The organism is Frateuria hangzhouensis (assembly GCF_026410505.1).
Taxonomy (GTDB): Bacteria; Pseudomonadota; Gammaproteobacteria; order Xanthomonadales; family Rhodanobacteraceae; genus Frateuria_A; species Frateuria_A hangzhouensis.
Map to the genome: position 1 here is coordinate 1 of NZ_JAPMIU010000004.1, position 55,414 is coordinate 55,414.

Consider the following 55,414-nt stretch of genomic DNA (forward strand, 5'->3'; position numbering starts at 1 on the left):
GCTCTTCTCTCTCACCGCGCTCCACAGACCCTTTCTTTTGGTTACTTTTCTTTGGGTCCGCAAAGAAAAGTGACTCGAGCGCCGACAGGCGATCGAAAGCCCGCCGCAGGCGAGCCAGGTCGCGGAAAGACCCAGCAAGTGCGACAACCGGCACAGCGTTCTTGCCGACATCCGCGCAAGCCCCGGCCCCTCACCCCAGCTCTCTCCCCGGAGGGGAGAGGGAGCCATATGAGGCGCGCGACAATTCCGGGCGAGCCCTTCCCTTTCGCGGGAGAGACAGGCAACTCCTACGCCGCGCGGGCATCGGCCTGCGCACGTTCCAGCGCACGCCGCTCGCGGCGCAGGCGGAGCCAGTCGGAGAAGCGCTCCATGTACAGATAGATCACCGGCGTGGTGTACAGCGTCACCAGCTGCGAAAGCAGCAGGCCGCCGACGATCGACACGCCCAACGGCCGGCGCAACTCCGCACCGATGCCATTGCCCAGCGCCAGCGGCAGCGCACCGAGCATCGCCGCGGCCGTAGTCATCATGATCGGACGGAAACGCAGCAGGCACGCGCGGTGAATCGCATCGCGCGCGTTCATGCCGTCGCGCTGCGCCTCGATCGCGAAGTCGATCATCATGATCGCGTTCTTCTTGACGATACCGATCAGCAGCACGATGCCCACGATGCCGTCCACCGACAGGCTCATGCCGCACAGGATCAACGCCAGCAGCGCACCCACGCCGGCCGGCGGCAACGTGGAAATGATCGTCAACGGATGGATGTAGCTCTCGTAGAGCACGCCCAGCACGATGTAGATCACCACGATCGCCGCCAGCAGCAGCAAGACCTCGTCGCCCAGCGAGGCGCTGAACTCCGCCGCCTTGCCGATGAAGCCGCCACGCACCTGCGGCGGGAAGGCCAGCTGCGCCTCGACCTCGTGGATCGCCTCGACCGCCTGCGACAGCGAGTAGCCCGGCGCCAGGTTGAACGACAGCGTCACCGCCGGCAGCTGCTGCTGGTGGCTGACCACCAGCGGCGCGTTGGTGACCTCGGCGGTGGCCAGCGAGGCGATCGGGATGGTGCCGCCCGCGCCGATCTGGAAACCGACGTTGTTGTTGCCGATGCCCGCCGGCGTGGCGGAATTGGCGGACGTCAGCTGGCCGAAGCTGGTCGCGTTGGAGCCGGTCAGCGCGCCCGAGCCGTTGCCGCGCACGGTGAGCTTGTTGAGCAGGTCGCGGCTGGTGCGGAATTCCGGTGCCACTTCCAGCACCACGCGGTACTGGTTCAACTGGGTGAAGATGGTGGAGATCTGGCGCTGGCCGAACGCGTCGTACAGCGTGTCGTCGATGGTCTGCACCGGCACGCCCAGGCGGCTGGCCTTTTCGCGGTCGATGGTCAGCTTGAGCGCGTTGCCCTGGTTGGCCAGATTGTTGTCGACGTCGGCCAGTTCGGGCCGCTGGCGCAGCGCCTGCGTCATCTGCTCGGTACGCTTGGCCAGGTCGGCCGAGTTCACCTCCGACAGCGAGTACTGGTACTCGGTGGAGGACACGCGGCTGTCCAGCGTCACGTCCTGCACCGGCTTGAGGTATAGCGCCACGCCGGGGATGTTGGCCACCGCCTGCTGCAGGCGCGGCAGCACCTCGTCCAGGCCGGCGCGGTCGCCGCGATCCTTCAGCACGATCGAGAGCTGGCCCTGGTTGAGCGTCGGGTTGATCGCGCCGGCGCCGATGAACGCGGCCACGCCGGACACGGCCGGATCCCTGCCCAGCGCGTCGGCGACCGCCTTGGTGCGCTGCTCCATCTGCGGGAAGGCGACGTTCTGGTCGGCCTGCACCACGCCGGTGACCAGGCCGGTGTCCTGCTCGGGCAGCAGGCCTTTGGGGATCACGATGTACAGGAACACGGTCAGCACGACGGTCGCACCGGCCACCAGCATGGTCAGGCGGCGGTGGTCGAGCACCCAGTCCAGCGTGCGACCGTAGAAATCCACCGTGCGCAGCCACACGCCGCGCTTGCCGGCGGCGGCGTGGCGCTCGTGCGCGTCGTCGCCTTCCGGAAGCTGGTCCGGCTTGAGCAGGTAGGCGCACATCATCGGCGTCAACGTCAGCGACACCAGCATCGAGATTGCCACGGCGATGGTCAGCACCCAGGCGAACTCGTGGAACAGGCGGCCGGTGACGCCGGGCATCAGCAGCAGCGGCAGGAATACCGCGATCAGCGAGACGGTCAGCGACAGCACGGTGAAGCCGATTTCCTTCGCGCCGGTTTCCGCGGCCTCCTTGCCGCTCTTGCCCTGCTCGATGTAGCGCACGATGTTCTCGATCATCACGATCGCATCGTCGACCACGAAGCCGGTGGCTACGGTCAGTGCCATCAGCGAGAGGTTGTCCAGCGACATGCCGGTGAAGGCCATCACGCCGAAGGTGCCCATCAGCGACAGCGGCACCGCCACCGACGGAATGATGGTGGCCCACAGCCGGCGCAGGAACACGAAGATCACGCCCACCACCAGGAACACGGTGAGGATCAGCGTGAACTCCACATCGTGCACCGAGGCGCGAATGGTGACGGTGCGGTCGGCGAATACGTCCAGGTGCACGTCGGCCGGCAACACCGCGCGCAGCGAAGGCAGCACGGCGCGGATCTGCTCGACCGTCTGCACGATATTGGCGCCGGGCTGGCGGCGGATGTCCAGCAACACCGCGGGCTTGCCGTTGGCCCAGGCGGCGAGCTGATCGTTCTCCACGCCGTCGACGACGCGGGCGACGTCCTTCAGCCGCACCGGCGCGCCGTCCTTGTAGCTGATGATGGTCTGGCCGTAGGCGGCCGCGTCGCTGAGCTGGTCGTTGGTGCCGATCGAGTAGCTCTGCGTGGCGCCGTTCAAGGTGCCCTTGGGCGCGTTGACGTTGGCCGCCTGCAGCGCGGCGCGCACGTCCTCCAGCGTGAGTCCGAGATTGGACAGCTGCGAGGGGTTGACCTGCACGCGCACGGCCGGGCGCACGTTGCCGGCGATCGAGACCAGGCCCACGCCCTGCACCTGCGAGAGCTTCTGGGCGATGATCGAATCGGCCAGGTCATTGACCTCGCGCAGCTGGCGGCTGTCGGAGGTGAGCATCAGGGTGAGGATCGGCGCGTCGGCCGGGTTCACCCGGTTGTACACCGGCGGGTACGGCAGATTGTTCGGCAGCGTGCCGCGGGCGGAACTGAGCGCCGCCTGCACGTCCTGCGCGGCGATGTCGATGTCCCGGTCCATGTTGAACTGCAGGATGATCGTCGACAGGCCGGCGGACGAATCCGAGCTCATCATCGACAGGCCCGAGATCTGCCCGAGCTGGCGCTCCAGCGGCGTGGTCACCAGCGCCGCCATGGTGGTGGCGCTGGCGCCGGGGTACTGCGTGGTCACCACCAGGCTGGGTGCGTCGATTTCCGGCAGCGCCGAGACCGGCAGCTGGCGGTAGCCGAGCACGCCCAGCAGCAGCACCGCGACCATCAGCAGCGAGGTGGCGATCGGGCGGCGGATGAAGAGGGTGGAGAAGCCCATGGGGTATCCGGATCTGTGTGTTAGGTAAAGGCGTACGCCATCCGTGGATCGCGACCCAACCACCGTTCGCCCCGAGCACAAGCGCAGCGAAGTCGGAGGACTGCCCCTGGACTTCGGCCTGCGGCCTGCGCTCGGGGCGAACGGCTATTTTTCAGCAAGCCCCGGAGCTTTCGAAAAGCCCGGGACTGCCTTCTGTCATCAGTGCCCGCGGCGACCACCGCCCTTCTTGGCCTTCTCCAGCTCTTCCTTGGTCGGCGCCGGCGGCACCTCGCCGGGCTTGAGCGGATTGACCTTGCTGCCGGGCTTGAGCCGGAACTGGCCCTCGGTGACCACGCGCTGGCCTTCGGTCAGGCCGCTGGCGATCATCACCGCGCTGTCGCCCACTTCCTGGGCCACCTGCACCGGCTGCATCTTGACCGTGTTGTCCTTCTGCAGCAGGTAGACGTAGTCGCCGTCCGGACCGCGCTGCACCGCCTGCGCCGGGATCACCAGGCCGCCGCCGACCGTGCGCACCTTCAGCCGCACGTTGACGAACTGGCCCGGCCACAGCTCGTTGTTGGTGTTGGGGAACTCGGACTTCAGGCGGAACGTGCCGGTGCTGGCATCGATCTGGTTGTCGATCACCTTCAGCACGCCGCCACCGGCGACCACGTGCGAGTCGCCGCGATCGAGTGCCGCCACGGTCAGCTCGCCCTCGCCCATCGCCGCTTGGCGCACCATGTCGAGGTTCTGCTCGGGCAGGTTGAACATCACGTTGATCGGGTGCAGCTGGGTCAGCGTGACGATGGTGCTGGTGGTGGTCACCACGTTGCCCGGGTCGACGCCGCGGATGCCGGCCAGGCCGTCGATCGGCGAGACCACCTTGGTGTAGCCCAGCTGCACCTGCGCGTCGCGGATCTGCGCCTGGTCGGAGGCGAGGGTCGCCTCCAGCTGGCGCACCGTGTTGCGCAGCGCGTCCAGGTCCTGCTTGGCGATGTAGCCCTTCGGGCCCAGTTCCTGGCTGCGCGAATAGTTGGCCTTGGCGGTGGCCAGCTGCGCCTGGTCCTGGTGCAGCCGCGCCACGGCCTGATCATAGGCGGCCTGGAAGGTGCGCGGGTCGATCTGCGCCAGCACCTGGCCCTTCTTCACCGGCTGGCCTTCGGTGAACTCCAGGCTCATCAGGCGGCCGCTCACCTGCGGGCTGATCGCCACGGTGTTGAGCGCCTGCACCGTACCCAAGGCGGTCAGGTACACCGGCACGTCCTGACGCGCCACCGGCACCACGGTGACCGGCACCGGCGGCTGCTTGTCTTCCTTGCCCTGCGCCTGGGCCTGGCCTGCCTTGCCGTCCGGCTTGCGCACCAGGCTCAGCCCGACCACGAGCAGCACCACTACCGCCACCACGACCAGCGCGATCTTCCAAAAACGCGACATTGAAAAAGCTCCCGGGGAATGAAGTCGATCCGTGCCGGCCGCGCGCTGCGCGCAGCCTGGTTGAACCTGTGAAAAGCATAGGGTTACAGCAACGGCCTTGGACAATGCCAGTTGACAGGGGTGCCCCATGACCGATGACACGTTACCGGTGGCATGGACACCGCAGGTGCGCATCGTAGGGCCTGCGCGCCGCACTGCGGCGGCCCGCCGCGCATGCGGCCTGCAAACTTGGCGCGCGCTTTGATCTATAATCGGCGTCTTGTTTGTCCCGCGCCGGCCGCTCGACGGAGTTTACCGGCACGTCCACAGATCATTTGGAGTTACTTGCGTGAGCGGTTCCCTGACCAAATCGGACCAGAGCTTCATCCGCCAGTTCGGCTGGCTGATCGCCGGTCTTCACGTGCTGGCACTGGTGTTGCTGGTCATGGCGTACAGCATCTACACCAGCTCGGCGAAGGAAACCAATCCGCATGCCGCGCAGCGCATCGCCGAGCGCCTGGCCCCGGCCGGCGCCGTGTACGCCGGCGACACCGGCCGCTCCGCCATGCTGGCCGCGCAGGAAGCGGCCGCGAAGGCCGCCGCCTCGCAGGTCGCCTTCGGTGGCAGCACCGACGGCAAGACCGTCTACGAGGGCCTGTGCCACAGCTGCCACACCGCCGGCGTGGCCGGTGCGCCGAAGCTGGGCGACAAAGCGGCCTGGGCGCCACGCATCGCCCAGGGCATCGACACCCTGGTCAAGCACGCGATCGAGGGCTACCACGGCCCGGACGGCAACTTCATGCCGCCCAAGGGTGGCATGCCTTCGCTCACCGACGAGCAGGTGGCCAATACGGTCAAGTGGATCGTCGACCAGGCCAAGTAGACGCGCCGACGCTGAATCGGGAACGCCGCCTCCGGGCGGCGTTTTTTTTGCGCAACGCTTCCCGGATCTGCTTGTTGCAGGAGGCCTCGAAATACCGGGTCGATGTCTGGTGCAGGGAAGGGCCAGCTGATTTCGGGGTTATCTGGAGCAATCCGTAGGGTGGGCTTCGGCCCACCATGGAAGGTTCCCGCAACGGGGATGGTGGGCAGAAGCCGATCCTACGGTCTCCACGTGCTGGCGAAGCGCTGCAACTGCGGAAAGAACGCCTCGAACCGCTGCTGCAGCGGTTCGTCCAGCGCCTGCAGCGCCGGCAACATGCCGCCCAGCGGGTTGTCCCGCTTGAGCCGTTGGCCGATGCCGGCCAGCGCGCGTTCCAGCACGGCCGGGTCGGCGTAGGCGGCGGGCAGGTCGTTGGCCTGCATGTACCGGGCGAAGCGCCTGGCGGTGTCCGGCAGCAAGGCGTCCTGCTGGTGCAGCAGTTCCCGCAGGCCGGTCGAAAAGGCCGCCAGCGGCAGCGGCGACCAGCGGCCGAAATCGCGCGCCAGGCAATGGTCGAACCACATGTCCAGCGCGATGCCAGCGTAGCGCCGGTACGGCGGCTCGAACAGCGCACGCGCCGCGAGTACCTCCGGGTGGCGGTCGGTGTAGCCGTCGATCGCCCGGTGCAGCGCGATGCCCTGGCGCACGCTCGCCGGCAAGGCGGGGTCCGGCGCCCCGCGCACGAAGTCGCCGAGCACGCCGCCCAGGCGCCATCCTTCGTCCGCCCCGGCCAGCAGCGCGTGCGCCAGATGGTTCACGTGCGCGCCCGCGGCAGGCACGACGGCCGATGCACGGCCGCGACGGTTATCATTGTGCGCATGACGCCCACCACCGCTCCCGACAATCCCGCTTCGTTTCCGCGCGAAGAGGCGAGCTTCGCGCTCGACGGCCCCGCCGGCAAGCTGGAGGCCATCGCCAACGTCGCCGCGCCCGCGGAGGCGCGCCGCGGCGTGGCGGTGATCTGCCATCCGAACCCCGTGCAGGGCGGCACCATGCACAACAAGGTGGTGACGATGGTCGAGCGCAGCCTGCGCGAATCGGGGCTGGATACGCTGCGCTTCAATTTCCGCGGCACCGGCGCCTCCGAGGGCGAGTACGACGAGGGCAACGGCGAGGGTGACGACCTCGCCGCGGTGGTCGAGTGGGTGCGCCGCGTACGTCCCGACGACGCACTGTGGCTGGCCGGGTTCTCCTTCGGCAGCTACGTGACCATCCGCAACGCGGTGCGGCTGCAGGCCGCCGCGCTGGTCAGCATCGCGCCGCCCGCCGGGCGCTTCGCGCTCACCGAAACCGATCCGCCGCAATGCCCCTGGCTGATCGTGCAGGGCGAGGCCGACGAGGTGGTCGAGCCGCAGGCGGTGTTCGACTGGATCGAAAGCCTGCCGGTAACACCCGAAGTGGTGCGCATGCCCGAGACCAGCCACTTCTTCCACCGCCGGCTGATGGATCTGCGCGGGGCGGTCAAGCATGCCGTGCAATCGTGGCTGCCGCCGCGACGGAACGGGTGAGTCGCCGTTGCCCCTTCCCTGCCATGCCGGGCAGGGTTGGGGAGGGTGCTTTCCCTCACGCCCGCACAACCCCTCCCAACCTCCCCCTGCAAGCAAGGGGAGTAGCCGCCATGCCTGACCCGTCCCGATGACCGACCTCACCCCTTCCGCCCGTTACCACGAAGGCGTCGCCGCCCACCGCTGGGAATCGGACCCGGCGCAGCTGGCGGTGCTGCCGACGTTCGATCGCCTGCACGCGGCGCTGTGCGCGGCACCGGAAGACGGCGGCCTGTTCGGCCGGCTCAAATCGCTGTTCGGCGACGACGAGCGTGCGCCAGTACCGGGCCTGTACCTGTGGGGCAGCGTCGGCCGCGGCAAGACCTTCCTGATGGACCTGTTCGCCGCCAGCCTGCCGCACGGCGTGGCGCTGCGCCGGCATTTCCACCGCTTCATGGGCGAGGTGCACGCGCACCTGCGCGAACTGGGCGAGCGCGCCGATCCGCTGGAGGACGTGGCCGAAGGCCTGGCCGCGCGCTGCCGCGTGCTGTGCCTGGACGAGTTCCTGGTGCAGGACATCGGCGATGCGATGATCCTGGCCAACCTGCTCGAGGCGCTGTTCGCGCGCGGCGTGTCGCTGGTCACCACCTCCAACACGCCGCCGAAGCATCTCTACAAGGACGGCCTGCAGCGCGCCCGCTTCCTGCCCGCCATCGCGCTGATCGAGAAGCACTGCCAGGTGGTGGAGATGGTGTCGCCGCACGACTGGCGCCTGCGCGCACTGGCCCAGGCGTCGGTCTACCTGACCCCGCCGGGCGCCGAGGCCGAACGCGCGCTGGCGCGCATCTTCGCCAGCCAGGCCGATGACGAGGCGCGCGAAGACGGCACGCTGGAGATAAACGGCCGCCCCATTACGGTGCGCCGGCAGGCGCCGGGCGTGCTGTGGTTCGACTTCGAGGCACTGTGCGAGGGCCCGCGCGCGGTGGCCGACTACATCGCGCTGGCGCGCATGGTGCCGACCGTGATCGTCTCCAACGTGCCGCAGTTTTCCGTGTTCAGCGAGGACGCGGCCAAGCGCTTCGTGCTGTTGGTGGACGAGTTCTACGACCGCCACGTCAAGCTGGTGTTGTCGGCCGCCGCGCCGATCACCGAGCTGTACGACGGCGAGCGCCACCGCGCCGAATTCAGCCGCACCGAGTCGCGGCTGATCGAGATGCAGAGCGAGCAATACCTGGCGCTGCCGCACCGGCCCGACTAGCCGGCTTCCTGTAGGAGCGCCCTTGGGCGCGACCGAGCCCCTTCACGATCGCAACGGGCTGCCCGCGCCGGAGCCGCCGCACCAAGCGCCTGGCGCCATCGCCCGCCTTTTCGCACGAGTGCCGTCGGGGCCAGCGGGAGGTCTCGCGGTCGCGCCCAAGGGCGCTCCTACAGTGGGCCCCGTGCATGGCGCGGCTTTCGCTTTTTCGCATTGCGGCCGCCGACGCGGCCGAAGTACTCTGCCGAAGGGTTACTGCGGTTCCCACCAGGTCGGCCGGAGGGGAGAACGCCATGCACACGACCGTGGAGCACGAGCTGGAGGCGGCGTCCCTGGACGAGGACAGCGTTTCGGTCACCAGTGTGTGCCCGGCCTCTGCGGCGGACGAGTACGCCGTGCCGGGTTTCGATGCGGTCGCGCACCTGGCGGCCGCCTCGCTCGACGTGGCGATGGTTTCGCTGGTGCTCGACAGCGGCGGCGCCTATTGGTACAGCCGCGACCCCGACAGCCGCCGCCCGCACGCACTGCATCCGCTGTACCTGGAAGCGGCGCGCCGCGGTGCCGGCCAGGTGCTGCCGGACATCGCCGCCGACGCGCGCTACCGCGACACCCCGCCTCTGACCGGGCCGTTGCCGGCCGCGTTGCGCTTCTTCGCCTGCGAACCGGTGTTCACGCTCAACGGGCGCCATGTCGGTGCGCTGTGCGTGATGGACCATGCGCCGCGCGCGGGCCTGGACGAGGCCGGGCGCGAGGCCTTGCGCAATGCCGCGCGGCTGGCCGGCGCCGGCGTGGTGCTGGGCGGCTACCTGGGCCGCACCGATCCGGTCACCCAGCTGCCACATCGCAGCGCGTTCTTCGAGGACCTGCGCGCGCGCCACAAGAACGGTGCGCAGCAGGCCAGGCTGATCGCCATCGAGGTGGCGCCGGTGGAGCGCTTCAACGCGTTCGTGCGCGCGATGGGCTTTCCCTACGCCGACGAGCTGATGCGTGCGGTGGCCGCGCGCGTGCAGACATGGATGCCGCTGGACACCCATCTCTACCAGGTCGGCGCCACCCGTTTCGCCGCGGTGCTGCCGGAGGCCGACCGGCCGCTGGACGACTGCCAGCTGGACGACCTGGTGAGCCGCCTGCGCGCGCCGTTCGACTGCCTGGACATCCCGCTCACGCTGCAGCCGGGCGTGGGCCTGCTCGACCTGGACGTGCGTCGGCTCGACGGCACCGATCCGCTGCGGCAGGTGATGAGCGCCTCGCACGCGGCGCAGCGCCACCCGCGCGGCTGGGCGCTGTACGAGCGCAGCCAGGACGAGCGCCACCGGCAGGAGTTTTTCCTGGTCACCGAACTGGCCGCCGCGCTGACCGAGCGCACCGAGCTGTACCTGCAGTACCAGCCGCGCGTGCGGCTCAGCGACGGCCATTGCGTGGCGATGGAAGCGCTCGCGCGCTGGCGCCATCCGACCCTGGGCGAGGTGGCGCCGGGCCAATTCGTGCCGCTGGCCGAGCGCGCCGGCCTGATGCGCGCGCTCACCGGCTGGGTGCTCGACCGCGGCGTGGCGCAACTGGCCGCCTGGCGCCGCGAGGGCTACGACATCGGCCTGTCGATCAACATCTCCAACGCCGATTTCGACGCGGACCTGGTCACCCGCCTGCAGGCGGTGTCCAGCCGCCATGGGGTGGATCCGCGCGCGCTGGAGCTGGAATTCACCGAGAGCACGCTGCTGGCGCACAACGACGCCACCAGCCGCCACCTGGCGGCGGTGCGCGAGCTGGGCGCGGGCATCGCCATCGACGACTTCGGCACCGGCTACAGCAACCTGGCCTCGCTCAGGCAGATGCCGGCGACCTGCCTGAAGATCGACCAGTCGTTCGTGCGCGCGATGGATGCCAGCCCGCACGATGCGGCAATCGTGCGATCGACCGCGGCGCTGGCGCACGATCTGGGCTTCCGCGTGGTGGTCGAGGGCGTGGAGAACCGCCGCATCTACGACATCGTGCACCGGATGGCCTGCGACGAAGTGCAAGGCTTCCACGTCTCGCGTCCGCTGCCGGCCGCCGCGGTGCCGGCCTGGCTCGACCGCGCGGCGGACGGATACCACGGCGGGAGCGGTGGATGAGGTTGACCGATATCCTGCGCGACCAGCATGCGCAGCTGCACGTCCTGCTTGATGACCTGCAACGCCTGGGCGTGGCCGGCCCGGAGGGTCGCGATCGCCTGCAGAAGGCACGGCAGGCGATGCTTTCGCATTTGAGCCTGGAGGACCACCGGCTCTATCCGGCCCTGCATGCCAATCCGGCCACCGTCGGCCTGGCACGTCAGTACGCTGTCGAGATGGAGCAACTGACGCCCGCGCTGGTGGCCTTCTTCGACACCTACCACGACGGCAGCGTCGACCCGCAAGCGTTCTCGCGCAGCCTGGCGCAGTTGCAGGCGGTGCTGCGGCAGCGCATCGGTCGCGAGGAAGGGCGCTTGTATCCAGCCTACGAGGCGCATTGCGAAAGACTGGATTGAGGCTTTCCTGTGGGAGCGCACCCTGTGCGTGACCGGGATGCGTGGCGGTCGCGCACAGGGTGCGCTCCTACAGAAACCCTGCCCGCTCAGTCGGGCTTGGACGCTCTCAACACACTGATCTTGCCGTTGGCCTCCAGCCGCACCTCGGCCACGTCGCCCACCTCGCGCAGGCCCTTCTCGCGCAGCACGCGGCGAAACGCTTCCTCGGACATGTCGTGCTTGCGCAACGCGCCGTCGATCACCCGGCCGTCGCGCACCAACAGGCTTGCGTGGCCCTCGACCAGCCGGTCCAAACGCGGCCAGCGCGCGCAGGCCCAGGCGATGCCCTTGTCCAGCAGGAAGATCGCCAGCACGCCGATGATCGCCGCCAGCGGCGTCTTGTCGTCGCCGATGATCGCCGTGCGCAGGGTGCCGCCGACCAGCATCAGCACGACGATGTCGAACGTGGTCATCTCGCCGAACGAACGCTTGCCGAGCAGCCGCAGCAGCACCAGCAGCCCCAGGTAGACGCCGGCAACGCGCAGCGCGTACACCCACCACGGACTGGAGATGTCCACGCGCTCAGCCGGTCGAGCCGCCCATGACCGGCAGGATCGCGCCGTTGATGTAGCTCGAGCAGCTCGGCGCGGCCAGGAATACGTAGGCGGGCGACAGCTCTTCGGGCTGGGCCGGCCGGCCCAGCGGGTTGGACTTGCCGAAGTTGGCCACGCCCTTGGCCTGCTTGTCGGCCGGGTTGAGCGGCGTCCACACCGGCCCGGGCGCCACCGCGTTGACCCGGATGCCGCGCGACACCAGGTTGCTCGCCAGCGACATGGTGAAGGCGTGGATCGCGCCCTTGGTGGCCGAGTAGTCGAGCAGGTGCGCGTTGCCGAACAGGCCGGTTTCCGAGCCGGTGTTGATGATCGCGCTGCCCTTGTGCAGATACGGCAGCGCGGCCCTGGCCATATGGAAGTAGCCGTATATGTTGGTGCGCATGGTCAGGTCGAAGTGTTCCTCGGTGATGTCCTCCAGCGCGTCGGCGTGTTCCTGGTAGGCGGCGTTGTTGACCAGCACGTCGAGCCGGCCGAACGCGCCCACCGTCTGGCGCACCGCCTTTTCGCAGAACTCCGGGTCGCGCACGTCGCCGCGGATCAGCAGGCAGCGCTGCCCTTCCTTCTCCACGTGGCGCTTGGTCTCGCGCGCGTCCTGGTCCTCGGACAGGTAGACCACCGCCACGTCCGCGCCTTCGCGCGCGAACAGCACCGCCACGGCGCGGCCGATGCCCGAATCGGCGCCGGTGATGATCGTGGCCATGCCTTCGAGCTTGCCGCTGCCGCGGTAGTCGGGCGCCTCGAACTGCGGGCGCGGATCGAGCCGGGATTCCTGGCCCGGCTTGCGCAGGTGCTGCTCGGGCAGCGGCGGGCGCGGTTTTGGGCGCGGGCTGGTGGGTGCGGGCTGCTTCTTCGCGGTGTCCTTCTTGCCCGCCGACTTCGATGCCTTGGTCTTCTGCTGGTCCTTCGCGTCGGTCTGCTGCTGGACGCGCCGCCCCTTGGCGACGGCTCCCTTGCTGCCGGTGGCGCGCGCAGGGGTCTTTTTCGAAGTGGCCATCGTGCCGCTCCCGTTGTGGCTGGGTATGGCCCGCGACGATAGGCAGCCCGTCGTGGCGGACAGGTGAGCGGAGCGTCGGGGTCGACGAGCCCAGCCGCGTTCCCCCGCGAAAACTGCAGAAGCCCACTGGCGGGCGATGCTCTTGGGTGCATCGGAATAAGAGCATCGCCCACCAGTGGCCTCCTGCAGGGAGCGCGGACCCTTGGTTGCCATCAAACACGAGATATTGGGTTGACCGTTGCCATCCGTGCCGATATGTTGTGCCCCGTCGGTGCCCGTCCAGACGCGACTGTCGGTCGGGCTTAAAAGGGAATCCGGTGCGAATCCGGAACTGCCCCGCAGCGGTAAGCGGAAACGAACGTCCTCACATGCACTGGGCCGCAGCGCCTGGGAAGCGGGGGCAAGTAGGCAGGGATCGAAGATTCGATCCCACGTCCGCGAAGTCCGAAGACCTGCCGGCACGCCGGGCCCCACGGGCCGACGGTCGCGTCCCCTGAGACGCGCCCGTCCGACCCTGACGCGGCCCGGCGCGGGTGACCGCTTCCGCGGGGAGGCGCGTTGCATGCGGGTGTCCTGTGCCTGCGTGATGCGCGTCATTCCGTGGCAAGCGGACCCTCAGGCCCTGCGCGCGGGAGCAGGCGTTTGAAGTTTTCGGAACCGTCGCGTCGGTGCGCCACTCCTCCGCATCCGGCGCGACGGCTTCCCTTCCGGAGATCCGCATGGACACCCTCGACACCCCTTCCCGCGAAGGCACCGCCACCGCGCCCGACGACGACAGTTTCATCCTGACCCCGCCGCACAACCCCGCGCAGATGCGCGTGACCAAGCGCAACGGCGCCACCGAAAGCGTGGACGTCAACAAGATCGTGCGCGCGGTGACGCGTACGGCCGACGGCCTGCACGCGGTGGACCCGCTGCGCGTGGCGCTGAAGACCATCGGCGGCCTCTACGACGGCGCCACCACCGCCGAGCTGGACCAGCTCTCGATCCGCACCGCCGCCGCGCTCACCGCGGAAGAGCCCGAATACGGCCAGCTCGCGGCGCGGCTGCTCGGCGGCTTCATCGACAAGGAGGTGCGCGGGCAGGAGATCCAGAGCTTTTCGCAGTCGATCGCGCGCGGTGCCGGACTGGGCCTGCTCAACGCGCGGCTGCGTGATTTCGTCGCCGCGCACGCACGCAAGTTGAACGACGCGATCGATCCGCTGGCCACCCGCCGCTTCGAATACTTCGGCCTGCGCACGGTGTACGACCGTTACCTGCTGCGCCATCCGCAGCAGCGCACGGTGGTGGAGACGCCGCAGTATTTCTTCATGCGCATCGCCTGTGCGCTGGGCGGCAGCGACGTCGGCGAGACGCTGGAGCTGTACCGCCTGCTCTCGGCGCTGGAGTACATCGCCAGCTCGCCGACGCTGTTCAACGCCGGCACCGCGCACGAGCAGTTGTCCTCGTGCTTCCTGCTCGATTCCCCGGCCGACTCGCTGGAGGCGATCTACGACAAGTACGCCGACGTGGCCAAACTGTCCAAGTTCGCCGGCGGCATCGGCCTGTCATTCACCCGCGTGCGCTCGCGCGGCTCGCTGATCCGCGGCACCAACGGCCATTCCAACGGCTTGGTGCCGTGGCTGAAGACGCTCGACGCCTCGGTCGCGGCGGTGAACCAGGGCGGCAAGCGCAAGGGCGCGGCGTGCGTCTACGTCGAGCCCTGGCATGCCGACGTGGAGGAGTTCCTGGAGCTGCGCGACAACACCGGCGACGAGGCGCGACGCACGCACAACCTCAACCTCGCCAACTGGATCCCCGACGAGTTCATGCGCCGGGTCGAGGGCGACGGCGAGTGGTCGTTGTTCGATCCCAAAGCCGTGCCACATCTAGTCGATCTGTGGGGCGCGGCCTTCGAGCGCGCTTACCGCGACGCCGAAGCGGCGGGCCTGGCGGCGAAGACGGTGAAGGCGCGCGAGCTCTACGCGCGCATGCTGCGCACGCTGGCGCAGACCGGCAACGGCTGGATGACCTTCAAGGACCGCTGCAACGCCACCGGCAACCAGACCGCCGAGCCGGGCAACGTCATCCACCTGTCCAACCTGTGCACCGAGATCCTGGAGGTCACCTCCGACGCCGAGACGGCCGTGTGCAATCTGGGCTCGATCAACCTGGCGCGGCACGTGGCCGACGGCGGCTTCGACTTCGAGAAGCTGGCCGCCACCGTACGCATCGCAGTGCGCCAGCTCGACCGCGTGATCGACCTCAACTTCTATCCGATCGCCACCGCGCGCGAGGCCAACCGGAAATGGCGGCCGGTGGGACTGGGCGTGATGGGGCTGCAGGACGTGCTGTTCCAGCTGCGGCTGCCGTTCGATGCGCCCGAGGCGCTGGCGCTGTCCACGCGGATTGCCGAGGAGATCTATTTCCATGCGCTGGAGCAGTCCTGCGCGCTGGCCGAACAGTACGGCGCGCATCCGGGTTTCGCGCAGACCCGTGCCGCGCGCGGCGAGCTGCAGTTCGACTATTGGCCACAGGCCGCGCCGCACGACGGGGAGCGTTGGAACGCGCTGCGCGAGCGCATCAAGTCCGGCGGCCTGCGCAACTCGCTGCTGATCGCGATCGCGCCCACCGCCACCATCGCCTCGATCGCCGGCTGCTACGAATGCATCGAGCCGCAGGTATCGAACCTGTTCAAGCGCGAAACGCTCTCGGGCGATTTCCTGGTGGTCAACCGCTACCTGGTGGATGAGCTCAAGACGCTCGGCCTGTGGACGGCCGAAGTACGCGACGCGATCAAGCTGGCCGAGGGATCGATCCAGGGCATCAAGGCCATTCCCGAGCGCCTGCGGCAGGTCTACCGCACCGTGTGGGAGCTGCCGCAGAAGGCGTTGATCGACCTGGCCGCCGCGCGCGGCGCCTACATCGACCAGAGCCAGTCACTCAACCTGTTCATGGAGAACCCGAACATCGGGCAGCTCAGCTCGATGTACATGTACGCGTGGAAGGCCGGGCTCAAGACCACCTACTACCTGCGCTCGCGGCCGGCGACGAAGATCGCCAAGACCACCGTGGCGGCCTTGCCGGATCAGCAGCAAGCGAGCGCAGCGGTGTTCTGTTCACTGGAGAATCCGGAGTATTGCGAGGCCTGCCAGTGAAGCGAGGCGCACATGCAACGCTATGGGAATCTCGAAGGCGACTCGGGCATAGCCGAGTACGAGTTCGCACCCGGTCGGATACTCATTCGATTCGTGGGCAAGCCAACCATCTACGAGTACGACGGCATGCATCCTGGTGCCCGGCAAGTACGCGAGATGAAGGCGCGAGCGAAGGAAGGCCGAGGACTCGCCACCTATATCAGCCAGCGCGTGGGAACCAACTACGCCCACAAGTGGGAGTAACCGCAAAGCTGGCGCGGGCCGCTCCCCTCTCCCGCCGGGAGAGGGGCTGGGGGTGAGGGTGCGACCCTTGCCACAAACCCGTTCTCCCTGAGCGTAGGCGCGCAGCGCCGAAGTCGAAGGGCCCGCACGCACCCCAATGTCCCCGCAAGTACCGCACCCTCATCCGCCCCTTCGGGGCACCTTCTCCCGGTGGGAGAAGGAGCTCGCATATCCAAGGCCACCCCCATGACCAGCCAACTGCTCGACCCCGGCTACGCCCTCACCCTGCGGCCGATGCGCTACCCCGCGTTCTACGAGATGTACCGCGCCGCCATCCGCAACACCTGGACCGTGGACGAGGTCGATTTCGCCCCCGACCTCAACGACCTCAACGGCAAGATGAGCCCCGCCGAGCGCCACCTGATCCAGCGCCTGGTCGCCTTCTTCGCCACCGGCGACACCATCGTGGCCAACAACCTGGTACTCAACCTCTACCAGCACGTCAACGCCCCCGAAGCGCGCATGTACCTGTCGCGCCAGCTCTACGAGGAAGCGCTGCACGTGCAGTTCTACCTGACCCTGCTGGATACCTACATTCCCGATCCGGGCGAGCGGCACAAGGCGTTCGACGCGATCGAGACCATCCCTTCGATCCGCGCCAAGGGTGCGTTCTGTTTCAAGTGGATCGACTCTGTCCAGCAACTGCGCCGGCTCGACACCCGCGAGCAGCGCCGGCAGTTCCTGCTCAACCTGATCTGCTTTGCCGCCTGCATCGAGGGCCTGTTCTTCTACGCCGCGTTCGCTTACGTCTACTACCTGCGCTCGCGCGGCCTGCTGCATGGGCTGGCCTCGGGCACCAACTGGGTGTTCCGCGACGAGAGCGGGCACATGGCGTTCGCCTTCGAGGTCGTGCGCACGGTGCGCGCGGAGGAGCCGGAGCTGTTCGACGACGCGCTGCGCGCGCAGGTCGAGGCGATGCTGGAAGAGGCGATCGATTGCGAGACGCAGTTTGCCCGGGACGTGCTCGCCGGCGGCGTGGCCGGCCTGTCGGTCGAGGACATGCGCCAGTACCTGGAGTATTGCGCCGACCAGCGGCTCGCCCAGCTCGACCTGCCGAAGAAATACGGCGCGACCAATCCGTTCGATTTCATGGACCTGCAGGACGTGCAGGAAGTGACCAACTTCTTCGAGCGACGCGTCTCGGCGTACCAGGTCGGCGTGCACGGCGAGGTGGCGTTCGACATGGCGTTCTGAGACGCTCGTCGGATCGCCCGCCGCGAGGAACCGATGAGCCTGGCCGACGCCACCGTGCTGTTCGACAGCCCGCTGCTGCGGATCACCGGCATCGACTGCCGCCACCCGCGCGGCGGCTGCGGCTGCGAGCGCGGCGACGAGCGCACCCACCTGGCGCTGCTGCGCCGCGGCGGCTTCGGCTACCACCTGCGCGGAGCGGTGCACGTGGGCGACCCCGCTACCGCGCTGCTCTACCGCGCCGGCGACAGCTACCGCGTCTCGCATCCGTTCGGCGGCGGCGATGCATGCACCTGCTTCGAGGTGGCCCCGGAACATGAGGAGGAATGCTTCGGCCGCCGGCTGCGCCACGGCGATGCGGCGCGGGCGCTGCGGACGCAGGAACAGTACCGGCATCGCATGCTGCACACCGCGCTCGTGCGCGGGCAGACGGAGCCACTGGCGGCCGAGGAATTCGCCGCGGTGCTGTGCCACGACATCCTGCATCGCGAGGGACTGCCCCAGGCCACACTGTCGCCCGCCGCCCGCAGGCTGGCGCGGCGGGCGCAGGAGGCGCTGCTTACCGACCCCGCCGGCAATGCCGGCCTGGCAACGCTGGCCACGCGCGTGGACTGCTCGCCCTTCCACCTGGCGCGCGTGTTCCGCCGCACCTTCGGCCTGTGCCTGAGCGACTACCGCATGCGGCTGCGACTGGCGCGCGCGCTGGACCGGCTCGCCGAGGGTGCGGACGACCTCGCCGCCCTGGCCTGCGACCTGGGCTTTGCCCACCACAGCCATTTCGGCGCGGCGTTCCGCCGGCACATCGGCATGACTCCTGCGATGGCACGGGCGCGGCTGCGCCTGGACGGGCCGCAAGTGAGCAGGCATTTGATAGCGGTGCCGTGTCGCGATCGTTAGCTTTTTCCCGGTCATCATCCCGCTGGAGAACGCCATGAAGATTGCCACCGCCGTGTTCGCCCTCGCCGTCGCCTTCCACGCCCACGACGTGCACGCCACCTCGCCCCACGCGATGTTGCCGCCGGCACTGGCCACGGCGGTCGCTGCCTTCGATCGCGCGCAGGTCGATGGCGATGGCGCTGCGCTGCAGCGGCTGCTCGCCGACGACTACGTGTTGTTCAACAGCCGCGCCCGGGTCGAGGACAAGGCCGATTTCATTCGCGACTACACGGCGGCGGGTTATTCGCTGAAGCCGTTCACGGTGGAGGAGGAGGTGGTGCGCCACTGGCCGGGTGGCGCGGTGCTCGGCGGCGTGGCAACGCTGGAGGGCACCAGCGAGGGCAAGCCGTTCAAGGTACGGCTTCGCTTTGCGGACATCTGGCGCGAGCAGGATGGCCGCTGGCAGGTGATTTTCACCGAGGCCACTCGCGTCCCATCGCCGTAGCCGCTCGGCCTTTCAGCTCCCCGGAAAGAGAGTTGGGGTGAAGGCTTGCCAGAAGTCGTCGAGCGCCTCACTTTGCTCCCTCTCCCCTCCGCGGAGAGGGCTGGGGTGAGGGGCCGGGGCTCGCGGGAATGTCGGCAAGAACGCTGTGCCGTTTATCGCACTTGCCGGACTTTTCGCGACCTGGCTCGCCTGCGGCGGGCTTTCGATCGCCTGTCGGCGCTCGAGTCACTTTTCTTTGCGGACCCAAAGAAAAGTAACCAAAAGAAAGGGTCTGTGGAGCGCGGTGAGAGAGAAGAGCTAGGTGCCTTCTTGCCTTGCCTGGTGGGCGCCTGCTCATAGAGGAGCTACCGCCGCTTTGCCGCGGTCGCTCGGGAGCCGCGTGCTTGCTCCCTCTCCCCTCCGGGGAGAGGGCTGGGGTGAGGGGCCGGGGCTCGCGGGGATGCGGGCAAAAACGTTGTCGTTCTTGTGCGGTCCTTCCGCGACGTGGCTCGCCTGCGGCGGGCCTTCCGTGCCGGTCGGCCTATTGACTACACGTGTAGTCAGCGCTAGCTTGACTACATCTGTAGTCAGGAGTGCGCCATGTCCCGTCCCACCATCGGCGATCAGGAACTCGCCCTGCTGCACTATCTGGCCGAGCACGCGCCTGCCTCGGTGGGCGAGGTCGCGGCCGGTTATGGCGAGGTGCGGGGGCTGGCGCGTTCGACCGTGCTGACCATGATGGAGCGCCTGCGTGGCAAGGGTTATCTCAAGCGCCGGCAGGCGGGCGGCGTGTATCGCTACAGCCCCGCCACGGCGCCGGGCGAAGCCATGCGCCACGCGGTCGGCAGCTTCGTGGAGAAGACCCTGAGCGGCTCGGTGTCGCCATTCGTGGCGTACCTGTCCGAGCGCGCCGAGGTCAGCGATGCCGAGCTGGCCGAGCTGGAGGCGCTGGTGGCCCAGTTGCAGTCACGCCGCAGGGAGCCCTGACCATGGCTACGTTCACCTTGCTGCTGGATGCGCTGTCGGCCCGCCTGCTGTGGACTTCGGCCCAGGCCTGCCTGCTGATCGGCGCGGTGGCGCTGGCCTGCCGCCTGCTGCCGCGCCTGCCGGCGGCGATCCGTTGCGCGCTGTGGTGGCTGGTCGGCGCGCAGTTGGTGCTGGGCCTGGCCTGGCATACGCCTCTGCAGCTGCGCTGGCTGCCGGCGCCTGCCCAGGCCACGGTGTCGACGACCCGGGCGGCGCCGGTGGTGGTGTTGCCGATGTCCACGCAGGCTGTGCCGGTGCCCTCGCCACGGGCCATCCAGGCGCCGGCCAACCCCTCGCCGCTGCCGTGGCCGCGCCTGCTGCTGGCGCTGTGGCTGGCTGGCGTGGCGCTGCAGCTGGCGTTGCTGGCGCGCCAGGCGTGGCACGCGGCGCGGGCACGCGGCGCCGCGCGGCCGGCGCCGGCGGACTGGCAGGCCGTCTGCCGTGTGCAGGCGCAACGGCTGGGCCTGCGGCGTGCGCCGCGGCTCGCCTTTTCCCCGGCCATCCGCTCGCCGCAGGTGCTGGGTGCCTGGCGTCCGCTGGTGTTGTTCCCGACCGATGCGCGCCTGTCCGACGAGGAAACCGCGATGGCCATCGCGCACGAACTGGCACACCTGCGCCGCGGCGATCTGTGGCTGGGCTGGATCCCGGCGCTGGCGCAGCGGCTGTTTTTCTTCCATCCGCTGGTGGCCTGGGCGATGCGCGAGTACGCGCTCAGCCGCGAGGCCGCCTGCGATGCCCAGGCGCTGGTCTCGACCGGCGGCGCACCGCAGGCCTATGGCCGCCTGCTGCTGCGGATGGGCGTGGCCGCACCGCTCCCCTCCGGCCTGGCCGGAGCTTCCCCCACGTTCCACAACCTCAAGAGGCGACTGACCATGTTGCAGCACATCGAGGCTACTTCCCGCCGCAGCCGCGGCTGGCTGCTGCTCGTCGCGATCGCGATCGCCGGCGTGGTGCCTTACCGCGTGACCGCCACCAGCGCGGACACGCCCGTGGCCAGCACGCAGGCCGGCCACGTCCAGCCGGCGCCGGCGCCTCCCGCGCCACCGGCACCCCCGGCTGCGCCGCCGGCCCCGCCCGCGTTCGCACCTCCGGCGCCGCCCGCGCCGCCGCCGCACGCACCACCGCCGCCGCCACCGCCCCCGCTGGAATTCGACGGCCTTTCCGCCAGCCAGGTCTACATCGACAGCAGCGCCCCCGGCGAGAGCGTCTTTGCGCTGCTCGACGACGAATCGATCGTGGTAACCGCGCCGCGTAACGAGCTCGCCGGCATCGAGCGCCTGCGCAAGGAAACCGGGGGGCCGCTGCTGTGGTTCCGCCACGATGGCAAGGCCTACATAAGCCGCGACCTGGCCACCATCGCCGAGGCGCAGAAGGCCTACGCGCCCGTGTCCGGGATGGCGAGGCAACAGGGCAGGCTTGCCGGCGAACAGGGCAAGCTGGCCGGCAAACAGGCGGGGCTGGCTCAGCGCGACGCCGCGATCGCCCGCGCACAGGCCGTGGTGGCGCGCCAACAGGCTGCCCTGGCGCGAGAGGCGGCGTTTGCGACGCCGGCCGCCGAAACCGAAGTCGCGGCACAGGCGCGCGAGGCCAGGCAGCGTGCGCTGGAACAGCAACAGGACCGACTTGAACAGAAGCACGCGGCGCTGGAGAAAGCGACTGCCGCACAACGGCAGGAGCTCGAGAAACAGCAGGCTGCGTTCGAGGCGAAGCAACAGGCACTCGCGCAACGCCAGCAGCAGGCCAGGGAGCAAGCCGAAAAGCAGATGCAGCAGGTGCTGGAGGAAGCGGTCCGCAACGGCAAGGCGAGGGCCGTCTCGGCGACGGCGAACTGAATCGACGGATCGCGCGTCACCCGGGAGCCCGCCCCTCGCGGCGCTCCCCTGTAGGAGCCCGGTTTTTTCAGGCCATGCCGCCGTTGATGCCGATGACCTGGCCGTTGATGTAGCCGGCGGCGTCCGAGCAAAGGAAGGCGACCAGCGCGGCGACTTCCTCCGGCTTGCCGGCGCGCTGGGCCGGGACCATCTCGCGGATGCGCTCGGGCGGGAACGTCTCGCCGATCATGCGTCCGGCGATCACGCCGGGCGCCACGACATTCGCGGTAATGCCGCGCGAGGCCATCTCGCGCGCCAGCGACTTGACCGCGCCGTGCAGGCCGGCCTTGGCCGCGGCGTAGTTGGCCTGGCCCCGGTTGCCGATCTGGCCGGCCACCGAGCCCACCGCCACCACGCGGCCGAAGCGCGCGCGCGCCATCGGCAGCAGCAGCGGCTGCACCACGTGGAAGAAGCCGTTGAGCGAGGTGTCGATCACGCGCTGCCACTGGCCGGCGTTCATGCCGGCCATCGGCGCATCGTCGTGCACGCCGGCGTTGCTGACCACGGCGTGGATCGGGCCGTCGGCCAGCAGGCCTTCCAGCGCGGCCTGCGTAGCGGCGCCGTCGGTCACGTCGAAGGCGACCGCCTGCGCCTGCCCGCCGTCGTCGCGAATGGCCCCGGCAAGCGCCTCGGCACGCTCCAGCGTGCGGTTGGCGTGCACGATCAGCTGGTAACCGGCGGCGGCCAGTGCACGGCAGATCGCGCCGCCGAGGTCGCCGCTGCCGCCGGTGACCAGGGCGCGGCGCGGGGTCGTGTGGGTACTCATGGCGTAGGCTCCCGGGGATGGATGACCGCGGCGCGGCCGCTGGCCAGCTCGCGTCCGGCCTGTTCGATGCGAAAGGTGTACTGCGCGCCGGCGTCATCCGCATAGAGGCATTGTGCATGGACGTCCAGACGTCCATCTTCGGGAACGTACTCGACCGCCAGGCGCACCTCGCGCAGGCTGACCAGCATGCCCGGCCGGGCCGCCTCCACGCCCCGCACACGCGCCAGCAGCGCGCCGTGCACGGCCATCGCCTGCGCGCCGTATTCGGCCAGGTGCACCGCATGCAGGCCGCGCGGTCCGCGCAGCGGGTTGTCGCCGTGGGCGTGGTCTTCGCTCATCGCGTGGAGACTATCGGCGTCCCAGTCCAGCACCGCGTCGAGCAGGCACATGCCGCCGGCGTGCGGGATCAGGTGGGACCAGTCACTCTTCGGCAGCATGGTCGGCTTGCGCGTGCGGCGCCATCAGGATGGAAAGGCAGAAATGGAAGGCTACGCCGAGGCTCACGGTCAGGCCGATCGCGCGCAGCACCGGGATGGTCGCCCAGGCCAGCATGCCGAACACCAGCAGCGCCGAGAGCACGCAGACCAGCGTGGCGTGCAGTGTGCGCCGCTGCTCGGCCGCATCGCCCGTGTCGCGCTCGAAGAACAACGCGTAGTGCAACCCCAACCCGCCGGCCAGGATCAGCGCGACCAGGTGGAACAGCGAGATCTCCACGCCGGCCACGCGTTCGACCGCCAGCACCAGGAAGGTCGCCAGGGTCATCGGCGCCAGCACGTGCCAGGCGCGGCGCAGGCTGCGCAGGGCCAGGCTGATGGTCAGCACCAGCAGGATCGTGGCGGCCAGCAGCGCCTGCAGGATGCGCGTGCGGTAGGCGACCACCAGCGATTCGGCGGCGCCCTTCAGATCCAGCAGGCGCACGGCGCCGCCACTGCCCCGGGCCAGCGCCGCGAGCGCCGCGGCGTCATGCACGCCACTGACCGTGCCCAGGCCGAGCCAGTGGCCGTCGCGCTCGACCAGCATGCCGGCCAGGCGCTGGCCCAGCGGGCTGGCCGCGAAGGCCTGCGGCGTGAGTGGCGGCAGGCTGCGCGCGGTGGCCACGTCGGCCACGAACGGTGCGAACAGGTCGCCGCGGAATGGCAGGCCGTCGGTGGCTTCGGCGAGCGCGTGCTCCAGCCTCGGACGGGCGGGCAGCTTCTGCTGGCGCGCGCGCTGGGTCGCCGCGCTGGGCAGGTAGCGCGAGGGCAGTTCGATGGCATCGACCGCGTGGTCGGCGACCAGCCCGCCCACCGCCGGCTCCAGCGTTTCCGACAATGCCAGCACCGCCTCGGGCGTGGCCGCCTGCAGGATCAGCAGGTAGCGCACATCCGGGGCGCCCAACGCGGCGCGCAGCCGCGCGTCGCGCTGCAGCAGCTCGGTCGGCAGCGGGGTGAGCGCGGCCAGGTCGTTCTGCCAGAACGGTCCGCGCGCCAGCGCCAGCATCGCCACGATGACGACCGCCACGGCCCAGGGAATCCAGCGCGGCCGCGGCAGCGTGTCGACCGCGCGACGCAGGCGCGTGAGCCACGGCAGCGCGGCGACATCGCGCACGCGCGCCGGCAGCAGGTACGGCAGCAGGTAGCGCGTGCTGAAGCCGGCGGCGAGCAGGCCCACGATGGTGAATACCGCCAACTGCTTGAGGCCGTTCACGCCCGAGGCGTAGAAAGCCAGGTAAGCGATGCACGCCGAGGCGATCGCGGTGAGCAGCAGCGGCCACAGGTCGCGCACGCTGGCCACCGCGTCCTCGCCGGCGCGGCGATGGCTGAGCACGCGGATCGGGTATTCCTGCGCCACGCCGAGCAAAGTGAAACCGAACGCCAGGGTGATGCCGTGCACCTGCGGGTAGATCAGCGTCAGCGCGGCGATGCCGGCCAGCGCGCCGCTGGCCACCGGCAGCGCGGCCAGCAGCAGCGAAACCACGCTGCGGTAGGCGAGCAGCAACAGCACGATAAAGCCGATGGTCGAGACGCGTCCGATCCAGTCGGCCTGGGTGCGCGTCTGCGTGCTGGCGACCACGCTGAAGTAGCCCGGGCCGGAAACGACCAGCGTCGCGTCGCGCCCCTCCGGCAGCGCGTGCAGCGCCTGCTCGATGCCGGCGATGGCCGCCTGCTGCGCGTCCGGATCGAAGCCGGGTGCGCGCGTCTGCACCAGCAGCAGCGCCTCGCCCCTGGGCGAGAACCACACGCCGTCGCGGATCTCCGGCGAGCGCGCCGGCGCCCAGCGCTGCGCGAGCTTCAGCACCTCCAGCGTGGGATCGCGCGGCAGCAGGCCCTTGAACAGGCTGGCCGCCGGCGATGAGAGCTCGTCCAGGCGCTGCTCCAGCTGGTCGCGCAGGAACGGCGCGTCGAGCATGTGCGTATCCAGCGTGGGCGAGAGCAGGTAGCGATAGGGCAGCAGCTTCGGGTCGAGCGTGGTGAGGTCGAAGCTGCCGTTGAGCACCTGCGCGTAGCGCGGATCGGCCGCGAGCCTGGTGGCCAGCGCCTGGCTCAGGCGCGCGAGGGTGGGCTCGTCCTTGCCGGTGATCGCCAGCAGCAGCAGGCGCGAACCGGGGCCCTCGCCGACCTGCTCCATCAGCAGGCGCTGGTCGGGCGTGGTCGGCGCCGGCATGAAGCTGCGCAGGTCGGAGCTGACCTCCAGGTGCCTGACCACCCACCACCCCAGCAGCGCGAGCGCCAGCAGCCATCCGGCCAGCAGCGCTGCGCGCGCGCGCAGCGGCATGCTCAGGCGACCGTGCACCCTCATCCGCCCTGGCAGAGCGCCGCGAGCGCCTCGCGGGTCGGCTCGGCCGGCATTTTTGCGGCCAGGCTGCCGAGCAGGTCGATGGCGACGTCGCCGTCGGCTTCCTGCATCCACATGCAGCGCGCTTCGTTGCCCTGGCCGTCGATGCGGATGCTGGCCACGGTGCGGGCCACGTCCAGGTCGCGCGGGGTCAGGGTAAGCGTCCAGGTGCCGCGGGCATCGCCGCGGCGGGCGATCGCGAAGGCCTTGCGCAGCCGGCCGGGATCGCCGCCGAGCAGCGCTACGAAGCTGTCCACCAGCACCTTCAGCTGCGGCGCGCGTTCCAGCGAGAAGCTGCGTTCGCCCTTGCCCTCGCGCTGCTGGGTGACCTTGCCGTCGGCGATGCGCGCGGTTTCCTCGTGCGGCTTGAGCACGTGGCGCTCGAGCGTGTCGCCACCCAGCCAGGACAACTCGCCGGAGACCACCAACGGACGCTCCAGCACCTGCATGAAGCGCGCTTCGGCAAACGCGGTGCGCGCCGGCGCGGGGCGGCCGAGCCCGGCGATCAGCGCGTCGGTGGCGTCAGGTGCCGAGGCGCTCGCCGAGCAGCTCAGGGCCAGGGTGCACAGCAGTGCGCCGATCTTGCTGCCAGAAGTCATAGAAGTTGAACCAGTTGTAGGGGGCCACGTGCACGTAATGCTCCAGCCGCTGGGCATAACGGGCGATGAGCGCGTCCAGCGCCGGGCCGCGGTCGTGGCGCGGGATGTCCACCCGGTCGGCCATCGGTTCGAACACCAGCCGGTAGCGGCGGCCGCCCAGGTACAGCCCGAAACAGAGCACGACCGGCACCTTGAGCGAATGCGCCAGCAGCCAGGGGCCGACCGGGAAGGGTGCGTTCTGGCCCAGGAACGGCGCGTGCCGCAAGGCTTCGTGGCTGCGCCCGCGGTCGGCCAGCAGCGCCACCAGCGCGCCGCGCTCGCAGGCCTCGGCGATGGCCAGCGTGATCGAGGTGCCGTCCTGCGCGGCGTCGATCACGCAGGCGCCCACTTCCGGCGCCAGCGCTTCGAGCAGCTCGGTCATCGCCGGCGTCTTCTGCTTGTCCAGCAGCACGCGCAGCGGCATGTCCGGGCGCCGCGCGCCGATCGCACGCAGCGCCTCGAAGCTGCCCTGGTGCGAGCCGAACAGCAGCACGCCGCGGCCCTGCGCCAGGCGTTCGTCGAGCATCTCCAGGCCGACCGTCTCGATCTCGAACGGCTTCTCGCCGTGGGCGAGCAGGAAGATCCGGTCCATGATCGTGGCGGCGAAGCAGTGGATGTGCCGCATCACCTGCCAGGTCGAGGCGCGGCGGCCGAATGCACGGGTCAGGTAGACGCGCGAAGCGGCGCGCTCGGGTCCGCGGCGCAGGAAGAAGTACAGCGTGATCGGATACAGGAACAGCCGCCCGAACCGCCGCCCGCCGTAGAGCGCAATGTTGCGGATCAGCCACAGCGCGAAGCGGCCGCCGCCCTCGGGCCGGCTTTGCCAGTGTTCGGTCATGCGTGCGCCGCTCCCTCGACCAGGCCGCGCGCCAGCAGGGCGCCAGCGCGGCGTATCTCGAAGCGTACCTGCGCGCCGGCCGGCGTCAATTGCAGTTCGGCCGGCTCGTCCGGCAGCAGCGGGGCGACGAACTTGGCTTCGCGCACGCAGGCCAGGCGCTCGCCGCGCCACGCCCGCAGCGCGTGGGCGACCTGTTCGAGCAGCAGCACGCCGGCGACCAGCGGCCGTCCCGGAAAATGCCCCGGCAGGCTCGGATGGTCGGCCGCGAAGGAAAAGGTGGCGTGGTAGCCGTCGGTGGTCATGGTGCGCGGTTCCTGCCGCGGATCAGCTGCGGCCAGCGTAGCGCCAGCCGGTGCAAGAGTGCATGCAGGCCCAGGTGCGGCAGGTGTCGCAGGTGCCAGCGACGGTACAGGTACTCCAGCACGAACACCGCGGCCAGCAGCAGGTAGACGCCCACGTGCACGTAGGCCTGCACCCAGGCCTGCGGCACCGGCCACGGCGGCGCCACGCCCAGCCGCGCCAGCACGCCGCCGGGCACCTGGCAGAACAGCATCACGCCCAGCACCAGCGCCTGCGCGGCCAGCAGCACCGCCCAGAACGCGGTGAGCTGGCGCGCGTAGCGGACGATGCCGGGCATCGCCAGCCGCGGCGTGCCCTCGATCGCCTCGATGAACTGCTCCACCAGCGGTTGCCAGCCGGCACGCAGGGTGCGCCCGAAGATCCAGGCCAGCAGCAGGTTCAGCGCCAGCGGCACGGCATCGAGCGCCAGCGCGGCCAGGTCGCGCGCGGCCAGCACCGCCATCGCCCCCAGCAGGCCCAGCCAGAGCAGCCACGCGCCCGGGCGTCCGCGACGCAGCGCCGGCCACAGCAGCAGGCCCAGCAGCAACGCCAGGGCCGCCAGCGACAAGCCCTGGCGATGGGTAAGCGCGCCGGCGACCGCCAGCAGCGGATAGGCGAGCAACAGCGGCAGCGGGCGCCCACCGGGGCGCCGGGACTCGGACATGACGTGCGCGTGCATCAGGGTGGGAAGGGGCAATGATCCGCGCGAAGAATGGCCGGACACGCCATGGCGGCGCGCGCGCCCGGGTTCAGGCGGCGCGGTTCTGCTCGATATGTGCCGAAAGCGTGGCCAGGCTGGTGAAGATCTGGCGGTTGTCGGGGTTGTCCGAACGCAGCTGGAAACCGTAGCGCTTGGACACGGCCAGCGCGATTTCTAGGGCGTCGATCGAATCGAGCCCCAGTTCGCCGCCGAACAGCGGCGCGTCCGGCTCGATCTGCGCGGGCGCGACCGATTCCAGGTTCAGGCTCTGGACGATCAAGGTGGCCAGCTCGTGCTGCGCCGCGGTCTGTTCTGCCATGCGAAGTTCCGTACCCCATGTGTGCCTCCCCCCGGCGGCAACAGGCGCGGAGTGTAACATAGCGGCCTTGTTGCTCCTGGTTCGCAAGGCATGATGCAAGGTTGTGAAAACGCGCTGGTCGAAACGTTGCCGCGGCGCGCGCCGCGGGTCGCCTACCGCAGCGGGAAGGTAGCCGCCGCGCTGGCCGAACCGGGCACGCTGGCGGTGTTCGGTTTCGGCAGCGGGACGGCGGCGGAAGAGGATCCGCGCTGGTTCCGCGTGGCACTGGAAAGCTTCGATGCGCCCGCGCCGCTGGAGCTGTGGCAGGTCGACGCCGAGGTCAGCCACGGCCGCGACGGCGCGGTGCGCTGGGCGGCCGGCGGCGGCTGGCTGTTTGCCGCGGTGGAGCTGGACGAGGCCGACCACGGCGGTCCCGGCGGCGCGGCCACCTGCGCTTACCAGGAGCTGCGCCGGCTGGTCGAGTGCCGCGCCGAGCGGCACGTGCTGCGGGTATGGAACTATCTCGAAGCGATCAACCAGGGCGAGGGCGACGCCGAACGCTACAAGCAGTTCTGCGAGGGCCGCGCGGCGGGCATGGGGTCGTTCTTCGCCGAAGGTTTTCCGGCGGCGACCGCAATCGGTCATCACGGCCCGGCCGGCCGCCTGCAGGTGTACGTGCTGGCCTGCGACCAGCCGGGCGAGCGCGTCGAGAACCCGCGCCAGGTCAGCGCCTGGTGCTACCCGCGCCAGTACGGCCGCACGCCGCCGAGCTTCGCCCGCGCCATGCTGCTGCCGGCGCAGGACGCGCTGGCCATTTCCGGCACCGCCGCGGTGGTCGGCCACGCCTCGGCGCACGGGGACGACCTGCAGGCGCAGCTGGAGGAGACCTTTGCCAACCTGGAAGCACTGCTGGCCCAGGGACGGCTGGCGCCCGGCTTCGACACGCAATCGCCGCTGAAGACCTACGTGCGCCATCCCGCCGATGCGGCGCAGGTACGCGAGTTCATCGCCCGCCGCCTGCCCGGCGTGCCGGTATTGCTGCTGCACGGCGACATCTGCCGCAGCGAGCTGCTGGTGGAAATCGACGGCTGGCGTTACGCCTAGAGCTCTGCTCCTCCCTCTGCTCGCAGGGGAGGCTCGGAGGGGGTCGCTCTTGTGCCAGACCCAGAGCACCCCTCCCCAACCCTCCCCTGCAAGCAGGGGAGGGAGTGGTCCGACGCGAACCGGAGCGTTCCTACTTCGGCTTCTTTACCGGGCGCCGGTAGCCCTGAATGGTCTGCTGCCGCCCGCGCGCCACGGTCAGCTCGCCCTCGGGCGCATGATGGGTGATCACCGAGCCGGCACCGATGGTGGCGTTGGCACCGATGTTCACCGGCGCCACCAGCGCGCTGTTCGAGCCGATGAAGGCGCCGTCGCCGATCTGCGTCAGGTGCTTGTTGGCGCCGTCGTAGTTGCAGGTGATCGTGCCGGCGCCGACGTTGACGCCCGCGCCAATGCGCGCGTCGCCCAGATAGGTGAGGTGGTTGGCCTTGCTGCCCTCGCCCAGGCGCGCCTGTTTGGTCTCGACGAAATTGCCCACGTGCACGCCTGCTGCCAGTTCGGTGCCCGGCCGCAAACGCGCGAACGGACCGATGGTGCAGGCGCCGTGGGTGACCACGCCCTCCAGGTCGCAATGGGCCAGAACCACGGTACCGGCGGCCAGCTGTACGTCCTTCAGGCGCACGAACGGGCCGATGCGCACGTCGTCGCCCAGTACCACGCGGCCTTCGAGCACGACGTCGATGTCCAGCTCCACGTCCATGCCCGCCTGCACTGGGCCGCGGACCTCCAGCCGCGCCGGGTCGGCCAGCCGCACGCCCGCCAGCAGCAGTTCGCGGGCCGCGCGGCGGCGATGCTGGTCCTCCAGTTCGGCCAGTTGCAGCGGGTTGTTGGCACCGGCCGCCTCGACCGGGTCGGTGCATTCGATGCAGGCGGCAGGCTTGCCTTCAGCGGCGGCCATGGCGAAAACGTCGGTGAGGTAGTACTCGCCCTGGGCGTTGTTGCGGTCGAGTCGGCCGATCCAGCCGCGCAACGCGTCGGCGCCTGCGGCCAGGATGCCGGTGTTGACCAGGCGGATGGCCCGCTGGCCGGCGTCGGCGTCCTTTTCCTCGACCACTCCGGTGATGCGGCCGTCGGCATCGCGCAGCACGCGTCCGTAGCCTTGCGGCTCTTCCAGCACGGTGGCGAGCAGCGCCAGGCCGTCGGCCGCAGCCAGTGGCGCCACGGTGTCGGCACGCAGCAAAGGCACGTCGCCGTAGAGCACCAGCACGCGCGCCTGGCCGGGAACCTGCGCCAGCGCCTGCGCCACGGCGTGTCCGGTACCCAGCCGCTCGGCCTGTTCGACCCAGTCCAGGTCGGCGTCGGCGGTGAAGGCGGCCCGCACCTGCTCGCCGGCATGCCCGTGCACGACGTGGATGGCCGCGGGCGAAAGCGCCCGCGCGGTGTCCAGCACGTGCGCCAGCAGGGGCCGGCCGGCCAGCGGCATCAGCACCTTGGGCTTGCGGGATTTCATGCGCTTGCCCTCGCCGGCGGCGAGGATCACGACGTGCAGGGGCGAGGCGGGCATGCGGGCACCGGAGCAGGTGGAAGTCGCCGGTCAGGATAACAGCGCGTCCGTGAAGCGGACTGGTCAGCCTTCCTTCTCGGGCGCCGGCTTCAGGTCTTCCAGCTTGGGCGAGTAGGCCTGCACGAAGGCGTTGTGCAGCACGTTGAGGACCGCCCGCCAGGTGCCCAGGTCCTTGCTGTCGATGCGTCCGCTGATCGGCACCTTGGTGGCGAACTGGTCCTTCTCATGGTTCTTGAACAACCAGGTCACGCCGCTGGCGACCGCCTCCCACGCGACCCGCAGCGGGTTCTCGCCATCCTGCTCGACGTCCTGCTTCCAGCTGAACACCTTGACGTCGTGCAGCAGCGGCTTGGCATAACCGTTGAGCTCGCCATTCTTGGCTTCCAGCTGCATGACGAACGTGCCGGCGCCAGCGGCGAAATCCAGTTTGGCATAGGCGCGCGCCAGGTCGTTCAGGCGTTTGAGTTCGATGTCGCGGATGCGCAGGGCGAAGGTGAAATCCAGCAGCTTCGGATCCAGCGGATCGAAGCTGGCCTTGGCCATCATCGGGGCATTGCCGAGCACCCTGGCGGTGGCGTTGAAGTCGGCCACGCGGCGGCCGCCGCTGCGATCGGCGTTGCTCAGGTTGACCGCGGTGGCCTCCACGTCGGTCATCTTCATGTCCACCTTCGGATGCGAGACGAAGTTGTGGAAGGTGACCTGGCTGTTGTGCACGGTCAGTTCGTCCAGGCGGATCGGCAGCAGTCCCTCGAGTTGCGCACGCCAGTCCACGCCCTTGCCGGCCTGGCTCGCCGCCTGCTCGCCGCCGTCGACGAAATTCAGGCTGGCATGGTCGAACACCACCCGACCGCGGACGGTGCCATGGGTGAGCGCGCGCCAGCTGATCGCGATGTCGGTGGTGGCCACGGAGAAGAATGGCACCGGCACCTTGCCGTCGACCTTGTCGATGCGCAGGTCGCCGAGGCTGTAGGCGCCGCGCCAAAGATGGATGTCCACGTCGGCGACATGGCCGTGGTAGTCGCCCATGTGGTCCATCTTGCGGTTGAGGTAATCCTTGACCACGTAGGGCAAGGCGATCCGCGCCACCACGAGCAGCGCAACCACGATCACGACGCCGATCAGCGTGCGGCGGACAGCGTGTTTCATATGCGCTCCTGACAGCCCAGCCCGGATGAGTCTAGGCGCGCGATTGTGGGCGGCGCGTCCAGAGCGCCGCGCTCAGCGGCGTGCGGGATCCGGGCCGGAGGACACCGAAGCGTGGCCATGCTCGCAGCGAAAACTGAACACGTAGTCGAGGCTGAAGGGCTTGGTCTCGCGGTCCACCGGATGGCTGGTACCGTTTGCGTCGGACGCCCAGCGGGTGATGGTGAGCGGCGCGTAGCGCCATTCCCGCACCGCCTGGCGCACGGCGGCGACGAATGACCGGCGCGTCGGGGCCGGGTCTATGCGCACGTCGCTGACGTGACCATCGGCGGCCACGATCACCCGCGCCGGCAGCTCGACCAAGGCTGCACAGGCGGCCAGCATGGACTTGGGGTAGGCGGGCGGTTCATGTGCCTCGAGCGTGGCGCCCATGGCGATCTGGCCCAGCGCCAGCCGGTAATGCGCCAGACTGCTGTCGGTGGCGCTGCGGTAGCTTGCCGAGCCGACGCCAGGCTCGGCCGGCGGCTTCGGCTTCGGCACGGTGCTGGCGCAGCCGGCCAGCAAGGCGACGGCGAGGACCATTGTCACGCGGGTCATGGCGATTCCTTCCCTCGGGGCCCAAGGCAGCCTAGCCGGGCGGATTCGAGGCGACAATCGGCGCGCTCCTTCGTTTTCCGGAGCGAGGGTTCGGATCGGTACTTTTCGCAACACCCCCGTCCTATCCCCGAAGGAGGGAGGAGCCAAACGAAAACGCCGGCGCAAGGCCGGCGTTTTCGGTCAGGGCTGGCGGCCCGTCAGTGCTTGAGGTTCTTGCGCAGGCGCTCGAGCGCCTGCAGCTGGGTCAGTGCGGCGACCAGCTTGGCCTGCGCCTCGGCCACGTCAATGGCGTCGGAGCGGTTGGCCAGGGCTTCCTCGGCTTCCTTCTTGGCGGCCAGCGCGGCGGCTTCGTCGATCTCCTCGGAACGCACCGCGGTGTCGGCCAGCACGGTGACCGCGTGCGGCTGTACTTCCAGGATGCCGCCGCCGGTGATCGAGATGTCGACCTTTTCGCCGCCGGCCTCGGTCACGATGACCTTGCCCGGCTTCAGGCGGGTGATCAACGGGGCGTGGCGGGGCGTGATGCCCAGCTCGCCTTGGTCGCCGGTGGCGACGACCATCGTGGCCTCGCCCGAGTAGATCGCGGCTTCGGCGCTGACGACTTCGACGCGGATGGTGGTGGTCATGCTTGGTCTCGCTCTGCTCGACGGGATTCGGGAGTCGGGAGTCGGGATTCGCCAGGCGGAGCGGGCTTCGCTTTAACGAATCCCGACTCCCAATCCCGAATCCCGGAAGGCGCTTACGCGGCCTTCTTCGCCGACATCTCCTCGCCCTTCTTGATCGCCTCGTCGATGCCGCCGACCATGTAGAACGCCTGCTCCGGCAGGTGGTCGACGTCGCCGTCCACGATCATCTTGAAGCCGCGGATGGTTTCCTTCAGCGACACGTACTTGCCCGGCGCGCCGGTGAACACTTCGGCCACATGGAACGGCTGGCTGAAGAAGCGCTCGCACTTGCGGGCGCGCGAGACGACCTGCTTGTCTTCTTCGCTCAGCTCGTCCATGCCCAGGATCGCGATGATGTCCTTGAGCTCCTTGTAGCGCTGCAGCATGCCCTGCACGCGGCGGGCGACGTCGTAGTGCTCCGGGCCGATCACGTTCGGGTCGAGCTGGCGGCTGGTCGAGTCGAGCGGGTCCACCGCCGGGTAGATGCCCAGCGCGGCGATGTTACGGCTCAGCACCACGGTCGCGTCCAGATGCGCGAAGGTGGTCGCCGGCGACGGATCGGTCAGGTCGTCCGCGGGCACGTACACGGCCTGGATCGAGGTGATCGAGCCGGTCTTGGTGGAGGTGATGCGCTCCTGCAACACGCCCATTTCCTCGGCCAGGGTCGGCTGGTAGCCCACCGCCGACGGCATGCGGCCGAGCAGCGCGGACACCTCGGTACCGGCCAGCGTGTAGCGGTAGATGTTGTCGACGAACAGCAGCACGTCCTTGCCCTTGCCGCTCTCGTCCTTCTGGTCGCGGAAGTACTCGGCCATGGTCAGGCCGGTCAGCGCCACGCGCAGGCGGTTGCCCGGCGGCTCGTTCATCTGGCCGTAGACCATCGCCACCTTCGACTCGGGCAGCGCGTCCAGCTTGACCACGCCGGCATCCTGCATCTCGTGATAGAAGTCGTTGCCCTCGCGGGTGCGCTCACCCACGCCGGCGAACACCGACAGGCCCGCATGCTGGGTCGCGATGTTGTTGATCAGCTCGAGCATGTTCACCGTCTTGCCCACGCCAGCGCCGCCGAACAGGCCGACCTTGCCGCCCTTGGCGAACGGGCACACCAGGTCGATCACCTTGATGCCGGTTTCCAGCAGCTCGTTGGCCGCGGCCTGCTCGTCGTAGGACGGCGCCTCGCGGTGGATGACCCAATGGTCCTCGGCATTGATCGGACCGACTTCGTCGATCGGGTTGCCGAGCACGTCCATGATGCGGCCGAGCGTGGCGGCACCGACCGGCACCTTGATGCCCTCGCCGGTGTTGTGCGCGACCAGACCGCGGCGCAGGCCCTCGGTGGAACCCAGCGCGATGGTGCGGACGATGCCGTCACCCAGCACCTGCTGGACCTCCAGCGTGATGTCCATGCCGTCGATCTTCAGTGCGTCGTACACCTGCGGCACCTGATCGCGCGCGAACTCGACGTCGATGACCGCGCCGATGATCTGAACAACTTTGCCCTGGCTCATGGATGTGCTCCGGATGGATTTCTTAGGTTTCTTTGAAAAGCGCCACCGAAGCGTCGCTCTTGTGAAGAGTGCGGCCATGGATGGCCGCTTTTTGATCTGTTCTTGCGAGCATGGATGCTCGCACTAGTAAACACCGCAGCACTCACACCGCCGCAGCACCGCCGACAATCTCGGAAATTTCCTGCGTGATCGCTGCCTGACGCGCCTTGTTGTAGCTCAGGGTCAATTCGGCGATCACCTTGTTGGCGTTGTCCGAAGCGCTCTTCATGGCCACCATGCGCGCGGCATGCTCGCTGGCGAGATTCTCCAGCACGCCCTGGTACACCACCGACTCGACGTAACGGCCGAGCACGTGCTCGAGCACCGCCGCGGCATCGGGTTCGTAGATGTAGTCCCAGTCGTGGCTCTGCTCCAGCGTGATGCCGGCATAGGCCGACTCGCCGGCCTGCTGGTGTGCTGCCAGTTCGGCCGCCACCAGCGGCAGCGGCAGCAGCGCGTCGACCGACGGCTTCTGCGTCATGGTGTTGACGAAGTCGTTGTAGGCCAGGAACACGCGACCAAGGTCGTTGGCCGTATAGGCGTCCAGCACCACCTTGATCACGCCGACCAGCTGCTCCAGCTTTGGACGCTCACCCAGCTGGCTGACGCTGCCGACCAGGTTGACGCCCTTGATGCGGCGGAAAAACTGGTTGGCCTTCTGGCCGATGGCCACCACGTCGACCTGTACGTTCTGGTCCTGCCACTGGCGGATGGCCGGCAGCAGGCGGCGGAACAGGTTGGAGTTGAGGCCACCGCACAGGCCGCGGTCGGTGGAGATGACGATGAACGCCACCCGCGCCACGTTGTCGCGCTCGACCAGGAACGGATGCTTGAAGTCGGTATTGGCCTGCGCAACATGCGCGATCACCCGGCGCATCATCCGCGCATACGGACGCGAGGCCTTCATCAGGTCCTGCGCCTTGCGGATCTTCGAGGCCGAGACCATTTCGAGCGCGCGCGTCACCTTGCGCATGTTCTGCGTGCTCTTGATCTTGGTTTTGATTTCGCGACCGCTTGCCATGCTCTGTGCTCTCGGGTTCGAACTTCGTAGGGCGGGCTTCAGCCCGCCGTCGTCGTGCCTGGTGGGCCGAAGCCCACCCTACGGGTTCACCAGGAACCGGTCTTCTTGTACTCGTCCAGGCCGCTCTTGAAGGCGCCCTCGATCTCGCCATTCCAGTCGCCGGTGGCCACGATCTTCTTCATCAGGTCCTCGTGGTTCTGATGGAAGAAGGCGTGCAGGCCCTTTTCGAACGGCAGCACCTGGGCGACCGCGAGGTCGTCGAGGTAGCCCTTCTCGGCGGCGTACACCGACAGCGCCAGCTCGGCGATCGACAGCGGCGCGTACTGCCGCTGCTTCATCAGCTCGGTCACGCGCTGGCCGCGGTCGAGCTGGGCGCGCGTGGCCGGGTCCAGGTCCGAGGCGAACTGCGCGAACGCGGCCAGCTCACGGAACTGCGCCAGCGACAGCTTCACGCCGCCGGAGAGCTTCTTGACGATCTTGGTCTGCGCCGCACCACCCACGCGCGACACCGAGATACCGGCGTTCACGGGCGGACGGATGCCGGCGTTGAACAGGTCGGTTTCCAGGAAGATCTGGCCGTCGGTGATCGAGATCACGTTGGTCGGCACGAACGCCGAGACGTCGCCGGCCTGGGTCTCGATGATCGGCAGCGCCGTGAGCGAACCGGTCTTGCCCTTGACCTCGCCGTTGGTCTCCTTCTCGACGTAGGCCTCGGACACGCGCGCGGCGCGCTCGAGCAGGCGCGAGTGCAGATAGAACACGTCGCCCGGGTAGGCTTCGCGGCCCGGCGGGCGCTTGAGCAGCAGCGAGATCTGACGGTACGCCACGGCCTGCTTGGACAGGTCGTCATAGACGATCAGCGCGTCTTCGCCGCGGTCGCGGAAGTACTCGCCCATGGCGCAGCCCGAATACGGCGCGATGTACTGCAGCGCGGCCGACTCGGAGGCCGAGGCGACGACGACGATGGTATTGGCCAGCGCGCCGTTTTCCTCGAGCTTGCGCACCACGTTGGCGATCGACGAGCGCTTCTGCCCGATCGCGACGTAGATGCTGTAGATGCCCGAATCCTTCTGGTTGATGATCGCGTCGATCGCCACCGCGGTCTTGCCGGTCTGGCGGTCGCCGATGATCAGCTCGCGCTGGCCACGACCGATCGGGATCATCGAGTCGATCGCCTTGTAGCCGGTCTGCACCGGCTGGTCGACCGACTTGCGCCAGATCACGCCCGGCGCGACCTTCTCGATCGGCGAGGTCTTCTTGGCGTTGATCGGGCCCTTGCCGTCGATCGGATTGCCCAGCGCGTCGACGACGCGGCCGAGCATCTCCGGGCCGACCGGCACTTCGAGGATGCGGCCGGTGGTCTTGGCGGTGTCGCCTTCCTTCAGGTGCTGGAACTCGCCCAGCACCACGGCGCCGACCGAGTCACGCTCGAGGTTCAGCGCGAGCGCGAAGGCGTTGCCCGGCAGTTCGATCATTTCGCCCTGCATCACGTCGGCCAGGCCGTGGATGCGCACGATGCCGTCGGACACGCTGATGATCGTGCCCTCGTTGCGGGCCTCCGCGCCGAGCTTGAACTGCTCGATGCGGCTCTTGATCAGTTCGCTGATCTCGGACGGGTTCAAGGTGGTGCTGGACATGGTCGCTTTCCTGAATTTGGGAATGCTTTTCAAGAGTCCGACCCCATGGTCGGCGTGCTCTTTGATTTTTTTCAGAGTCGGCCATGGATGGCCGGTTCCGCTTTCGCGGCACGCATGCCGCGTTCAATCAATGCGTCAATGCGGTCGAGAGCCGCTGCAGGCGACCGCGGGCGGAGCCGTCGATCACCTCGCTGCCGGTGTCGATCACCACGCCGCCGAGCAGCGCCTCGTCGACATGGGTCTCCAGCTCGATCTCGCGCTTGAAGCGGCGCTTGAGCGAGTCCTTCAGCTGGTCGGCCTGGGCGGCGTCCAGCGCCATCGCGCTGGTCACCTTGACCTTCAGCTGTGAACCGGCCTCGCGCTTGTGCTCCTCGTACAGCTCGGCCACTTCGGGCACCAACGCCAAGCGGCGCTGTTCGGCCAGCGAGGCCAGGAACTGCGCGAACGGCGTATCCGTGCCCATGCCCTGCGGCAGATGCAGCGCCACCAGTTGCGAGGGCAGCACGCGCGGGTCGCCGACCAACGCGGCCACGCGCGCATCCTTCGCCACCACGGCGGCGAAGGCGAACGCCTGCGACCAGTCGCCGAGCGCACCGGCCTCGTGCGCCAGCTCGAAAGCGGCGCGCGCGTACGGACGGGCGAGGGTGATTGCCTGGGCCATGGCCTTTAAACCTCGGCCGCGAGCTGGTCGAGCAGGGCCTTGTGCGTGGCCGGGTCGATCTCGCGCTGCACGATCTTGGCGGCGCCCTGCACGGCCAGCGCGCCGACCTTCTCGCGCAGCTCTTCGCGGGCACGCTGCGCCATCGAGGCGATGTCGTCCTGCGCGGCGGCCTTCAGGCGGTTGATCTCGCCGATCGCATCGGCACGGGCCTTGTCCAGGATCTGGTTGGCCTGCTGCTGGGCGCGATCGATGATTTCCGAAGCCTGCTGGCGCGCCACCTTGATCTCGGCGGCCACCTTGGTGTCGGCGTCGCGCAGCTCGGCGCGGGCGCGCTCGGCGGCATCGAGGCCTTCGGCAATCTTGAGCTGGCGCTCTTCGATAGCCTTGTTGAGGTGCGGCCAGATGAACTGGACGCAGAACCAGATCAGGATGGCGAAAGCGATCATTTCGCCGATCAAGGTCGCGTTGGGAAGCATCGCTGCATACCTATAAATGCGGTGGTACGGCTACGGGCGCCGCGGCGACGCCCGTAGGGGAACGGCGCCGAAGCACCGTCGAGGCGACTTAACCGGCGGCGGTCAGGCTGGCCAGCAGCGGATTGGCCACCGCGAAGTACATCGCCAGCGCCACGCCGATCAGGAACGCCGCGTCGATCAGGCCGGCCAGCAGGAACATGCGGCCCTGCAGCAGCGGCACCAGCTCCGGCTGGCGGGCGGCGGCTTCCAGGAACTTCGAACCCATCACACCGATGCCGATACAGGCACCGAGGGCGCCCAGGCCGATGATGAGGCCCAGCGCGATGGCGGTGAAACCCTGGACTTGCGCGATTTGAACGATAGCTTCCACGACGATCTCCTCAGAAAGAAAAGCTTTGTTGTTCGGTTGAAAATTGTTCGACTAGAAAATTGTTCGACTAGAAACGGACAGCAAATCAGTGGTGCTCGTGGGCCATCGAGATGTACACGATGGTCAGCACCATGAAGATGAAGGCCTGGATCGAAATGATCAGGATGTGGAAGATGCCCCACACGGTGTAACCGACGATGCCCATGCCGTAAAGCAGCCAGCTGCCGGCGCTGAACAGGCCGGCAATCAGCATGAACACGAGCTCGCCGGCGTACATGTTGCCGAACAGTCGCATCGCCAGGCTCACCGGCTTGGAGAGCAGCTCGACCAGGTTCAGCGCGAAATTGGGGATCCACAGCAGCGGGTGCTTGCCGAACGGCGCGGTGAACATCTCGTTCATGTAGCCGCTGAAGCCCTTGGCCTTGAAGCTGTAGAAGATGATCAGGATCAGCACCGTCAGCGACATCGCGAAGGTCATGCTGGTGTCGGCCGTGGGCACGGCGCGGAAATGGCCGATGCCGAACTTCTCGGTGATCCACGGCAGCAGGTCGACCGGCAGCAGGTCCATCGCGTTCATCAGGAACACCCAGACGAACACCGTCAGTGCCAGCGGGCCCAGCACGCGGCGATCGCCATGGAAGACGTCCTTGACCTGGCCGTCGACGAACTCCAGCACGATTTCGGCAAACGCCTGCCCCCTGCCCGGCACGCCGGCGGTTGCCTTGCGCGCCTTCATCCAGAACCACAGGCAGAACAGCACACCGAGCACCAGCGACACGGTGATCGAATCGATGTGCACCGCCCAGAAGCCCTCCGGATTGGCGTGCGGAGTCAGGTGCTTCAGGTGGTGGGAGATGTATTCGGTAAGACCGCCGTGCGGCTCGCTTGCCATGTGTCAACCCTTGAATCGAAACGCCAGCAGATGGACCGCGTAAGCAGCCGCCAGCCCCGTAATGGCGGCCAGCGGCGGCAACTTCAGTTGAATCAGGATCATGCCCATCCCTCCGATGACCACGATCCACTTGAGGATCATGCCCATCAGCAGCCGGCCAAACGCCATGCCTGCCCCATGCATCCCGGCGAAGGCCCGCGCGCCAAGCAGCGCGTTGCCCAGCGCCACCACGAGGGCGGCTGCAGCGGCCGCCAAGGCTTCACGGCGCCCCTGCATCAGGAAAACGAGGCCGACCAGTACCGCCACGGCCAACTGCCACATCACGATGCGCAGCGCCAGACGACGACCGGAGGCAAGACTGTTGAGCACGTGTGTCCCCGCGAGGCTTCGCACCAGGCGTCACCCTTACCGCCACGGGCCACGATCCAATCCGCAAAAGTATATCAGTCGGCCATTTGGCCGGACAAGCCGCAACGACTGCGACATGTTGTCGTGCGGGCGCCGGCGTTCACTTTTCGCACGACGCAAGTTCTTGCACGCGGCCAAAAAAAGGGCCGGACAATCCTGTCCGGCCCTGGGAGCGCGCCCGTCGAGGGGAAGGGAGGGGCGCCGCAGAAGGTTTTACTTCGCCGCGGCCTTGCGACCACCCGGCGCCACGGCCGCATCGTTGGCGGCCTGCCGCGGCTGCGCGAGCGCGCCGAGCGATTCGGCGGTCTGCCTGCCCACGGCGACCAGGCCCTGGCTCAGCACCACCGCCTGCTCGGCCTGCTCGCGGCCCAGCGCCACGCCCTTGTCCCACAGGCCACGAAGCGCCTCGGCGTCACGCGCCTGGCCGGCAGCTGCAAAAAAACCCGCGGTGGAACGGGACTGCTGTTCCAGCGCGCCCAATTGCAGGCCGGCAGCCTGCTCGATGCCCTTGAGCATCAGCGCCTGCGCCCTGAAGGCGTTGTCGGCGAACTGGCGGGCGTAGTCGAACACCTGGGAATCGAACGGATGGGTCATGGCTTGTCCCTCGCGGGAGTCTTGGGAGTGAGACAAGCCTAGCAGACATTTTTGTGCGGTGCAACATGCATCGTGTATAGATACCGCCTGCCGCTATGGGGAAAAATTTTGCGGCGCGTCAGAAACTGGCCCGGCTGCAACTGGCGCCCGACGTACAGGTTTCATGCACCACCACCCGGTCCAGCCCCGACAGGCGCGGCTCCAGCCGACGGAAGATCCAGCGCGCCAGCGTCTCGCTGGTGGGGTTTTCCAGTCCGTCGATGTCGTTGAGGTAGTGGTGGTCCAGCTGTTCGAACAAGGGGGCGAAGGCCGCCTTGACGTCGGCGAAGTCCATCACCCAACCCAGCGCCGGATCGGGCTCGCCCTCGACGTGGATCTCGATGCGGAACGAATGCCCGTGCAGGCGCGCGCACTTGTGGCCGGCCGGCACGTGGGGCAGCCGATGGGCCGCCTCGATCTGGAACACTTTATGGATATGCATGGCGAGCCATTGTATGACGGCCCATGGCGGGACCGCGGGCAGCGGAAGCAGCGATGCGAGGAAAACACGGCGCCGCAGGCGCGTGGTGGCTATGGGTGGACTCGAACCACCGACCCCAGCATTATGAGTGCTGTGCTCTAACCGGCTGAGCTACATAGCCTTGGGGCGTCGCCGGCGCGGTGCGCCAACGGAGCCCGGCAGTGTAATCGGCGCACCCGGCCGGTTCAAGCCTCTTCGCTTTCCGGCTCGGCGCGCGCTATGGTTGAATCCGGGCCCCGGCCGCTGCACGCGCGGCATGCACGGCTCGAGGAGGCGACATGATCGACGCGGATGGCTATCGCCCGAACGTAGGCATCGTGCTGCTCAACGGCGATGGTCAGCTGTTCTGGGCGCGCCGCGTCAGCCACGACGGCTGGCAGTTTCCGCAGGGCGGCATGCGCAGCGACGAGACGCCGCTGGAAGCCATGTACCGCGAACTGGCCGAGGAAACCGGGCTGGCGCCCGATCAGGTCGAGGTCATCGCCAGCACCCGCGGCTGGCTGCGTTACCGCCTGCCCAACCGCTACGTGCGCCACCACCAGCGCCCCACCTGCATCGGCCAGAAGCAGGTGTGGTTCCTGCTGCGCCTGGCTGCCGGCGAGGACGCATTCAAGCTCGACGCCTGCGACAAGCCGGAGTTCGACATCTGGCGCTGGGTCGACTTCTGGTACCCGGCGGTGCATGTGGTGAACTTCAAGCGCCAGGTGTACGAGCGGGCGCTGCGCCATTTCGCGCCGCTGGTGGAGGATTTGCTGAGCGTCCAGCTCGGCACCCTGCCGCGCACGGCCGACGACGGTGCCCGCCCCGGCAACCGTGCGGTGGCGTGAACCACCAGCGAAGTATGTTTGACAATCATTCGCATTCGCGCTTGAATGCGCGCCCATGTACATCTGTCTCTGCAACGCCGTCACCGACAACGACATCCGCCGCGCCGTGGCCGATGGCGTGCGCAGCTTTGCCGAACTGCAGGCACGCACGGGTTGCTCCGATTGCTGCGGCTGCTGCGAGCCCGAAGCACGCGCCACGCTGGATGCCGCACTGGCGCAGGTGACCTTCCCGCTGCCGCTGATCACCGCCTGACGCACGCTCGGGCGCGAAGCAAAAACCGCAACCATTCGCGTTTCCACGCGGCAGCGGGCCAGCCCGTATAGTCACCGGTCGGACGGCACCGGAGACTCCCCATGAAAGGCGACGCGAAAGTCATCGAGCACCTCAACAAGGTGCTCTACAACGAATTGACCGCGATCAACCAGTACTTCCTGCATTACCGCATGTTCAAGGATTGGGGCTACGGCGAACTGGCCGAGCACGAGTACAAGGAATCGATCGAGGAAATGAAGCACGCCGATCGGCTGATCGAACGCATCCTGTTCCTCGACGGCCTGCCCAACCTGCAGCACCTGGGCAAGCTGCGCATCGGCGAGAACGTGCTCGAATGCATCCAGGGCGACCTGGACCTGGAGCTGGCTGCCGCGATCGACCTGCGTGCGGCGATCGCGCACAGCGAAGGCATCGCCGACTACGTCAGCCGCGACCTGTTCAAGGCCATCCTGCACGACGAGGAAGAGCACATCGACTGGCTCGAGACGCAGCAGAACCTGGTCAAGGACATCGGCGCCGAGCGGTACCTGCAGAGCAAGATGGGCAGCTGAGCCTCCGCGGCCTTCCTTGCGGGGGCCCACTTGCGGGCGATGGTCTTCTGCCACCGTGGCAAAAGCATCGCCCACAAGTGGGCTCCTACAGGAATGCTGGCCAAAGCGTGCGGCCGTTCCTTGACGCTTTCGTCACGCTCCGGCTATATCGATCACCCCAGCAGTGCCGGATTTCCACATGGCTTCACGCCCGCCCCCGCGCTTCGTCGTGCGACCGCACGATGAAGCCAGCCTGCGCCGCCGCCGGCTGTGGCTGGGCGTTGCGTGGCTGGCCAGCCTGCTGGTGACCGCGGCCGTGGTCGGCACCTTGGCCTGGCGCACCACGCCGGCGGCGGTCGACCATCGCGAAGCCAGACAGCTGGCCGCGCAGAACGAACAGCTCAAACAGCAGATCGCCAACCTCAAGCGCGCGCAGCAGGTCACCGAAATCGCCACCCGGTCGCTGCGCGGCACGCTGACCGAGCGCGACGAGGAAATCAACGGCCTGCGCGCGGACCTGGGCTTCTACTCGCGCCTGGTTGGCGGCAGCGCGCAACGCGAAGGGCTCAAGGTGCAGGAGGTGCAGCTGCGCCCGGTCACCGGCTCGCGCGCCTGGAACCTGGCGTTGAGCCTGACCCAGAACGCCAAGCGCGGCCGCGACGTCAGTGGCATCGTCACCCTTGCCGTCGAAGGCGTGCACGGCGACAAGGTGGTGGCGCTGGACTGGTCCCGGCTCGGCGACGCCGCGCAAAAGGACGGCCTGCCGTTCCGCTTCCGCTATTTCCAGCAATTGCACGCCACGTTCATGCTGCCGGCCGGCTTCAAGCCGACCCGGCTGCGCATCCATGTCAAACCCGAGGGCGACGATGCCGTCGACCGCACCGTGGCCTGGAACGACGCCCTCTCGGGCAACCTCACCACCATCGAAGGGGGAAACTGACCATGCTCAACCGTCGACGCACCGATCGCGCCAATGGCAGCAACGAAACCAGCCTGATCGCGCGCGGCACCGTGATCCGCGGCGACCTGCGCTTCAGCGGCGCGCTGCATCTGGACGGCCGCATCGAGGGCGCCGTCCTGGCCGAGAGCGAAGATGCGGTATTCACCCTGAGCGAGCAGGGCCAAGTGCAGGGCGACATCCACGTGTCGCACGCGATCATCAATGGCTCCGTGCAGGGCGACATCCACGCCGCCGAGCGGCTGGAACTGGCACCGCTGGCGCGCATCACTGGCGACGTGCACTACCGCACGCTGGAAATGGCCGCCGGGGCGCAGGTGAACGGGCGCATGAGCCATCGCGTCGAGCCGGTGGCACGCGAGCTGCCCTCGCCGGCCGCCGTCGAGGACGCCGAACTGGATGAGGCGGTGCCGGCCTGATCCGCCAGGCGCTATCCTTGAGATCGCGCCTTCGCAACCGCAGATTTGCCGCATGGAAACCTTCGTTTCGATTCCCGATTACCGCCAGGCCGGCGCCCCGCTGGTCTTCACCGAGGCCGCCGCGCGCAAGGTGCACGAGCTGATCGTCGAGGAGGGCAACCCGGCGCTGAAGCTGCGTGTGTACATCTCCGGCGGCGGCTGCTCGGGCTTCCAGTACGGCTTTACCTTCGACGAGGCGCAGGCCGAGGACGACTTCGCGCTCGATCGCGAGGGCGTGACGCTGCTGGTCGATCCACTCTCGCTGCAGTACCTCACCGGTGCGGAAATCGACTACGCCGAAAGCCTCTCCGGCGCGCAGTTCGTGATCCGCAATCCCAACGCCAAGACCACCTGCGGCTGCGGCTCCTCGTTCTCCACCTGAGCCGCCGATGAGTGCGGGCGCCACCAATGTCTTCGCCGGCCTGAGCCTGGTGCTGGACCGGATGTCCGAACGCCGGGACGAGCAGGCGTGGCTGGCCGAGCAGGCCGGCTGCGGCGAAGCGCGCTACCTGCTGCTCGATCCTTCCGGCGAAAGCTACCTGCTGCGCGACGCCGAGAGCCTGCGCTGGCTGAGCGGCGCCGAACGGTGCGAACTGTTCGCCGAACTTCCGACCAGCTTGCTCGGCATCGCCGACGGCTGTCCGCACTTCCTGCTCGCGCTGGACGAAGGCCACGCGCTGGAGACGCTCGAAGAGCGCCTGGCTGCCCGCCGCATCGGCCTGCGCGAGGCCGGTCTGCGCCTTCCCACCGCCGAGGCGGGCCTGTTCGCCTATGCCAAGGGCCTGGCCCACTGGCAACGCGAGACGCGCTTCTGCAGCGGCTGCGGCGCGCCGCTCGAGCGGGTCGCCGCCGGCCATCGCATGAAGTGCACCGACGCGTCCTGCGGGCGGCTGCACTTTCCGCGTACCGACGCGGCGATCATCGCGATCGTCGAATACGAAGGGGCCTGCCTGCTCGGCCGGCAGGCGGGCTGGCCCAAGGGACGCTGGTCGGCGCTGGCCGGCTTCGTCGAACCGGGCGAATCGCTCGAAGACGCCGTGCGCCGCGAGGTGGCCGAGGAAGCCGGCGTGCGCGTGGGCGAGGTGCATTACCACTCCTCGCAACCCTGGCCGCTGCCGGCGTCGCTGATGGTCGGCTTCATCGGCGCCGCGATCGACCCGACGATCGACCTGCGCGATGGCGAGCTGGAAGACGCACGCTGGTTCACACCCGGACAGATCGTCGCCGGGCTCGCCGACGGCAGCTTCGCTCCGCCGACGCGGCTGTCGGTGTCCTACCAATTGCTGGCGGACTGGCTGCGCGAACACGCCGGGCTCGAACTCGACGCGCTCACAACCTGACCGCTCTTTTGTAGGAGCCCACTTGTGGGCGATGCTCTTGCGGTGGACGCCAAGGCATCGCCCACAAGTGGGCTCCTGCATGCTTGCCCTAGAATGGCCGCGCATCCTCAGGAGTTTTCGATGGCCCTCAGCCTGCTCGCCGCACTCATCGCCCTCGGCCTGTTGCACCTGTTGCCGCAACTGGCGCAGTGGCGCGGCGACGGCGTGTTCCGCGGTTGGGTGCGGCAGCTGGACGACACCGCCGGTCGCGGGCGCGTGCTGCTGACGCTTATCGTGCCCACGGTGCTGTGCCTGCTGCTGGCCGAGCTGCTCGGGCAGGTGCCGCTGGGTGGTTTCCTGCAGCTGGCCTTCGCCGTGCTGGTGCTGCTCTACGCGCTGGGCCCGCATGCGTTCGAGGCCGACCTTGAGGCGATCCTTCGCGCGCCCGACGCCGTCTCCCGCCACACCGCCGCGCAGCGGCTGGCCGAGCCGGGCGGGCAGGTCGCCTGGAGCGCCCACGCGCTGGGCGAGGCGGTGGCGATCGCCGCGCTGCGCCGGCGCTTCGGCGTGCTGCTGTGGTTCTTCCTGCTCGGGCCCGCCGGCGCCCTGCTGTACCGGCTGGCGCAGACACTCGGGCGCGACGACACGCTGGCGCTCGATGCCGGCAGCCGCACGCATGCGCGCTTCGTCGCCAACGCGCTGGACTGGCTGCCCGCGCAGCTGCTGGTGTTCACCCTGGCGCTGGTCGGGCACTGGGACGCGGTGATGGCCGCCTGGCAGCGCTGGCGCCTGCACGCGGCGCCGACCAGCTGGTACACCGATGGGCCGGATTTCCTCGCCGCCGCCGCCTGCGCCGACATCGACGTGGAGATCGATGCGGGCGACGGCTATGCCGAGGAACGCACTGATCCGCTGCTGGAGCTTACCCGCATGCGCAGCGCGTTCCTGCGCGCGTTGCTGGCATGGTTGAGCATCGTCGCGCTGATCGTGCTGGGCGGCTGGGTCACCTGAGTCCCGACACCCTGTAGGAACCCACTTGTGTGGCGATGCTTTTCGCCACGGTGGCAGAAGAGCATCGCCCACAAGTGGGCTCCTGCAAAAGTAAGTAATCGACCTTCAGGCCAGTGTGCCGCGCAGTTCGCGCACGCGCGTTTCCAGCAGGTCCAGCCGCAGCCGCTCCGGCGCGACCGGCGCATCGACCACCAGCTCCACTCGCGCCCGGAAGCGCCGCGGCAATCGCCAGCGCCCGAGCCGCGTGTCGCGCCGGCTCCATACGCTGCCCCACAAGCCGCGCAGCGCCATCGGCACCACCGGCACCGGCCGGCGCTCGAGGATGCGCAGCAGGCCCGGACGGAACGGTGCGATCTCGCCATCCGCGGTCAACCCGCCCTCGGGGAAGATGCACACCAGCTCGCCGGCCGCCAGCGCCTCGTCGATCGCCTCGTAGGCCGCCGCCAGCACCGACGGATCTTCCTTCTGGCCGGCGATCGGAATGGCCCTGGCGGTGCGGAACACGAAGCGCAGCAGCGGGATATGGAAGATGCGGTAGTACATGACGAAGCGTGCCGGCCGGCGCAGGTTCGCCATCAGCAGCAGCGGGTCCATGAAGCTGACGTGGTTGCACACCAGCAGCGCCGGCCCTTCCTCCGGCACGTGGCGCATGCCTTCCACGCGTACCCGGTAGAGCGCGTTGACCAGCACCCAGGTGATGAAGCGCATCGGGAACTCGGGCACCAGCGTGAAGATGTACGCCGCCACTGCCACGTTGAGCAGCGCCGCGGCGAGGAACGTCTCCACCGCATCGAAGCCCAGCGCGCCCAGGCCCAGGCCGAAGCCGGCCGCCAGCACGATCAGCAGCGCGTTGACGATGTTGTTGCCGGCGATCACGCGCGAGAGCTGCTCGCGCGGCGCGCGCGCCTGCACGAAGGCGAACAGCGGCACCACGTAGAAGCCGGCGAACACGCCGATCAGGGTGAGGTCCAGCGCCACCCGCCAGCTGCCCGTGCCACGCAGGAAGGCCAGCCAGTCCAGCCCCTGCGCCAGCGCCACGCCGTGCCGCGCGAAGTACAGGTCCACGCCGAACACGGTCAGCCCGAACGCGCCCAGCGGTACCAGGCCGATCTCCACCCGCTTGCCGGACAGGCGCTCGCACAGCAGCGCACCCACGCCGGTGCCGATCGAGAACAGCGTCAGCACCAGCGTGTTGACCGAACCGTCGCCACCCAGCGTCTCGCGCGTGTAGTTGGGCAGCTGCGCGATCAGCACGGTGCCGAAGAACCAGAACCAGGAGATGCCCAGCACCGCGTTGAACACCGCGCGATCGCACCGCACGATGCCAAGCACGCGCGCGGTTTCGCTCAGCGGGTTCCAGTTGAACTTCAGCGCCGGCGCCGTCGCTGGCGCCGGCGGAATCCGCCGGCTGGCCAAGTAGCCGGCCACCGCTACGGCGATGGTCGCGCCGGAGGCCAGCCACGGCCCGACGCCTGCCACCAGCATCAGCGAGTTGCCGGCGATCATGCCCACCAGCATCGCCAGCTGCGTGCCCATCTCCACCAGCCCGTTGCCGCCGACCAGTTCGCCCGGCTCGAGCGCCTGCGGCAGGATCGCGTACTTGATCGGGCCGAAGGTGGTCGAGTGCATCCCCATCAGGAACAACACCACCAGCAACAGCGTGGTGTCGTGGGTGTGGAAGCCGATCGCCGCCAGCGCCATCGCGCCGATCTCGAACAGCTTCACGGCGCGGATGATGCGCGTCTTCTCGAACTTCTCCGCCAGCTGCCCCGCGCTCGCCGAAAACAGGAAGAACGGCAGGATGAACAGCGCCGGCGCCAGGTTGGTGTAGAGCGACACGCTGTGGTCGTCCAGGCCCATCTGGAAGGCCACCAGCATCACCAGCGCGTTGCGGAAGGCGTTGTCGTTGAACGCGCCCAGCGCCTGGGTCCAGAAGAACGGGGCGAAGCGGCGCTGGCCGAGCAGGGTGAATTGGCTCATGCGGGTCCTGGGCTTGGAGCTGGCGCTAGCCTAGCCTGAAAGCTCGCCGTGGCGGGCCGCCCGCTCGAAGCGTTGCGGGCCGGTACGGATGGGCATACCTTGCGCCGGGGAAGGTGCCGCCGGGCGGCGTCGCGGCGGTCGCGCATGCCGGTGAGACCTTCCGCGGCGCTCGCGGCGCCCGCCAACCAGGCGTCCGTGTTTCGAGAGGGGAACACCGATGGACATGAGCCGGAGATACCTGGTCTGGTCGCTGAGCTATGCCGCCCTCGGCATGGCGCTGGGCATCTACATGGCCGCCTCCCACAACCACGGGCAACTGGTCACCCACGCCCACGTGTTGATGGTCGGCTTCGTGTTGTCGCTGGTCTACGGGATCATCCACCGGTTGTGGCTGGATGCACCGCGGCGCGCGGTGGCAATGACCCAGTTCGTGCTGCACCAGCTGGCCGCCGTCGCGTTGCTGGCCGGCCTGTTCATGCTCTACGGGGGCAAGGCGGGCGAGGAGACGCTCGAGCCCCTGCTGGGCATCGGCTCGGTCGGCGTGCTGGCCGGCATGCTGCTGATGCTCTACATGGTGCTGCGACCGGGCCGGGCACGCAGCGCCGAGCCGGGCGCACCGGACCAGGCGGCCGCCTGATTCAGCCCCGCCGTAGCGCGCGGTGCGCGATGTCGCGCCGGCAGAACGCGCCGTTGAAGTGGATTTTCGACGCCGCCTCGTAGGCGTGTTCGCGCGCGGCGGCCAGATCGCTGCCCAGTGCGCAGACGGTCAGTACGCGGCCGCCGGCGGTGGTCACGCGGTCCTGTTCGTCGAGCCGGGTGCCGGCATGGAATACCTTCACGGTGGGAGCGAAGGTCCCATCCAGGCCGCCGACGGGATCCCCGCTGCGCACGCGGCCGGGGTAGCCCTCGGCGGCGACCACCACGCCGATCGCCGGGCGGCTGTCCCACTGCACGCGGGTGTGGTGCAGCTCGCCGTCCAGCGCGGCGTCGATCAGGTCGACCAGGTCGGACTTCAGGCGCAGCATGATCGGCTGGGTCTCCGGGTCGCCGAAGCGCACGTTGAATTCGATCACCCGGGGCGTGCCGGACGCATCGATCATCAACCCGGCATAAAGGAACCCGATGAACGGCGCGCCCTCGGTGGCCATGCCGCGAAGGGTCGGTTCGATCACCTCTTTCAGGATGCGCCGCTCGACCGCCGGGGTCACCACCGGCGCCGGCGAGTAGGCGCCCATGCCGCCGGTGTTGGGCCCCATGTCGCCCTCGTCGCGGCGCTTGTGGTCCTGGCTGGAGGCCATCGGCAGCGCGTGGCTGCCGTCGCTCATCACGATGTAGCTCGCTTCCTCGCCTTCGAGGAATTCCTCGATCACCACGCGCGCCGACGCATTGCCGAACAGGTGGCCGCCGAGCATGTCGTGCAGCGCCTGCTCGGCGTCGGGCAGGGTCAGCGCCACGACGACGCCCTTGCCCGCGGCCAGGCCGTCGGCCTTGATCACGATCGGCGCGCCATGCTTGCGCACGTAGGCCAGCGCCGCGTTGAGCTCGTTGAACACCGCGTAGCGCGCAGTGGGAATGTTGTGGCGGAGCAGGAAATCCTTGGCGAAGGCCTTGGAGCCTTCCAGCTGCGCAGCGATCGCGCGCGGACCGAAGATGCGCAGGCCGGCGGCGCGGAAGCGGTCGACCACGCCGGCGACCAGCGGTACCTCGGGCCCGACCACGGTCAGTTCGATTTTTTCGGCCTTGGCCAGCGCGAGCAGCCCGTCGAGGTCGTTCATGGCCACGTCGGCGTTGCGCACGCCGCGCTCGCGTGCGGTGCCGGCGTTGCCGGGGGCCACGATCACCTCGCTGACCCGCGGCGACTGCTTGAGCTTCCACGCCAGCGCGTGCTCGCGCCCGCCGCTGCCGATGACCAGGACCTTCATGCGCTCTCCCGAAGCGTGTGGTGCGCCCCGTGGCGCAGGCGCGCATTGTAGCGGTGGCGACGCGATACGTCGGGTGGCCGTTCGTAGGGCGGGCTTCAGCCCACCGACTTCCGACGCAGACCGGTGGTGGGCTTCGGCCCACCCTGCAGGCCCTACGGGTGCGGGTGGTGGCGGACGAGCAGGTCCAGCAGGGCGGCGCGCGGCAGCTTGCCGGTCTCGTTGCGGGGCAACGCGTCGACTTTCAGCAGCGGGCGCGGCAGGAAGACCGGGTCGATCGCACGGCGCAGCGCGTCGAGGATGGCGTGCTCGTCCAGCCCCGGCGCGACCGCCAGCGCGGCGATGCGGTGCACGCCCAGGGTGTCGCCGTCGTCGAGCTGGAACACCACGCCATCCTGCACGCCGGGGATGGCCAGCAGGCGGCGGGTGAGGTCGCCGAGCGAGGCGCGCTTGCCGGCGATTTCCAGCATGTCGGCCTGGCGCCCGCGCAGGCGGAAACCGCGGCCGTCGGCGGACAGGCTGACGATGTCGGCCAGCAGCCGCGGCGCATCCAGTTGCGGCGCATCGACCTGGGTGCCATCCGGCTGCGGGTGCAGGTGGACGTCGGGATAGAGCCGCCAGTCCGCCTCGATGGTGGTACGGCGACTGGCGAACACGCAGGTTTCGGTAGAGCCGAACACTTCCTGCAGCGGCGCGCCGAAGCGCTGCTCCGCCGCCTGGGCCAGCTCCGGCGGCATCGGCGCGGTCGCCGAGACCATCGCCGCCAGCGGCGGCAGCGCGATGCCCGATTCGACCAGCGCGCGCAGGTGCACTGGCGTGGTCACCAGCACACGCGGCGCCGGCAGCCCGGCCAGCGCAGCGGCCACGTCGGCGGGAAAAAACGGCCGTCCCGCGTGCACGCCGACGCCGCCCAGCAGTGGCAGCAGCACGCTCATCTCCATGCCGTACATGTGCTGCGGCGGCACCGTGGCGACCACGCCGAAGCGTGCACCGACCGCCGCGTGCAGCATCGCCAGGTTGCCGGCGTTACTGGCGTGGAAGCTGCGCCAGGTCTTCAAGTTGGCGCTGGGCGTGCCGGTGGAACCGGAGGTGTAGCCGATCGCCACCACCTGGTCTGCCGGAATCTGCGGCCAGCCCTCGTCGCCGGCAGCCGGCTCCGCCGACAGCATCGGCAGCCGGTGGTAGTGGGCCGGCGCCGGGTCGAGCGTCTGCTCGCCGATGGCGTAACAGCCCGGGTGCGCAGCCATCACCTCGTCGACCGCCTGCGGCGCGCGCGAGGAGGGCAACAGGTTTGTCTGGCCGCGCAGCACGATGGCGCAGAAGGCGACCAGGAAGGCGTAGCGGTCCTCGCACAGGTTCACCGCGGCGCTGGCGCCCGGCAGCGTGACGGCGGCCTGGCGCACGTGCGAAAGGAACTGCGCCGCGCTGACCGGGCGGCCATCGCGCCAGGCCAGCACCCGTTCCGGCGTATCCGCCTGCAGCAGCGCCAGGCGCTGCGGCGCCTCACGCTGGAAAGTGTCGTAAACGATGGCCAAGCCGCTTATCTCCAAGTTCGCCATGCGCCAGACGCACACAGCATGGCGACCGGCCGCTGCAAGCCGGCGTGAAGCACGCGTGTGCTGCTGTCCACCGCAGGCCCTCCAGCGGCCCGTGGCGCCCCTGGACGCTCAGGCGCGGATGATAGCGCCGGTGATGGCATCGCGGATCATCGTGGGGCGCTCCTGGCCGCCCAGCGGGCCATCGAGCACGCCATCGAGCGCGTCGCCGAAATAATCGAGCGCCATCTGTGCGCTGCGAGCCGGCGGCAAGCCGTGCGGATTGGCGCTGGTGGACACGAGGGCGCCGCCGTAGGCGCGGCAGAGCGCGGCGGCGGGCGCATGGGCGGTGACCCGCAGTGCGATGCCGGCATGCGCCCCGGCCACCCAGGCCGGCACGGCCGCGCTACGCGGGAAGATCCAGGTGTTGGGCCCGGGCCAGCTGGCCTTGACCTGAGCCATCACTGCGGCGGACACCTGCGCCAGGTCGATGTAGCGCTCGACCTGGTCGAAATCGGCGGCGATCAGCAGCACCCCCTGGGTCGGCGGGCGTTGCTTGAGCGCGAACAGTCGATCGAAGGCGGCCTGGTCATGCGGATCGCAACCGAGGCCGTAGACCGCCTCGGTCGGGTAGGCCAGCACGGCGCCGCCGTGCAGCGCCGCGGCCGCGGCGTCGCATTCGGGCAGGGTGTAGCGGGTGGTCATGCTCAGGCGTCGGCCTTGCCGGTGGTCTTTTTCGCGGCCGCCTTTTTCGTGGCGGTCTTCCTGGCTGTTTTCCTGGCGGCGGCCTTCTTGGTGGCGGTCTTCTTTGCCGGCGCCTTCTTGGCGGCGGCTTTCTTCGCCGCTGGCGCCTTCTTCGCGGCGGCTTGTTTGGTGGCCGTCTTGCGCGCGAAACGACCCTTCTTGGCCGGTGCGGCGGCGAGCAGCTCGATGCACTGCGCCTCAGTCAGCTCTTTCGGTTCCTGGTCCTTGGGGATGCGTGCGTTCTTCTCGCCGTCGGTGATGTAGGGACCGTAGCGGCCGTTGAGCACCTGCACACCGTTGCCGAAGTCGGCGATCACGCGGTTGGCCAGCATCTCCAGCTTCTCGCTGACGATCTGCAGGGCGCGCGGCAACTCGATGGTGTAGGGGTCGTCCTCCGGCTTGAGCGAGGCGTAGGTGCTGCCCTGCTTGACGAACGGACCGAAGCGACCGATGCCCACGCTCACCTCGTCGCCGTTTTCGGCGCTACCGAGCTGGCGCGGCAGCTTGAACAGCTCCATCGCCTGCTCCAGCGTGATGGTGTGCATGCTCTGGCCGGGGCGCAGGGACGCGAACTGCAATTTCTCGTCGGTGTCCTTGTCACCGATCTGGGCGTACGGCCCGTAACGGCCCAGCCGCACAGAGACCGGCTTGCCGCTCTTCGGATCGGTGCCCAGCTCGCGCGCGCCGGTGGCCTCGCTGCGATCGACCGATTCGGTCTTTTCGTCGACCTGGGTCTTGAACGGCTGCCAGAAGCGTTCCATCAGCGGCACCCAGGCTTCCTCGCCACGGCTGACCGCGTCCAGCTCGTCCTCAAGCCTCGCGGTGAAGTCGTAGTCGACGTACTGGTTGAAATGCTGGGTCAGGAACTTGCCCACCGCGCGGCCGACGTCGGTCGGCTTGAAGCGGCGGCTGTCCAGGAACACGTATTCGCGGTTCTGCAGCACCTGGATGATGCTGGCATAAGTGGACGGGCGTCCGATGCCGTACTCCTCCAGCGCCTTGACCAGGCTGGCTTCGGAGTAGCGCGGCGGCGGCTCGGTGAAGTGCTGGTCGGCCAGGATGTCGGAAAGCGCGACCTGCTCGCCCTTGGCCAGGCGCGGCAGCCGACGGGCCTCGTCTTCGTCCTCGGCGGCCTTGGTGTCGCGGCCTTCCTCGTACACCGCCAGGAAGCCGGGGTCGACCACCGTGGTGCCGGTGGCGCGGAACCCGGCCGGACCACCGGCAGCGTGGGGCAGATCGAAGTCCACCGAGACGGTGTTGAGCGTGGCGTGGATCATCTGGCAGGCGACCGTGCGCTTCCAGATCAGCTCGTACAGCTTGCGCTGATCGTCGTTCAGGAACGCGGCCACCTGGCGCGGCGTGCGCATCGCCGAGGTCGGGCGAACCGCCTCGTGCGCTTCCTGCGCGTTCTTGGACTTGGTGCGGTAGACCTGCACGCCGTCGGGCAGCGCGCGCTGCCCGAAATCGCGGCCGATCAGCGCGCGCAGTTCGTCGGTGGCCTCGTTGGACAGCGCGGTGGAGTCGGTACGCATGTAGGTGATCAGGCCGACGTTGCCCTCGCTGCCGAGGCTGACACCCTCGTACAGGCCCTGGGCGATCTTCATCGTGCGGCTGGTGCCGAAGCCGAGCTTGCGCGCCGCTTCCTGCTGCAGGGTGGAGGTGGTGAACGGCGGCGCCGGGCGACGCTTGCGCTCCTTGGAAGCGACCTCACTGACGGTCAGGTGGCCGCCGGCGGCATCCTTGAGCGCGCCGCGCGCGGCCATCGCATCGGCCTCGTTGGTGAGGTCGAACTGTTCGAATTTCTTGCCGTTGAGCCGGGTCAGGCGCGCGCCGAAGTCACCGTCGGCGTGCTTGAGCTGGGCCTGCACGGTCCAGTATTCGCGAGCGACGAAGGCCTCGATCTCCTCCTCGCGCTCGACGATCATGCGCAGCGCGGGGCTTTGCACGCGGCCGGCGGAAAGCCCGCGCTGCACCTTGCGCCACAGCACCGGCGAAAGATTGAAGCCGACCAGGTAGTCCAGCGCGCGGCGGGCCTGCTGGGCATCGACCATGTCGTACGAAAGGTCGCGCGGCGAGGCCACCGCGGCCTTGATCGCCTTGGGCGTGATCTCGGAGAACACCACCCGGTGCATGCGCTTGCCGTCGGTCAGGCCGCGTTCCTTGAGGATCTCGCTGATGTGCCAGGAGATCGCCTCGCCTTCGCGATCCAAGTCGGTCGCGAGGTAGATGTCGTCGGCCACCTTGGCCGCCTTGGCGATCGCGTCGACGTGTTTCTCGTTGCGCTCGATCACCTCGTACTTCATGGCGAAGCCGTTGTCGGTATCGACGGCTCCCTCCTTCGGCTTCAGATCGCGCACGTGGCCGTAGGAGGCCAGGACCTGGAAGTCCTTGCCGAGGTATTTGTTGATCGTCTTGGCCTTGGCGGGCGACTCGACGATGAGGAGGTTCTTGGCCATGGGGGAGGGGGGTTCCGGAAGCGGTCCGTGCCGCCGGTTGGCGGGCACACTCTTTATTAGTTGAGCCATGCGCCAGCGGGAGCTGTCAAGCCGGATCGCGTGAATCCGCGATGCGGCGCGGGTTCACGCGGCATCCCCCGACGCCGCGCGGCGCCGGCCCCGGAGCCGTCGAACCGCTACGCCAGGCACTGGTAGCGGTTGCCGGGCAGGCTCTGCACCTGCCCTTCCAGCTCCAGCATCAACAGCATGGATGCCAGTGCGGACGGTGCCAGGCCGGTACGTGCGGCCAGTTCGTCGAGCGTGGCCGGATCATGGCCCAGCGCATGCCGCAGGC

The 55,414-nt window shown here is 68.9% G+C and carries 55 protein-coding genes, 1 tRNA gene and 1 riboswitch (1 of these 57 cut by a window edge); of the genes, 22 read left to right on the forward strand and 34 right to left on the reverse strand.

Features of this window, described 5'->3' with window-relative positions; genetic code table 11:
- Positions 1-287: 287 nt before the first annotated feature.
- Together OSC30_RS05335 and OSC30_RS05340 are read right to left on the reverse strand one after the other, a co-directional pair.
- Positions 288-3,527 carry an efflux RND transporter permease subunit gene (locus tag OSC30_RS05335; protein ID WP_267170810.1) on the reverse strand — a complete coding sequence of 1,080 codons (3,240 nt, stop codon included), beginning with the start codon at positions 3,525-3,527 and terminating at the stop codon, positions 288-290.
- Positions 3,528-3,725: 198 nt separating this feature from the next.
- Positions 3,726-4,940 carry an efflux RND transporter periplasmic adaptor subunit gene (locus OSC30_RS05340; protein ID WP_267170811.1) on the reverse strand — a complete coding sequence of 405 codons (1,215 nt, stop codon included), beginning with the start codon at positions 4,938-4,940 and terminating at the stop codon, positions 3,726-3,728.
- A 340-nt stretch (positions 4,941-5,280) separates the two neighbouring features.
- On the opposite strand from OSC30_RS05340, the gene OSC30_RS05345 reads away from it, so the two are divergent.
- Positions 5,281-5,802 carry a c-type cytochrome gene (locus OSC30_RS05345; protein WP_267171056.1) on the forward strand — a complete coding sequence of 174 codons (522 nt, stop codon included), beginning with the start codon at positions 5,281-5,283 and terminating at the stop codon, positions 5,800-5,802.
- Between the two features lie 218 nt (positions 5,803-6,020).
- Here the strand turns inward: OSC30_RS05345 and OSC30_RS05350 are convergent, their stop codons facing one another.
- Positions 6,021-6,599, reverse strand: coding sequence for an acyl carrier protein phosphodiesterase (locus tag OSC30_RS05350; RefSeq protein WP_267170812.1), 579 nt, complete (start codon positions 6,597-6,599; stop codon positions 6,021-6,023).
- A 60-nt stretch (positions 6,600-6,659) separates the two neighbouring features.
- Here OSC30_RS05350 and OSC30_RS05355 point away from each other — a divergent pair, with 60 nt between their 5' ends.
- From OSC30_RS05355 to OSC30_RS05370, 4 genes are all read left to right on the forward strand, one after another.
- Positions 6,660-7,349, forward strand: coding sequence for an alpha/beta hydrolase (locus tag OSC30_RS05355; RefSeq protein ID WP_267170813.1), 690 nt, complete (start codon positions 6,660-6,662; stop codon positions 7,347-7,349).
- A 127-nt stretch (positions 7,350-7,476) separates the two neighbouring features.
- The gene (gene zapE / locus OSC30_RS05360; RefSeq protein ID WP_267170814.1) at positions 7,477-8,583 is read left to right on the forward strand and encodes a cell division protein ZapE; all 1,107 of its coding nucleotides are present in this window, start codon (positions 7,477-7,479) and stop codon (positions 8,581-8,583) included.
- 290 nt (positions 8,584-8,873) lie between these two features.
- Positions 8,874-10,691, forward strand: coding sequence for a putative bifunctional diguanylate cyclase/phosphodiesterase (locus OSC30_RS05365; protein ID WP_267170815.1), 1,818 nt, complete (start codon positions 8,874-8,876; stop codon positions 10,689-10,691).
- On the forward strand, positions 10,688-11,086 hold the full coding sequence (locus OSC30_RS05370) for a hemerythrin domain-containing protein (protein WP_267170816.1): 399 nt from the start codon (positions 10,688-10,690) through the stop codon (positions 11,084-11,086). Before OSC30_RS05365 ends, OSC30_RS05370 begins: the two co-directional genes overlap by 4 nt.
- Before the next feature lie 86 nt (positions 11,087-11,172).
- On the opposite strand, the gene OSC30_RS05375 is transcribed toward OSC30_RS05370, so the two are convergent.
- Both OSC30_RS05375 and OSC30_RS05380 read right to left on the reverse strand, forming a co-directional pair.
- Positions 11,173-11,643: a DUF421 domain-containing protein gene (locus tag OSC30_RS05375; protein ID WP_267170817.1), complete on the reverse strand. Its 471-nt coding sequence runs from the start codon at positions 11,641-11,643 to the stop codon at positions 11,173-11,175.
- A 4-nt stretch (positions 11,644-11,647) separates the two neighbouring features.
- Positions 11,648-12,673 carry an SDR family oxidoreductase gene (locus OSC30_RS05380; RefSeq protein WP_267170818.1) on the reverse strand — a complete coding sequence of 342 codons (1,026 nt, stop codon included), beginning with the start codon at positions 12,671-12,673 and terminating at the stop codon, positions 11,648-11,650.
- 252 nt (positions 12,674-12,925) lie between these two features.
- A riboswitch (cobalamin riboswitch) is annotated at positions 12,926-13,147 on the forward strand.
- Positions 13,148-13,392: 245 nt separating this feature from the next.
- Here OSC30_RS05380 and OSC30_RS05385 point away from each other — a divergent pair.
- The 7 genes from OSC30_RS05385 to OSC30_RS05415 all read left to right on the forward strand — a co-directional run bounded on the left by OSC30_RS05385 (position 13,393) and on the right by OSC30_RS05415 (position 21,501).
- Positions 13,393-15,810, forward strand: coding sequence for a ribonucleoside-diphosphate reductase subunit alpha (locus OSC30_RS05385; RefSeq protein WP_267170819.1), 2,418 nt, complete (start codon positions 13,393-13,395; stop codon positions 15,808-15,810).
- Positions 15,811-15,822: 12 nt separating this feature from the next.
- Complete coding sequence (locus OSC30_RS05390; protein WP_267170820.1) at positions 15,823-16,053, forward strand: hypothetical protein; 231 nt, start codon at positions 15,823-15,825, stop codon at positions 16,051-16,053.
- Positions 16,054-16,278: 225 nt separating this feature from the next.
- Positions 16,279-17,286, forward strand: coding sequence for a ribonucleotide-diphosphate reductase subunit beta (locus OSC30_RS05395; RefSeq protein ID WP_267170821.1), 1,008 nt, complete (start codon positions 16,279-16,281; stop codon positions 17,284-17,286).
- Between the two features lie 33 nt (positions 17,287-17,319).
- Positions 17,320-18,180 (forward strand): helix-turn-helix domain-containing protein, encoded by an 861-nt coding sequence (locus tag OSC30_RS05400; RefSeq protein WP_267170822.1) that lies wholly within the window; start codon positions 17,320-17,322, stop codon positions 18,178-18,180.
- Positions 18,181-18,214: 34 nt separating this feature from the next.
- Positions 18,215-18,664 carry a nuclear transport factor 2 family protein gene (locus OSC30_RS05405; RefSeq protein ID WP_267170823.1) on the forward strand — a complete coding sequence of 150 codons (450 nt, stop codon included), beginning with the start codon at positions 18,215-18,217 and terminating at the stop codon, positions 18,662-18,664.
- Positions 18,665-19,243: 579 nt separating this feature from the next.
- Positions 19,244-19,630, forward strand: coding sequence for a BlaI/MecI/CopY family transcriptional regulator (locus OSC30_RS05410; RefSeq protein ID WP_267170824.1), 387 nt, complete (start codon positions 19,244-19,246; stop codon positions 19,628-19,630).
- A 2-nt stretch (positions 19,631-19,632) separates the two neighbouring features.
- Positions 19,633-21,501: a M56 family metallopeptidase gene (locus tag OSC30_RS05415; RefSeq protein ID WP_267170825.1), complete on the forward strand. Its 1,869-nt coding sequence runs from the start codon at positions 19,633-19,635 to the stop codon at positions 21,499-21,501.
- 67 nt (positions 21,502-21,568) lie between these two features.
- Here the strand turns inward: OSC30_RS05415 and fabG are convergent, their stop codons facing one another.
- The 8 genes from fabG to OSC30_RS05455 all read right to left on the reverse strand — a co-directional run bounded on the left by fabG (position 21,569) and on the right by OSC30_RS05455 (position 27,954).
- Entirely contained in the window at positions 21,569-22,306 is a 738-nt protein-coding gene (fabG, locus tag OSC30_RS05420) for a 3-oxoacyl-ACP reductase FabG (protein WP_267170826.1), read from the reverse strand.
- Entirely contained in the window at positions 22,303-22,743 is a 441-nt protein-coding gene (locus tag OSC30_RS05425) for a hotdog family protein (RefSeq protein ID WP_267170827.1), read from the reverse strand. Before OSC30_RS05425 ends, fabG begins: the two co-directional genes overlap by 4 nt.
- Positions 22,727-25,060 carry an MMPL family transporter gene (locus tag OSC30_RS05430; RefSeq protein WP_267170828.1) on the reverse strand — a complete coding sequence of 778 codons (2,334 nt, stop codon included), beginning with the start codon at positions 25,058-25,060 and terminating at the stop codon, positions 22,727-22,729. The genes OSC30_RS05425 and OSC30_RS05430 overlap by 17 nt, the downstream gene beginning before the upstream one ends.
- A gap of 20 nt (positions 25,061-25,080) precedes the next feature.
- Complete coding sequence (locus OSC30_RS05435) at positions 25,081-25,719, reverse strand: LolA-related protein (protein ID WP_267170829.1); 639 nt, start codon at positions 25,717-25,719, stop codon at positions 25,081-25,083.
- Entirely contained in the window at positions 25,643-26,596 is a 954-nt protein-coding gene (locus OSC30_RS05440; protein ID WP_267170830.1) for a lysophospholipid acyltransferase family protein, read from the reverse strand. The genes OSC30_RS05435 and OSC30_RS05440 overlap by 77 nt, the downstream gene beginning before the upstream one ends.
- Positions 26,593-26,898: an ApeI family dehydratase gene (locus tag OSC30_RS05445; protein ID WP_267170831.1), complete on the reverse strand. Its 306-nt coding sequence runs from the start codon at positions 26,896-26,898 to the stop codon at positions 26,593-26,595. Before OSC30_RS05445 ends, OSC30_RS05440 begins: the two co-directional genes overlap by 4 nt.
- Positions 26,895-27,599 (reverse strand): COG4648 family protein, encoded by a 705-nt coding sequence (locus OSC30_RS05450; protein WP_267170832.1) that lies wholly within the window; start codon positions 27,597-27,599, stop codon positions 26,895-26,897. The genes OSC30_RS05445 and OSC30_RS05450 overlap by 4 nt, the downstream gene beginning before the upstream one ends.
- An 85-nt stretch (positions 27,600-27,684) precedes the next feature.
- Positions 27,685-27,954 (reverse strand): phosphopantetheine-binding protein, encoded by a 270-nt coding sequence (locus OSC30_RS05455; RefSeq protein ID WP_267170833.1) that lies wholly within the window; start codon positions 27,952-27,954, stop codon positions 27,685-27,687.
- A 90-nt stretch (positions 27,955-28,044) separates the two neighbouring features.
- Here OSC30_RS05455 and OSC30_RS05460 point away from each other — a divergent pair, with 90 nt between their 5' ends.
- Entirely contained in the window at positions 28,045-29,037 is a 993-nt protein-coding gene (locus tag OSC30_RS05460; RefSeq protein ID WP_267170834.1) for a chorismate transformation FkbO/Hyg5 family protein, read from the forward strand.
- 130 nt (positions 29,038-29,167) lie between these two features.
- On the opposite strand, the gene glmU is transcribed toward OSC30_RS05460, so the two are convergent.
- The 15 genes from glmU to OSC30_RS05535 all read right to left on the reverse strand — a co-directional run bounded on the left by glmU (position 29,168) and on the right by OSC30_RS05535 (position 41,190).
- Positions 29,168-30,538 (reverse strand): bifunctional UDP-N-acetylglucosamine diphosphorylase/glucosamine-1-phosphate N-acetyltransferase GlmU, encoded by a 1,371-nt coding sequence (glmU, locus tag OSC30_RS05465; RefSeq protein WP_267170835.1) that lies wholly within the window; start codon positions 30,536-30,538, stop codon positions 29,168-29,170.
- 63 nt (positions 30,539-30,601) lie between these two features.
- The gene (locus tag OSC30_RS05470) at positions 30,602-31,684 is read right to left on the reverse strand and encodes a DUF748 domain-containing protein (RefSeq protein WP_267170836.1); all 1,083 of its coding nucleotides are present in this window, start codon (positions 31,682-31,684) and stop codon (positions 30,602-30,604) included.
- Positions 31,685-31,756: 72 nt separating this feature from the next.
- On the reverse strand, positions 31,757-32,278 hold the full coding sequence (locus tag OSC30_RS05475) for an energy transducer TonB (RefSeq protein ID WP_267170837.1): 522 nt from the start codon (positions 32,276-32,278) through the stop codon (positions 31,757-31,759).
- 197 nt (positions 32,279-32,475) lie between these two features.
- The gene (locus OSC30_RS05480; protein WP_267170838.1) at positions 32,476-32,904 is read right to left on the reverse strand and encodes a F0F1 ATP synthase subunit epsilon; all 429 of its coding nucleotides are present in this window, start codon (positions 32,902-32,904) and stop codon (positions 32,476-32,478) included.
- Between the two features lie 113 nt (positions 32,905-33,017).
- Positions 33,018-34,451 carry a F0F1 ATP synthase subunit beta gene (atpD, locus tag OSC30_RS05485; RefSeq protein ID WP_267170839.1) on the reverse strand — a complete coding sequence of 478 codons (1,434 nt, stop codon included), beginning with the start codon at positions 34,449-34,451 and terminating at the stop codon, positions 33,018-33,020.
- 142 nt (positions 34,452-34,593) lie between these two features.
- Positions 34,594-35,511, reverse strand: a complete 918-nt coding sequence (atpG, locus tag OSC30_RS05490) for a F0F1 ATP synthase subunit gamma (protein WP_267170840.1) — start codon at positions 35,509-35,511, stop codon at positions 34,594-34,596.
- Positions 35,512-35,597: 86 nt separating this feature from the next.
- A complete protein-coding gene (atpA, locus tag OSC30_RS05495) occupies positions 35,598-37,148 on the reverse strand; it encodes a F0F1 ATP synthase subunit alpha (RefSeq protein ID WP_267170841.1) in 1,551 nt (516 codons plus the stop codon).
- Positions 37,149-37,275: 127 nt separating this feature from the next.
- Positions 37,276-37,809, reverse strand: a complete 534-nt coding sequence (locus OSC30_RS05500) for a F0F1 ATP synthase subunit delta (protein WP_267170842.1) — start codon at positions 37,807-37,809, stop codon at positions 37,276-37,278.
- Positions 37,810-37,814: 5 nt separating this feature from the next.
- The gene (locus OSC30_RS05505; protein WP_267170843.1) at positions 37,815-38,285 is read right to left on the reverse strand and encodes a F0F1 ATP synthase subunit B; all 471 of its coding nucleotides are present in this window, start codon (positions 38,283-38,285) and stop codon (positions 37,815-37,817) included.
- An 88-nt stretch (positions 38,286-38,373) separates the two neighbouring features.
- Complete coding sequence (gene atpE / locus OSC30_RS05510; RefSeq protein WP_209614961.1) at positions 38,374-38,655, reverse strand: F0F1 ATP synthase subunit C; 282 nt, start codon at positions 38,653-38,655, stop codon at positions 38,374-38,376.
- Between the two features lie 85 nt (positions 38,656-38,740).
- Positions 38,741-39,547, reverse strand: coding sequence for a F0F1 ATP synthase subunit A (gene atpB / locus OSC30_RS05515; protein WP_267170844.1), 807 nt, complete (start codon positions 39,545-39,547; stop codon positions 38,741-38,743).
- 3 nt (positions 39,548-39,550) lie between these two features.
- The gene (locus tag OSC30_RS05520; RefSeq protein WP_267170845.1) at positions 39,551-39,916 is read right to left on the reverse strand and encodes a hypothetical protein; all 366 of its coding nucleotides are present in this window, start codon (positions 39,914-39,916) and stop codon (positions 39,551-39,553) included.
- 252 nt (positions 39,917-40,168) lie between these two features.
- Positions 40,169-40,549, reverse strand: coding sequence for a phasin family protein (locus OSC30_RS05525; RefSeq protein WP_267170846.1), 381 nt, complete (start codon positions 40,547-40,549; stop codon positions 40,169-40,171).
- 118 nt (positions 40,550-40,667) lie between these two features.
- Complete coding sequence (gene queD, locus OSC30_RS05530) at positions 40,668-41,030, reverse strand: 6-carboxytetrahydropterin synthase QueD (protein WP_267170847.1); 363 nt, start codon at positions 41,028-41,030, stop codon at positions 40,668-40,670.
- Between the two features lie 83 nt (positions 41,031-41,113).
- A tRNA-Met gene (locus tag OSC30_RS05535) sits at positions 41,114-41,190 on the reverse strand.
- A 157-nt stretch (positions 41,191-41,347) separates the two neighbouring features.
- On the opposite strand from OSC30_RS05535, the gene OSC30_RS05540 reads away from it, so the two are divergent.
- From OSC30_RS05540 to OSC30_RS05575, 8 genes are all read left to right on the forward strand, one after another.
- Complete coding sequence (locus tag OSC30_RS05540) at positions 41,348-41,896, forward strand: RNA pyrophosphohydrolase (protein WP_267170848.1); 549 nt, start codon at positions 41,348-41,350, stop codon at positions 41,894-41,896.
- Between the two features lie 55 nt (positions 41,897-41,951).
- Positions 41,952-42,149 carry a (2Fe-2S)-binding protein gene (locus tag OSC30_RS05545; protein WP_267170849.1) on the forward strand — a complete coding sequence of 66 codons (198 nt, stop codon included), beginning with the start codon at positions 41,952-41,954 and terminating at the stop codon, positions 42,147-42,149.
- A 101-nt stretch (positions 42,150-42,250) separates the two neighbouring features.
- Positions 42,251-42,721 carry a bacterioferritin gene (gene bfr, locus OSC30_RS05550; RefSeq protein WP_267170850.1) on the forward strand — a complete coding sequence of 157 codons (471 nt, stop codon included), beginning with the start codon at positions 42,251-42,253 and terminating at the stop codon, positions 42,719-42,721.
- Between the two features lie 178 nt (positions 42,722-42,899).
- The gene (locus tag OSC30_RS05555; RefSeq protein ID WP_267170851.1) at positions 42,900-43,640 is read left to right on the forward strand and encodes a DUF6776 family protein; all 741 of its coding nucleotides are present in this window, start codon (positions 42,900-42,902) and stop codon (positions 43,638-43,640) included.
- A 2-nt stretch (positions 43,641-43,642) separates the two neighbouring features.
- Positions 43,643-44,077 (forward strand): bactofilin family protein, encoded by a 435-nt coding sequence (locus tag OSC30_RS05560; RefSeq protein WP_267170852.1) that lies wholly within the window; start codon positions 43,643-43,645, stop codon positions 44,075-44,077.
- A gap of 52 nt (positions 44,078-44,129) precedes the next feature.
- Positions 44,130-44,498 carry an iron-sulfur cluster insertion protein ErpA gene (gene erpA, locus OSC30_RS05565; protein ID WP_267170853.1) on the forward strand — a complete coding sequence of 123 codons (369 nt, stop codon included), beginning with the start codon at positions 44,130-44,132 and terminating at the stop codon, positions 44,496-44,498.
- A 7-nt stretch (positions 44,499-44,505) separates the two neighbouring features.
- Positions 44,506-45,456, forward strand: coding sequence for an NAD(+) diphosphatase (gene nudC / locus OSC30_RS05570; RefSeq protein WP_267170854.1), 951 nt, complete (start codon positions 44,506-44,508; stop codon positions 45,454-45,456).
- Between the two features lie 120 nt (positions 45,457-45,576).
- Positions 45,577-46,446, forward strand: a complete 870-nt coding sequence (locus OSC30_RS05575; protein ID WP_267170855.1) for a CobD/CbiB family protein — start codon at positions 45,577-45,579, stop codon at positions 46,444-46,446.
- 105 nt (positions 46,447-46,551) lie between these two features.
- Here OSC30_RS05575 and OSC30_RS05580 read toward each other — a convergent pair whose 3' ends face one another.
- A complete protein-coding gene (locus OSC30_RS05580; protein ID WP_267170856.1) occupies positions 46,552-48,426 on the reverse strand; it encodes an MFS transporter in 1,875 nt (624 codons plus the stop codon).
- Between the two features lie 223 nt (positions 48,427-48,649).
- Here OSC30_RS05580 and OSC30_RS05585 point away from each other — a divergent pair, with 223 nt between their 5' ends.
- Positions 48,650-49,063 (forward strand): TonB-dependent receptor, encoded by a 414-nt coding sequence (locus tag OSC30_RS05585; protein ID WP_267170857.1) that lies wholly within the window; start codon positions 48,650-48,652, stop codon positions 49,061-49,063.
- 1 nt (position 49,064) lies between these two features.
- Here the strand turns inward: OSC30_RS05585 and purD are convergent, their stop codons facing one another.
- The 5 genes from purD to dprA form a co-directional block, all read right to left on the reverse strand.
- On the reverse strand, positions 49,065-50,348 hold the full coding sequence (gene purD / locus OSC30_RS05590; protein ID WP_267170858.1) for a phosphoribosylamine--glycine ligase: 1,284 nt from the start codon (positions 50,346-50,348) through the stop codon (positions 49,065-49,067).
- Positions 50,349-50,500: 152 nt separating this feature from the next.
- Positions 50,501-51,880, reverse strand: a complete 1,380-nt coding sequence (locus OSC30_RS05595; RefSeq protein WP_323374197.1) for an AMP-binding protein — start codon at positions 51,878-51,880, stop codon at positions 50,501-50,503.
- 132 nt (positions 51,881-52,012) lie between these two features.
- Positions 52,013-52,585: an L-threonylcarbamoyladenylate synthase type 1 TsaC gene (gene tsaC, locus OSC30_RS05600; RefSeq protein WP_267170859.1), complete on the reverse strand. Its 573-nt coding sequence runs from the start codon at positions 52,583-52,585 to the stop codon at positions 52,013-52,015.
- A 2-nt stretch (positions 52,586-52,587) separates the two neighbouring features.
- The gene (locus tag OSC30_RS05605) at positions 52,588-55,080 is read right to left on the reverse strand and encodes a DNA topoisomerase I (protein WP_267170860.1); all 2,493 of its coding nucleotides are present in this window, start codon (positions 55,078-55,080) and stop codon (positions 52,588-52,590) included.
- Between the two features lie 176 nt (positions 55,081-55,256).
- Positions 55,257-55,414 carry the 3' end of a DNA-processing protein DprA gene (dprA, locus tag OSC30_RS05610; protein ID WP_267170861.1) on the reverse strand. 985 nt of this gene lie beyond the right edge of the window, so only the last 158 of its 1,143 coding nucleotides appear in the window; its start codon lies off the right edge, out of view — the gene reads right to left on this strand; the stop codon is at positions 55,257-55,259.

Coding starts and splice junctions, on each gene's coding strand:
- OSC30_RS05545 (WP_267170849.1), top strand. CDS start 41,952: ATGTACATCTGTCTCTGCAACGCCGTCACCGACAACGACATCCGCCGC.
- OSC30_RS05560 (WP_267170852.1), top strand. CDS start 43,643: ATGCTCAACCGTCGACGCACCGATCGCGCCAATGGCAGCAACGAAACC.
- OSC30_RS05470 (WP_267170836.1), bottom strand. CDS start 31,684: ATGAAACACGCTGTCCGCCGCACGCTGATCGGCGTCGTGATCGTGGTT.
- atpA (WP_267170841.1), bottom strand. CDS start 37,148: ATGTCCAGCACCACCTTGAACCCGTCCGAGATCAGCGAACTGATCAAG.
- OSC30_RS05605 (WP_267170860.1), bottom strand. CDS start 55,080: ATGGCCAAGAACCTCCTCATCGTCGAGTCGCCCGCCAAGGCCAAGACG.
- OSC30_RS05415 (WP_267170825.1), top strand. CDS start 19,633: ATGGCTACGTTCACCTTGCTGCTGGATGCGCTGTCGGCCCGCCTGCTG.
- OSC30_RS05380 (WP_267170818.1), bottom strand. CDS start 12,673: ATGGCCACTTCGAAAAAGACCCCTGCGCGCGCCACCGGCAGCAAGGGA.
- OSC30_RS05500 (WP_267170842.1), bottom strand. CDS start 37,809: ATGGCCCAGGCAATCACCCTCGCCCGTCCGTACGCGCGCGCCGCTTTC.
- atpD (WP_267170839.1), bottom strand. CDS start 34,451: ATGAGCCAGGGCAAAGTTGTTCAGATCATCGGCGCGGTCATCGACGTC.
- OSC30_RS05335 (WP_267170810.1), bottom strand. CDS start 3,527: ATGGGCTTCTCCACCCTCTTCATCCGCCGCCCGATCGCCACCTCGCTG.
- OSC30_RS05540 (WP_267170848.1), top strand. CDS start 41,348: ATGATCGACGCGGATGGCTATCGCCCGAACGTAGGCATCGTGCTGCTC.
- OSC30_RS05585 (WP_267170857.1), top strand. CDS start 48,650: ATGAGCCGGAGATACCTGGTCTGGTCGCTGAGCTATGCCGCCCTCGGC.
- atpB (WP_267170844.1), bottom strand. CDS start 39,547: ATGGCAAGCGAGCCGCACGGCGGTCTTACCGAATACATCTCCCACCAC.
- nudC (WP_267170854.1), top strand. CDS start 44,506: ATGAGTGCGGGCGCCACCAATGTCTTCGCCGGCCTGAGCCTGGTGCTG.
- OSC30_RS05355 (WP_267170813.1), top strand. CDS start 6,660: ATGACGCCCACCACCGCTCCCGACAATCCCGCTTCGTTTCCGCGCGAA.
- OSC30_RS05400 (WP_267170822.1), top strand. CDS start 17,320: ATGAGCCTGGCCGACGCCACCGTGCTGTTCGACAGCCCGCTGCTGCGG.
- erpA (WP_267170853.1), top strand. CDS start 44,130: ATGGAAACCTTCGTTTCGATTCCCGATTACCGCCAGGCCGGCGCCCCG.
- OSC30_RS05370 (WP_267170816.1), top strand. CDS start 10,688: ATGAGGTTGACCGATATCCTGCGCGACCAGCATGCGCAGCTGCACGTC.
- OSC30_RS05480 (WP_267170838.1), bottom strand. CDS start 32,904: ATGACCACCACCATCCGCGTCGAAGTCGTCAGCGCCGAAGCCGCGATC.
- OSC30_RS05555 (WP_267170851.1), top strand. CDS start 42,900: ATGGCTTCACGCCCGCCCCCGCGCTTCGTCGTGCGACCGCACGATGAA.
- OSC30_RS05525 (WP_267170846.1), bottom strand. CDS start 40,549: ATGACCCATCCGTTCGATTCCCAGGTGTTCGACTACGCCCGCCAGTTC.
- OSC30_RS05425 (WP_267170827.1), bottom strand. CDS start 22,743: ATGCTGCCGAAGAGTGACTGGTCCCACCTGATCCCGCACGCCGGCGGC.
- OSC30_RS05390 (WP_267170820.1), top strand. CDS start 15,823: ATGCAACGCTATGGGAATCTCGAAGGCGACTCGGGCATAGCCGAGTAC.
- fabG (WP_267170826.1), bottom strand. CDS start 22,306: ATGAGTACCCACACGACCCCGCGCCGCGCCCTGGTCACCGGCGGCAGC.
- OSC30_RS05365 (WP_267170815.1), top strand. CDS start 8,874: ATGCACACGACCGTGGAGCACGAGCTGGAGGCGGCGTCCCTGGACGAG.
- zapE (WP_267170814.1), top strand. CDS start 7,477: ATGACCGACCTCACCCCTTCCGCCCGTTACCACGAAGGCGTCGCCGCC.
- OSC30_RS05505 (WP_267170843.1), bottom strand. CDS start 38,285: ATGCTTCCCAACGCGACCTTGATCGGCGAAATGATCGCTTTCGCCATC.
- atpG (WP_267170840.1), bottom strand. CDS start 35,511: ATGGCAAGCGGTCGCGAAATCAAAACCAAGATCAAGAGCACGCAGAAC.
- OSC30_RS05460 (WP_267170834.1), top strand. CDS start 28,045: ATGATGCAAGGTTGTGAAAACGCGCTGGTCGAAACGTTGCCGCGGCGC.
- OSC30_RS05405 (WP_267170823.1), top strand. CDS start 18,215: ATGAAGATTGCCACCGCCGTGTTCGCCCTCGCCGTCGCCTTCCACGCC.
- OSC30_RS05410 (WP_267170824.1), top strand. CDS start 19,244: ATGTCCCGTCCCACCATCGGCGATCAGGAACTCGCCCTGCTGCACTAT.
- OSC30_RS05440 (WP_267170830.1), bottom strand. CDS start 26,596: ATGACCGAACACTGGCAAAGCCGGCCCGAGGGCGGCGGCCGCTTCGCG.
- OSC30_RS05385 (WP_267170819.1), top strand. CDS start 13,393: ATGGACACCCTCGACACCCCTTCCCGCGAAGGCACCGCCACCGCGCCC.
- OSC30_RS05475 (WP_267170837.1), bottom strand. CDS start 32,278: ATGACCCGCGTGACAATGGTCCTCGCCGTCGCCTTGCTGGCCGGCTGC.
- purD (WP_267170858.1), bottom strand. CDS start 50,348: ATGAAGGTCCTGGTCATCGGCAGCGGCGGGCGCGAGCACGCGCTGGCG.
- OSC30_RS05450 (WP_267170832.1), bottom strand. CDS start 27,599: ATGTCCGAGTCCCGGCGCCCCGGTGGGCGCCCGCTGCCGCTGTTGCTC.
- OSC30_RS05395 (WP_267170821.1), top strand. CDS start 16,279: ATGACCAGCCAACTGCTCGACCCCGGCTACGCCCTCACCCTGCGGCCG.
- bfr (WP_267170850.1), top strand. CDS start 42,251: ATGAAAGGCGACGCGAAAGTCATCGAGCACCTCAACAAGGTGCTCTAC.
- OSC30_RS05445 (WP_267170831.1), bottom strand. CDS start 26,898: ATGACCACCGACGGCTACCACGCCACCTTTTCCTTCGCGGCCGACCAT.
- OSC30_RS05340 (WP_267170811.1), bottom strand. CDS start 4,940: ATGTCGCGTTTTTGGAAGATCGCGCTGGTCGTGGTGGCGGTAGTGGTG.
- OSC30_RS05575 (WP_267170855.1), top strand. CDS start 45,577: ATGGCCCTCAGCCTGCTCGCCGCACTCATCGCCCTCGGCCTGTTGCAC.
- OSC30_RS05455 (WP_267170833.1), bottom strand. CDS start 27,954: ATGGCAGAACAGACCGCGGCGCAGCACGAGCTGGCCACCTTGATCGTC.
- OSC30_RS05435 (WP_267170829.1), bottom strand. CDS start 25,719: ATGACTTCTGGCAGCAAGATCGGCGCACTGCTGTGCACCCTGGCCCTG.
- queD (WP_267170847.1), bottom strand. CDS start 41,030: ATGCATATCCATAAAGTGTTCCAGATCGAGGCGGCCCATCGGCTGCCC.
- OSC30_RS05580 (WP_267170856.1), bottom strand. CDS start 48,426: ATGAGCCAATTCACCCTGCTCGGCCAGCGCCGCTTCGCCCCGTTCTTC.
- glmU (WP_267170835.1), bottom strand. CDS start 30,538: ATGCCCGCCTCGCCCCTGCACGTCGTGATCCTCGCCGCCGGCGAGGGC.
- OSC30_RS05430 (WP_267170828.1), bottom strand. CDS start 25,060: ATGCCGCTGCGCGCGCGCGCAGCGCTGCTGGCCGGATGGCTGCTGGCG.
- tsaC (WP_267170859.1), bottom strand. CDS start 52,585: ATGACCACCCGCTACACCCTGCCCGAATGCGACGCCGCGGCCGCGGCG.